40 protein-coding genes and 1 pseudogene (1 of these 41 only partly in view) are annotated in these 51,545 nt (G+C 73.1%); 10 read left to right on the top strand and 31 right to left on the bottom strand.

The window, feature by feature from the left end:
* From BF93_RS19635 to BF93_RS14370, 9 genes and pseudogenes are all read right to left on the bottom strand, one after another.
* Positions 1-202, bottom strand: a pseudogene (locus BF93_RS19635) (hypothetical protein); the annotation flags it as partial.
* Between the two features lie 117 nt (positions 203-319).
* On the bottom strand, positions 320-2,386 hold the full coding sequence (locus BF93_RS14405) for a pectinesterase family protein (protein ID WP_038373532.1): 2,067 nt from the start codon (positions 2,384-2,386) through the stop codon (positions 320-322).
* Positions 2,387-2,681: 295 nt separating this feature from the next.
* Positions 2,682-3,653 (bottom strand): carbohydrate ABC transporter permease, encoded by a 972-nt coding sequence (locus BF93_RS14400; RefSeq protein WP_084148571.1) that lies wholly within the window; start codon positions 3,651-3,653, stop codon positions 2,682-2,684.
* Positions 3,650-4,114, bottom strand: a complete 465-nt coding sequence (locus BF93_RS14395) for a DUF4064 domain-containing protein (protein WP_156954154.1) — start codon at positions 4,112-4,114, stop codon at positions 3,650-3,652. Before BF93_RS14395 ends, BF93_RS14400 begins: the two co-directional genes overlap by 4 nt.
* A 5-nt stretch (positions 4,115-4,119) precedes the next feature.
* Positions 4,120-5,397: a glycoside hydrolase family 28 protein gene (locus tag BF93_RS14390; protein ID WP_051486995.1), complete on the bottom strand. Its 1,278-nt coding sequence runs from the start codon at positions 5,395-5,397 to the stop codon at positions 4,120-4,122.
* Complete coding sequence (locus BF93_RS14385) at positions 5,394-6,905, bottom strand: extracellular solute-binding protein (RefSeq protein ID WP_038373530.1); 1,512 nt, start codon at positions 6,903-6,905, stop codon at positions 5,394-5,396. Before BF93_RS14385 ends, BF93_RS14390 begins: the two co-directional genes overlap by 4 nt.
* Before the next feature lie 49 nt (positions 6,906-6,954).
* Positions 6,955-8,463: an extracellular solute-binding protein gene (locus BF93_RS14380; protein ID WP_051486994.1), complete on the bottom strand. Its 1,509-nt coding sequence runs from the start codon at positions 8,461-8,463 to the stop codon at positions 6,955-6,957.
* Positions 8,460-9,152 carry a YesL family protein gene (locus tag BF93_RS14375; protein ID WP_038373529.1) on the bottom strand — a complete coding sequence of 231 codons (693 nt, stop codon included), beginning with the start codon at positions 9,150-9,152 and terminating at the stop codon, positions 8,460-8,462. The genes BF93_RS14380 and BF93_RS14375 overlap by 4 nt, the downstream gene beginning before the upstream one ends.
* Positions 9,153-9,180: 28 nt before the next feature.
* The gene (locus BF93_RS14370; protein WP_084148570.1) at positions 9,181-10,176 is read right to left on the bottom strand and encodes an ABC transporter permease; all 996 of its coding nucleotides are present in this window, start codon (positions 10,174-10,176) and stop codon (positions 9,181-9,183) included.
* Positions 10,177-10,567: 391 nt separating this feature from the next.
* Here BF93_RS14370 and BF93_RS14365 point away from each other — a divergent pair, with 391 nt between their 5' ends.
* The 3 genes from BF93_RS14365 to BF93_RS14355 are packed head-to-tail and all read left to right on the top strand — an operon-like array spanning position 10,568 to position 14,831.
* Positions 10,568-12,112, top strand: coding sequence for a glycoside hydrolase family 43 protein (locus BF93_RS14365; protein ID WP_038373527.1), 1,545 nt, complete (start codon positions 10,568-10,570; stop codon positions 12,110-12,112).
* Positions 12,109-14,112 (top strand): DUF6807 family protein, encoded by a 2,004-nt coding sequence (locus tag BF93_RS19100; protein WP_051486993.1) that lies wholly within the window; start codon positions 12,109-12,111, stop codon positions 14,110-14,112. Before BF93_RS14365 ends, BF93_RS19100 begins: the two co-directional genes overlap by 4 nt.
* Positions 14,109-14,831: a rhamnogalacturonan acetylesterase gene (locus tag BF93_RS14355; protein ID WP_038373526.1), complete on the top strand. Its 723-nt coding sequence runs from the start codon at positions 14,109-14,111 to the stop codon at positions 14,829-14,831. Before BF93_RS19100 ends, BF93_RS14355 begins: the two co-directional genes overlap by 4 nt.
* Positions 14,832-15,137: 306 nt before the next feature.
* Here the strand turns inward: BF93_RS14355 and BF93_RS14350 are convergent, their stop codons facing one another.
* Genes BF93_RS14350 through BF93_RS14330 form a run of 5 tightly spaced genes read right to left on the bottom strand, consistent with a single transcriptional unit; the run spans position 15,138 to position 21,064 of the window.
* The gene (locus BF93_RS14350) at positions 15,138-15,806 is read right to left on the bottom strand and encodes a DUF624 domain-containing protein (RefSeq protein ID WP_038373524.1); all 669 of its coding nucleotides are present in this window, start codon (positions 15,804-15,806) and stop codon (positions 15,138-15,140) included.
* Entirely contained in the window at positions 15,803-16,717 is a 915-nt protein-coding gene (locus BF93_RS14345; protein WP_038373523.1) for a carbohydrate ABC transporter permease, read from the bottom strand. Before BF93_RS14345 ends, BF93_RS14350 begins: the two co-directional genes overlap by 4 nt.
* Positions 16,714-17,685 carry a carbohydrate ABC transporter permease gene (locus BF93_RS14340; protein WP_232226446.1) on the bottom strand — a complete coding sequence of 324 codons (972 nt, stop codon included), beginning with the start codon at positions 17,683-17,685 and terminating at the stop codon, positions 16,714-16,716. Before BF93_RS14340 ends, BF93_RS14345 begins: the two co-directional genes overlap by 4 nt.
* Positions 17,682-19,082, bottom strand: a complete 1,401-nt coding sequence (locus BF93_RS14335) for an extracellular solute-binding protein (RefSeq protein WP_038373521.1) — start codon at positions 19,080-19,082, stop codon at positions 17,682-17,684. Before BF93_RS14335 ends, BF93_RS14340 begins: the two co-directional genes overlap by 4 nt.
* A gap of 14 nt (positions 19,083-19,096) precedes the next feature.
* The gene (locus tag BF93_RS14330; RefSeq protein ID WP_038373520.1) at positions 19,097-21,064 is read right to left on the bottom strand and encodes a glycoside hydrolase family 127 protein; all 1,968 of its coding nucleotides are present in this window, start codon (positions 21,062-21,064) and stop codon (positions 19,097-19,099) included.
* Positions 21,065-21,324: 260 nt separating this feature from the next.
* Here BF93_RS14330 and BF93_RS14325 point away from each other — a divergent pair, with 260 nt between their 5' ends.
* Positions 21,325-22,326, top strand: coding sequence for a LacI family DNA-binding transcriptional regulator (locus BF93_RS14325; protein ID WP_038373519.1), 1,002 nt, complete (start codon positions 21,325-21,327; stop codon positions 22,324-22,326).
* 30 nt (positions 22,327-22,356) lie between these two features.
* On the opposite strand, the gene BF93_RS14320 is transcribed toward BF93_RS14325, so the two are convergent.
* The 5 genes from BF93_RS14320 to BF93_RS14300 all read right to left on the bottom strand — a co-directional run bounded on the left by BF93_RS14320 (position 22,357) and on the right by BF93_RS14300 (position 29,955).
* Complete coding sequence (locus BF93_RS14320; protein ID WP_038373518.1) at positions 22,357-23,691, bottom strand: D-arabinono-1,4-lactone oxidase; 1,335 nt, start codon at positions 23,689-23,691, stop codon at positions 22,357-22,359.
* Between the two features lies 1 nt (position 23,692).
* A complete protein-coding gene (gene araA, locus BF93_RS14315; protein ID WP_038373516.1) occupies positions 23,693-25,201 on the bottom strand; it encodes an L-arabinose isomerase in 1,509 nt (502 codons plus the stop codon).
* Between the two features lie 252 nt (positions 25,202-25,453).
* Positions 25,454-27,340, bottom strand: coding sequence for a BCCT family transporter (locus tag BF93_RS14310; RefSeq protein ID WP_051486992.1), 1,887 nt, complete (start codon positions 27,338-27,340; stop codon positions 25,454-25,456).
* A gap of 213 nt (positions 27,341-27,553) precedes the next feature.
* Positions 27,554-28,300: an L-ribulose-5-phosphate 4-epimerase gene (locus tag BF93_RS14305; protein WP_038373515.1), complete on the bottom strand. Its 747-nt coding sequence runs from the start codon at positions 28,298-28,300 to the stop codon at positions 27,554-27,556.
* The gene (locus tag BF93_RS14300; protein WP_038373599.1) at positions 28,297-29,955 is read right to left on the bottom strand and encodes a xylulokinase; all 1,659 of its coding nucleotides are present in this window, start codon (positions 29,953-29,955) and stop codon (positions 28,297-28,299) included. The genes BF93_RS14305 and BF93_RS14300 overlap by 4 nt, the downstream gene beginning before the upstream one ends.
* 288 nt (positions 29,956-30,243) lie before the next feature.
* On the opposite strand from BF93_RS14300, the gene BF93_RS14295 reads away from it, so the two are divergent.
* The 3 genes from BF93_RS14295 to BF93_RS14285 are packed head-to-tail and all read left to right on the top strand — an operon-like array spanning position 30,244 to position 33,489.
* Complete coding sequence (locus BF93_RS14295; protein WP_051486991.1) at positions 30,244-31,593, top strand: extracellular solute-binding protein; 1,350 nt, start codon at positions 30,244-30,246, stop codon at positions 31,591-31,593.
* 25 nt (positions 31,594-31,618) lie between these two features.
* Complete coding sequence (locus tag BF93_RS14290; protein ID WP_038373512.1) at positions 31,619-32,587, top strand: carbohydrate ABC transporter permease; 969 nt, start codon at positions 31,619-31,621, stop codon at positions 32,585-32,587.
* Entirely contained in the window at positions 32,584-33,489 is a 906-nt protein-coding gene (locus tag BF93_RS14285; RefSeq protein WP_038373511.1) for a carbohydrate ABC transporter permease, read from the top strand. The genes BF93_RS14290 and BF93_RS14285 overlap by 4 nt, the downstream gene beginning before the upstream one ends.
* Positions 33,490-33,771: 282 nt before the next feature.
* Here the strand turns inward: BF93_RS14285 and BF93_RS14280 are convergent, their stop codons facing one another.
* Genes BF93_RS14280 through BF93_RS14270 form a run of 3 tightly spaced genes read right to left on the bottom strand, consistent with a single transcriptional unit; the run spans position 33,772 to position 36,972 of the window.
* Positions 33,772-34,653 (bottom strand): carbohydrate ABC transporter permease, encoded by an 882-nt coding sequence (locus tag BF93_RS14280; RefSeq protein ID WP_156954153.1) that lies wholly within the window; start codon positions 34,651-34,653, stop codon positions 33,772-33,774.
* A gap of 30 nt (positions 34,654-34,683) precedes the next feature.
* A complete protein-coding gene (locus BF93_RS14275) occupies positions 34,684-35,610 on the bottom strand; it encodes a carbohydrate ABC transporter permease (RefSeq protein ID WP_038373508.1) in 927 nt (308 codons plus the stop codon).
* A 15-nt stretch (positions 35,611-35,625) separates the two neighbouring features.
* Complete coding sequence (locus tag BF93_RS14270) at positions 35,626-36,972, bottom strand: extracellular solute-binding protein (RefSeq protein WP_051486990.1); 1,347 nt, start codon at positions 36,970-36,972, stop codon at positions 35,626-35,628.
* 258 nt (positions 36,973-37,230) lie between these two features.
* On the opposite strand from BF93_RS14270, the gene BF93_RS14265 reads away from it, so the two are divergent.
* Together BF93_RS14265 and BF93_RS14260 are read left to right on the top strand one after the other, a co-directional pair.
* Positions 37,231-38,703 (top strand): aminopeptidase P family protein, encoded by a 1,473-nt coding sequence (locus tag BF93_RS14265; RefSeq protein WP_051486989.1) that lies wholly within the window; start codon positions 37,231-37,233, stop codon positions 38,701-38,703.
* Positions 38,700-41,525: a beta-L-arabinofuranosidase domain-containing protein gene (locus BF93_RS14260; protein WP_051486988.1), complete on the top strand. Its 2,826-nt coding sequence runs from the start codon at positions 38,700-38,702 to the stop codon at positions 41,523-41,525. The genes BF93_RS14265 and BF93_RS14260 overlap by 4 nt, the downstream gene beginning before the upstream one ends.
* 9 nt (positions 41,526-41,534) lie before the next feature.
* Here BF93_RS14260 and BF93_RS14255 read toward each other — a convergent pair whose 3' ends face one another.
* Positions 41,535-42,203, bottom strand: a complete 669-nt coding sequence (locus BF93_RS14255; RefSeq protein WP_051486987.1) for a LysE family translocator — start codon at positions 42,201-42,203, stop codon at positions 41,535-41,537.
* 26 nt (positions 42,204-42,229) lie between these two features.
* On the opposite strand from BF93_RS14255, the gene BF93_RS14250 reads away from it, so the two are divergent.
* A complete protein-coding gene (locus BF93_RS14250) occupies positions 42,230-42,754 on the top strand; it encodes a CGNR zinc finger domain-containing protein (RefSeq protein WP_038373507.1) in 525 nt (174 codons plus the stop codon).
* A gap of 68 nt (positions 42,755-42,822) precedes the next feature.
* On the opposite strand, the gene BF93_RS14245 is transcribed toward BF93_RS14250, so the two are convergent.
* From BF93_RS14245 to BF93_RS14210, 8 genes are all read right to left on the bottom strand, one after another.
* Positions 42,823-44,307, bottom strand: a complete 1,485-nt coding sequence (locus BF93_RS14245; protein WP_038373505.1) for an aldehyde dehydrogenase (NADP(+)) — start codon at positions 44,305-44,307, stop codon at positions 42,823-42,825.
* Positions 44,304-45,863, bottom strand: a complete 1,560-nt coding sequence (locus BF93_RS14240; RefSeq protein WP_084148569.1) for an NAD(P)/FAD-dependent oxidoreductase — start codon at positions 45,861-45,863, stop codon at positions 44,304-44,306. Before BF93_RS14240 ends, BF93_RS14245 begins: the two co-directional genes overlap by 4 nt.
* Positions 45,860-46,183, bottom strand: coding sequence for a (2Fe-2S)-binding protein (locus tag BF93_RS14235; protein ID WP_051486986.1), 324 nt, complete (start codon positions 46,181-46,183; stop codon positions 45,860-45,862). The genes BF93_RS14240 and BF93_RS14235 overlap by 4 nt, the downstream gene beginning before the upstream one ends.
* On the bottom strand, positions 46,180-47,316 hold the full coding sequence (locus tag BF93_RS14230; RefSeq protein ID WP_038373504.1) for an NAD(P)/FAD-dependent oxidoreductase: 1,137 nt from the start codon (positions 47,314-47,316) through the stop codon (positions 46,180-46,182). The genes BF93_RS14235 and BF93_RS14230 overlap by 4 nt, the downstream gene beginning before the upstream one ends.
* A gap of 25 nt (positions 47,317-47,341) precedes the next feature.
* Positions 47,342-48,046 (bottom strand): GntR family transcriptional regulator, encoded by a 705-nt coding sequence (locus BF93_RS14225; RefSeq protein WP_051486985.1) that lies wholly within the window; start codon positions 48,044-48,046, stop codon positions 47,342-47,344.
* Between the two features lie 104 nt (positions 48,047-48,150).
* Positions 48,151-49,188, bottom strand: a complete 1,038-nt coding sequence (locus BF93_RS14220; protein WP_051486984.1) for a proline racemase family protein — start codon at positions 49,186-49,188, stop codon at positions 48,151-48,153.
* Position 49,189: 1 nt separating this feature from the next.
* Complete coding sequence (locus BF93_RS14215) at positions 49,190-50,086, bottom strand: dihydrodipicolinate synthase family protein (protein ID WP_038373503.1); 897 nt, start codon at positions 50,084-50,086, stop codon at positions 49,190-49,192.
* 387 nt (positions 50,087-50,473) lie between these two features.
* Positions 50,474-51,545: the 3' portion of a glycoside hydrolase family 43 protein gene (locus BF93_RS14210; protein ID WP_038373502.1), read on the bottom strand. The gene runs 422 nt beyond the window's last position; 1,072 of the gene's 1,494 nt are visible here — the last part of the coding sequence; its start codon lies beyond the right edge, outside the window; the stop codon is at positions 50,474-50,476.

The following is a 51,545-nucleotide window of genomic DNA, read 5'->3' as shown; positions in this document are numbered from 1 at the left end:
CCTGCGCCGTCGCGCGGGGGCCGCCGGCCGGGTCCGGGCCCGCGGGCGCCGCCGGCGCGGCGAGGGCCGGTGCGGCGCTCGCGGCGAGGGCGGCGGCACCGGCCGCGGAGCCGAGCAGGGCATGGAACCGCCGGCGGGTCAGGGCGGGGGCGGGGACGGAGTCGGAGGAAGAGGAGGCAGGGGAGGAGGGAGCGGGGCTCATGATCGTCCTTGATCGTCGGGTCTTCTCGGGTCTTCTCGGGTCTTCTCGGGTCTCGTCGGGTCTTCTCAGGGTGGGGGCGGGCCGGCGTTCCCGGGGGAGCGCCGGCCCGATGGCCGGTCAGGCCCAGGGCGTCCAGTCGTCGTCGCCGCGCAGGTAGGTCTCGCGGGTGTGGACGGCGGCCTCCTCGGGCGTCAGCTGCGGGCGGCCGGTCGTGTCCCCGCCGGCGGGCACCGCCCCGGGGCCGGTGTTGGCGTGCTCGCGCAGGAAGTCGTCCTGCCAGGGCCAGCCGCTCATGTCCGACCAGGCGGGCGTGCGGATGTGCGCGCCCAGGTGGGAGTCGCGCACCACGCAGGACGGCTCGACGTTCGGGTCGCTGGAGGGATGCCAGGGCCGGCCCAGGTGCACGGTCCCATCGGCCGCGGAGGAGGTGAACTCGCAGCCGGTGAACAGGATCCCGAAGGTGTCCTGCGCGGTCGCCGGGGCGGCGACGTAGCCGTTGTTGCCGCCGGGGCCGGCGCCGCGGTCGTAGGAGCGGATCTCGCAGCCGTCGAAGACCATCGTGGCCCGGCCGTAGATGAAGTCCACGTCGCCCTCGACGAAGGAGTCGCGCACGTACACGCGGGCCACGACCCCCTTGGAGACGGACTCGCCGAGGAAGGTGTCCTGGTTGCCCAGCAGCCGCACCCCGTCCAGCACGATCCGATCGCCGACGGTGCGCAGGGCCTGCGCCTGCGACCCGCCGTGCAGCGCCTCGTCGTAGCCGTTCTCGACGGTGAGGTCCCGGACGGTGACATCGCCCGAGAGCACCGCGAGGGTCGCCGCGCCGGTGCCGCCGAAGTCGCCGCCGTAGAACTTGTCCGTCCCGGCCGCGAGGTCGTAGGTGAGCACCACGTCGGTCGCCTCGCCGGTGGCGCCGCGGATCACGAGGCCCTCGCAGCCCGGCCAGACCCGGACCACCTCCCGGTAGATCCCGGGCTCGACGACGATCTCCACGGGGTGGGGGCTGCGCCAGGCGGCGCCGACGGCCGCGCCGATGCTCGCCACGTCCCCGCTGCCGTCCAGGGCGACCCGGATCCGCCGGCCGGTCCTCTCCTTCCGGGCGTGCGGCCCGGCGTGCGCGGGCACGAGGGCGGGGACCTCGTCGCGGGAGTCGGCGACATAGGCGTAGTGGTCGGAGGCCTCGAAGGTCGCCCCGGTGTGGTCCTTGCGCCCGCGGATCGCGGTGAAGCGGTTGTGGCGCGAGTCGATGCGCGAGTCCGGGTCCTTCGCGACCAGGGCGTCCTCGCCGTCCTCGAACACGCACTGCTCGACCAGCAGCGACGAGGCGCCGCGCGACATCATCCCGTAGTGGGTCTGGCCCTGCAGCAGGCAGCTGTACACGTGCCCGTGCAGGACGTTGTCGATGCTCGCATTGCGCTGGTAGGTGCTGGAGAACCACAGATGGTGCAGCGTCAGCGTGGTGACGACGTTGTCCGTCCAGCCCACGCCGAGGGTCTTGTTGTGGTCGCGGAAGATCGACCAGGAGACGGTGACCTCGCGCGAGTCCTTGCGGATGTCGACCTGCCCGTCGCCGAGGCGCGCGAACTCGCAGTGGTCGATCCACACGTGGCGCGAGGTGTCCACGCGGATGCCGTCGTTGTCGTTGTCGTCGAACTTCCCGTCCCAGTCCCCGGCGACGTAGGAGTCGCGGAACGTGAGGTTGCGGATCACGACGTTGCTCACCCGGTCCAGGTGGAGCCCACCGCCGACGATCTCCGCGCCGCGGCCCACCCCGAGGATGCTCGTGTCGCCCGCGATCTTGAGGTTCGCCCCGAAGGGCTCGATGGTCAAGGAGCCGTCGACGAGGACGACGGTCGGCTCGGTCCGGGCGATCGCCTCGGCGAGCTGCGCCGCGGTGGTCACGGTGATGATCTCGCCGCCGAGCCCGCCGACGGCGCCGTCGGGCAGGCCCTCGCCGGGCACCCCGGCGAAGCCCGTCGCGAGCGGCGACCAGACGGGCCCGTCGGCCGTGGTCGCGTCCTGGTCCACGCGCATGCGGCGCAGCAGTCCGCGGGCCTGCGAGGCGGTGTCGTCCCCGGGGTCGGCCTGGGCGGGACGGGCGGTGAGGGCCGATGCCGTGAGGGCGGCGCCCCCGGCGGCGGCTCCGAGGAGGACAGGGAGGTGACGGCGGGCAATGGAATGCATGATCTTCCTTGATCTGTCGGTCCATCTGGGGTGGTGGGGAAGGGCGGGGGCGCCGCGGGGCGCGGCGCTGCGCGCGGCGAGCGAGGCGCGGCGCGGAGGGGAGGGGACGACGAGCGGTCCCGGAGGACCGGGGCTGGGGCTCGGGACCGGAGCTGGGTCTCTGGGCTGGGGCTGGGGCTCTGGGCTGGGGCGGGGCGCGGCGGCGGGTCAGCCCTGCTCCTCTGGCTGATCTCCTCGGCACCGGCCTGCGGAGGCGCTCGTTCCTCGCACCTCCTCCGGCCGGAGCCTTCGTCGATCAGCCCTTGACGGAGCCGATCATGGCGCCCTTGACGAAGAAGCGCTGGACGAAGGGGTAGACCATGAGCATCGGGAAGGTCGCCACGGCGATGACGGCCATCTTCACGCTCTGGGCGGGCGGGACGACGTCCACGACGGTGGCATCGGCGTTCATGCCGCTGGAGACGATGACGACCTGGCGCAGCAGCACCTGGATCGGCCACTTCGAGGAGTCGTTGATGAACAGGACGGCACCCATGTACGTGTTCCAGTAGGTCACGGCGTAGAACAGGCCGATGGTCGCGATCGAGGCCAGGGACAGCGGCAGCACGATCCGGGCGAACACGCCCACCTCGCTGCAGCCGTCGATCCGCGCGGCCTCCTCGAGGCTCGCCGGGATGCCCTGGAAGAAGTTCCGCATGATCACGAGGTTGAAGGCGTTCACGGTCACCGGCAGGATCAGCGACCACAGCGAGTCCAGCAGCCCCAGCTTCGAGACGACGATGAAGGTGGGGATCATGCCGCCGCTGAACAGCATCGTGAAGATGACCAGGAAGTTGATCCAGCGCCGGCCCAGCAGCCCGGGCTTGGACAGGGCGTAGGCCATCATCGAGGTCACCAGCAGGCTGAGGAAGGTGCCGACCACGGTGACGAACACCGAGACGCCCATGGCCCGGAAGATCGTCGGCGTGGAGAGGATGTAGCGGTAGGCCGCCAGCGACCATTCGCGCGGGATCAGCACGAAGTTGCGGGTCGCGAGCTCGCCGGGGGTCGCGAAGGAGCTGCCGATCACGTGCACGAACGGGATCAGGCAGATCAGCGCGAAGGAGGTCAGGACCACGCCGTTGACCACCGCGAAGACCTTCTCGCCGGGGGTGCGGGGGCGGCCCGGGCGGGAGGTCCGCCGCGGGGGCGCGGGCCGCGGCTCCTCGGGCCGGATCGCGGCGTCCGGGACGGCCACAGGGGTCGCATCAGCGGAGATGGAGGTCATCGGAGGCTCCCCTCGGGAACGGGACGCAGCGCGAACAGCGCGGCGGCCGCGAAGAACAGGAATGCGATCGGGAACAGGACCAGCTGGCTGCCCAGCAGGCACACCAGCCCGGCCACGAGGAACAGCAGCCCGGTGCTGCGGCGGTGCGGCCGCATCCGGGTCAGCGCCAGCCCGGCGGCGCTGACCAGCAGCAGCACCACCAGGGAGATGCCGAACCAGGCGGCGAGGGTGCGGGCGGAGGCGTAGGCCTCGGCCGCGCCGGCGCTCTCGCCCACCAGCGAGGGCATCACGGCCTCGGCGAAGGTGGCCTGGTCGATCGTGTTGATCACGAGCGTGAAGCCGCCCATGAGCACCAGCGACCCGGCGATGCCGAGGCAGACCAGGACGATCTCGAGGGTGCGGCGCATCCGCGGGGCGGGCCCGGGGTCGGCGGACGGCCGCGGGGCGGGACGGTCGGTCATGGTGGTCACCTCTCGATCACCTCGGCGTGCAGATCCGGGCAGTCCTGCGCGACCAGGGCCTCCCCGGCGGCGCCCTGCACGCGGATCCGCGCCAGGTGCGCGCCGCGCAGGTGCCCCAGGCGCAGCCCCTCCCGGGCGACCGGGCCCAGGCCCGCGGCCATCTCCGGGGTGCCCGGGGCGGCATCGGCCGCGAAGGAGACCGAGAGGTCCTCGATGGCGAGGTCCACGAGCGGCGCCTCCGGCAGCCCGAACACGTGCCCGGCGCTGGCGTGCACGCGGGTCGCAGTGAGGTGGGCCAGGTGCAGTCCGCGGATGCGCGGGGTCCCCGCGTCGACCGTGCGGGCCGCGCGGTCGCCCACGTGGGGGAGCTTGCCCTCCTCGCCGCAGAAGTAGAACGGGTTCACGGTGATCGGGCACAGCACGTCGTCCATGACGATGTTCGACACCCGCAGGTTCTCGATGACGCCCCCGCGGCCGCGGCGCGTCTTCAGGCGGATCCCGCGATCCGTGGACTGGAACACGCAGCCGGTGATGACGACGTTGCGCACGTCGCCGCTCATCTCGCTGCCCAGGACCACCCCGCCGTGCCCGTGCACCATCGTGCAGTGCGAGATGATGATGTTCTCGCAGGCCACCTGGGTTCCGGCGTGCTCGGTGCCGGCCTTGACGGCGATGCAGTCGTCGCCGACGTCGATGTGGCAGTCGTGGATCCGCACGGAGCGGCAGGACTCGGGGTCGATGCCGTCGGTGTTGGGGGAGTCCGCCGGGTTGCGGATGCTGATCCCGGAGATGGTGACCTGGTCGCACAGGGCCGGGTGCACGGTCCAGGCGGGGGAGTTGCGCAGGCTCACGTCGCGCACCACCACCCGCTCGCACTCGTGCAGGCCGATGAGCGTGGGCCGCGGGTTCGGCAGGCGGGTCGCCGGGTCGCGGAAGGCGTCCCACCACGCCTGGCCCCCGCCGTCGATGGTGCCCAGCCCCGTGACCGCGACGTCGCGCTCGCCGTGGGCGTACAGGCAGGGGGCGTGGATCTCGCGGGGCGAGCCCTCCCAGCGGGCGGTGACGATCGGGTACAGGTCGGGGTGGGCGACGAACTGCAGCAGGGCGCCGGCCTCGAGGTGCAGCTCGACGCCGGAGCGCAGGCGCAGGGAGCCGGTGCGGTGCACCCCGGGGCCCACGCTCACGCGCCCGCCGCCGCGGGCGGCGGCGTCGTCGATCTCCCGCTGGAGCTGCTCGGTGACGAGCGAGCCGGCGGCCGGTGCCTCGGCGGTCAGGAGCGTCATCCCTGCACCGCCTCGTAGGCCTCGGTGTACTCGGCGATGACGTCGTCCAGGCCCTGGCCGCGCAGGGTCTCGATGGTGGCCTCGTAGTCGGCCATCGTGGACTGCCCCATGATGAAGGTGCTGTACGAGTCGCTGAGCGCCTGCTCGATGGTGGACCACGAGCGGTCGAAGGTCGGGGAGGACAGCTGCTGCGCGGGGTTGGTGACGACGAACTCCTCGTTCTCGGCCATCATCTCGTGGGCGAGGTTCACGTAGTCGTTGGTGGACTTGTACAGCTCCACCAGGTACGACGGCCGCGAGCCGTTGTAGGGCTGGACCTGCTGCTCCCACAGGGCCTGGTCGATGATCTCGAGCGCCCCCTCGTCGTCGAACGCGAAGTGGGTGCCCTCGACGCCGTTGGTCATGAGCTGGAAGTTCGGCTCCTCGTGCAGGGCGTCCATCAGCGCCAGGGCGCCTCGCACATCGGCCTCCTCGGGCAGGGTCCGCGTGGAGAAGGAGAACAGGCCGCCCATCCCGCCGTTGGTGTCCGAGACGATGCGGCGGGGGACGTCGGCGTAGGTGATGTCGTTGATCAGCGTCCACCGCACCTCGGTATCGGGGCTGATCGACTCGGCGAGGCTCACGTAGTTCTTGGCCTCGAACAGGCCGGTGACGACGATGCCGCCCTTGTCCTGGGCGATCGCCTGCTGCTGGTTCTGCTTCTGCGTGGTGATGAACTCCTGGTTCACGCCGCCGGCCTCGTAGACGCCGCGGTACCACTCCATGGCCTGCTTCCACGGCTCGCTGATCGCGGCGGGGATCAGCTGGCCGGAGGCCTCGTCCAGCTGGAAGCGGTCGCCCGCCCCGAAGTAGCCGGCCAGGGTCCGGAAGGCGACGCCGAAGCTCTCCTGGCGGTCGATGAACCCGGTGACCTTCGCGCCGGTGCCGGTGGGGTCGCCCTCGGCGAAGGCCTTCGCCACGGCCTCGAGCTCCTCGATGGTGTGCGGGACCTCCAGGCCCAGCCGGTCCAGCCAGTCCTGCCGCACCAGCACGCCGTACCGCGCGACCTCCTTGACCATCGGCACCCCGTAGAGCACGCCGTCGATGCGGCCGGCGTCCAGGGTGGTGGGGTTGATCGCCGCGAGGTTCGGGTAGTCGGCCAGGAGGTCCTCGACCTCCCAGAACATCCCCGAGCTCAGCGCCTGGCGCACGGAGGAGGTGTTCCAGGAGATGTTGGTGGTGATGTCGGCGATGTCGCCGGAGGCGAGCACCGCGTTGATCTTCTCCTCCCAGGACGCCGCCGGGACCCACTGGAGCTCGAAGCTCTGCCCGGTGCTCTCCTGCAGGCCCTTCTCGACCGGGCCGCCGGCCTGCGGGGTGGTCGGCGTGTGCAGCACCGACATCCAGGTCAGGGGACGGGAGCCGTCGCCCCCGGTGCCGCCGGAGCTCCCGGAGCCGCAGGCGGACAGGCCGGCGGCGCCGGCGGCGGCCAGGGGGAGGGAGGACAGGACGTGTCGACGAGAGATCATCGGGGGCTGCTTTCTGCGAGGGGGACGGGCGGAGCGGGACGCGCGGGCGTCAGTTCACGGCCTCGTAGGCCTCGGTGAGCTCGGCGATGATGTCGTCCAGGCCCTGGCCGCGCAGGGTCTCGACGGTCGCCTCGTAGTCGGCCATCGTGGACTGGCCGGTGATGAAGGTGTTGTAGGCGTCGTTCAGGCCCTGCTCGATCGTGGACCACTGGGCGTCGTAGGTCTCCGAGGAGAGGGACTGGGCCGGGTTCGTGACCGCGAACTCGTCGTTCTCCGCCATCATCTGGTTGGCGAGGTTCACGTACTCGTTGGAGGACTTGTACTGCACCACCTGGTCGGAGGGGCGTGAGCTCGAGTACGGCTGGACCTGCTGCTCCCAGGCCGTCTGGTCGATGATGCTGATGACCCCGTCGGCGTCCTGCTCGAAATGGGTGCCCTCGACGCCGTTGGTCATGAGCTGGAAGGCCGGCTCGTCGAGGAGGGCGTCGATGAGGGTGAGGGCCCGGGCGAGGTCCTCCTCGCTCTTGAGGGTCCGGGAGTTGAAGGCCATCAGACCGCCCATGCCGCCGGAGGTGTCCGACACGATGCGGCGGGGGACGTCGGCGTAGGTGATGTCGTTGATCAGGGTCCAGCGCACCTCCGTGTCGGGGGAGATGGACTCGGCGAGGCTCACGTAGTTCTTGGCCTCGAACAGGCCGGTGACGACGATGCCGCCCTTGTCCTGGGCGATGGCCTGCTGCTGGTTCTGCTTCTGGACGGTCACGAACTCCTGGTTCACGCCGCCGGCCTCGTAGACGCCGCGGTACCACTCCATGGCCTGCTTCCACGGCTCGCTGATCGCGGCGGGGATCAGCTGGCCGGAGGCCTCGTCCAGCTGGAAGCGGTCCCCGGCGCCGAAGTAGCCGGCCAGGGAGCGGAAGCCGACCGCGAAGCTCTCCTGGCGGTCGATGAACCCGGTGACCTTCGCGCCGGTGCCGGTGGGATCGCCCTCGGCGAAGGCCTTCGCGACCGCCTCGAGCTCCTCGATGGTGTGCGGGACCTCCAGGCCCAGGCGGTCCAGCCAGTCCTGCCGCACCAGCACGCCGTAGCGGGCCATCGGCTTCTGGAAGGGCACGCCGTAGAGCGTGCCGTCCAGGCGGGCCGCGTCGATGATGCGCGGGTCGATCGCGGCGAGGTTCGGGTAGTCCGCCAGATGCGGCTCGACGTCCCAGAACAGGCCGGACTTCAGCGGCTCGCGCACCGAGGCCATGCCCTGGTTGAGGGTGTTGATGTCCGCGAGCGAGCCGGAGGCGAGCGCCGCGTTGATCTTCTCCTCCTTGGAGGCGTCGGGCACCCACTGGAACTCGAAGTCGACGCCGGTGAGCTCCGCCAGGCCGGTCATGACGGGGCCGTCGGCATCGGGCGTGGTGGGGGTGTGCAGCATCGACATCCAGGTGAGAGTGCCGCCGCTGCCGCCGGAGCCGCCGGATCCGGAGCCTCCCGAGCCGCAGGCGCTGAGGGCGGCGGCGCCGAGCGCGGCGGCGGGCAGGGACGTCAGGAGGGTTCTGCGCTGGATCATGCCGGGGTTCCTTCCGGAGAGGGGGCTGCCCGGTCCGCGGTTCGGATCGGGCCGGAGGCGGACGCGTCGTCGCGCCGCAGGGTGTCGTTCTGGTCGGGGGCCGGCAGCGCGCCGCGCAGGATCGCGGCGACGGCGACGGCGGGCAGGGCGATGCCGAGCAGGGGGAACAGCGGGACGGCGAAGCGGAGCATGAGCGCCCAGCTGATCGCGACCCCGACGGCGCCGAGGATGCTCCAGTGCAGGGAGCCGATGCCCAGCAGCAGCGCCGTGGTGATCTGGCGGCGGATCCCGGTCACGTCCGTGGCGGCCATGACGAAGAAGACGAAGCAGCCGATCATCAGCAGGGCCCCGAGGGCCGCGAGGTTCGCCGCCCGCAGGTACCAGTCGGTGAGGCTGAGCAGGTTCACGCCGATCACGGCGCCGGCGCCCAGCAGCACCCAGCCCATGAGCATCGGGCGGATGCCCTGGGTGCGCAGGCTGCGCCAGACGGCGCGGGCCGGCGGCGGGGTCTCGCCGTGGCGGAACCAGCGGTCCAGGTAGGCGGCCAGGGCGTAGCTGGCGGGGCCGAACCCGAGCACGCCCAGACCGAGCACGGTCACCAGCGTCCACAGCACGTTCAGCCAGATGATCCGCCAGAACCCGCCGAGCCAGCGGTTCAGGGTCGCGAACTGTTCGAAGGAGAAGAGCATGGGGGCACCTCCTGCCGGCGCGGGCCGGTCAGTACACGCCTTCCTCGCCGAGCTTCTTGGCCAGGGAGTTCGCCATCATCACGAGGATGAGCCCCACCAGGCCCTTGAACAGGCCCACCGCGGTCGCATAGGACAGCTGTCCGTTCTGGATGCCGGCGGTGTACACGTACGTATCGAAGATCTCGCCGACCTCGCGGTTCATCGAGTTCAGCAGCAGGAACATGTGCTCGAAGCCGAGCTCCAGGAAGTCGCCGATCGACAGGATGAACAGCACGATGATGGTCGCGCGGATCGCCGGCAGCGTGATGTGCCAGGTCTGCTTCCAGCGGTTGGCGCCGTCGATCTCCGCGGCCTCGTAGAGGTTCGGGTCCACGGCGGTCAGGGCGGCGAGGTAGACGATGGTGCCCCAGCCGGCGGTGCGCCAGATGTGCTGGAAGACGTACATCGGCCGCAGCCAGTCCGGATCCGTGAGGAAGCCGATCGGCTTCCCGCCGAGCGCGGCGATGAGCTCGTTGATCGCCCCGCCGTCGGTGGTGAGCATGACGTAGAAGATCGACACGACGATCACCCACGACATGAAGTGGGGGATGTAGATGATCGTCTGGATGCTGCGCTGGAAGAGCTTGGTGCGCACCTCGTTGAGCAGCAGCGCCAGGATGATCGGCACCGGGAACGAGATCACCATCAGCAGCAGCGAGAGCACCAGCGTGTTGCGCAGCAGCATCCAGAAGGTGTCCTCGGTGAACAGGCGCACGAAGTGCTCCAGCCCCACCCAGGGGCTCTCCAGGATGCCGAGGAACGGCTTGTAGTCCTGGAAGGCGATCACCAGCCCGCCCATCGGGACGTACTTGAACACCAGGAAGTAGGCGATGCCCGGCAGCGCCATGAGGTACAGCGTGCGCTGCTGCCAGATCCGGGTGCGGACGGGCCGGACGCGCAGCGCGGGCCGGTCCGGACGCCCGGTCGGTGCGGGGGTCGTCGCGACGGCACCGCTGGGGGGCGCGATCGATCTCTCTGCCGTCATCGGCCTTCCTTGCTCCTCGTCGAGTTCGGGAACACAGGGCCGATGAGAAACCGGTCTCCCGTGTGGCGACCAGTGTGCGGTGTGGGCCGCGTCATGTCAACGCCGCGCGGCGATCCGGTGCCCGACGAAGGGGAGGTCGACCCGTTGTATGCGGTCAATGCGCAGGTCAGCGACGGGATCACGATGCGATATCGGTCGCGGAGGGAGCTGTCGGGCCGATCTGGAGGGCGTGCGGAGGCCGCTCTCGACCGCCTCGCGGGCGCCTGCTACAGTCGGTCCCGATCGCTGCGAGAAACCGGTTCCTGAGTACGTTTCCCACGTCGCTCGCGGCCGTGGCACCCCCGGGACGCCCGCGCCGGCGGTCCCCGCACCCCCTGGCGAAGGAGTCAGCATGCACCGCCGTTCCAACCCGGTCCTCGACGCGGACTGGCCCGACCCCGATGCCATCCGTGCCGAGGGCGCGTTCTGGATGATCGCCTCGAGCTTCCACCGCGCTCCGGGGCTGCCGGTGCTGCGCTCGGAGGATCTCGTCACCTGGGAGCACGTCACCAACGCCCTGCCGGCCCTGCCGCCGCAGGACCACTACGCGCTGCCGCGCCGGGGCAGCGGGGTGTGGGCGCCCAGCCTCCGCGAGCACGCCGGGACCTACTACATCGTCTACCCCGACCCCGACCACGGGATCCTCGTGCTCTCGGCCCCGCACCCCGCCGGCCCCTGGAGCGCGCCGTGGACCCTGCTGCCCGGCCGCGGGCTCATCGACCCCTGCCCGCTGTGGGACGAGGACGGCCGCGCCTACCTCGTCCACGGCTGGGCGCGCTCCCGGGCCGGCGTGAAGAACCGTCTCACCCTCGTCGAGGTCGCCCCCGACCTCACCGCCCCGCTCGGCGCCGGCGAGGTGATCATCGACGGCGACGCGCTGGGCATGACGACCCTCGAGGGGCCCAAGGCATACCGCCACGACGGCTGGACCTGGATCTACGCCCCGGCGGGCGGGGTCGCCACCGGCCACCAGGTCGTCTTCCGGGCCCCGGACGTGCACGGCCCCTACGAGCACCGGATCGTCCTCGAGCAGGGCGACAGCGATGTCAACGGCCCGCACCAGGGCGCCCTCGTCGAGGACGAGGACGGCTCGCGCTGGTTCCTCCACTTCCAGGACCGCGGCGTCTTCGGCCGCGTGGTCCATGTCCAGCCGGTCACCATGGGCGAGGACGGCTGGCCGCGGATGGGCGAGCCGATCGACGACGTGCGCGGCCGCCCCGTCGCGCTCGTCCCCGTCGACGAGGACGGCGGGGAGTACACCGAGCCGATCCGCTCCGACGACTTCTCCGCCACGGTCCTCCACCCCCGCTGGCACTGGCAGGCGAACCCGCAGCCGGGCTGGTCCCGCCTCGCCGGCGACGGCCGCCTGCGGCTGGCCTTCGCCCCCAGCCCGCGCGGCGACCTGCGCGACCACGGCGCCGTGCTGGGCCAGCAGATCCCGGGCAGGCCCAGCACCTGGGAGGTCGAGCTGACCCTGCCCGGCCTGGGCCCCGATCAGGAGGTCGGGCCCGATGCCGAGCGCGCGGGGTTGATCGTGCTGGGGCGGAACTACGCCTGGGCGGGCCTGGAGCGCAGCCCCGCCGGGGTGCGCCTGGTGGCCCGGACCATGGCCGCGGACCAGGCCGACGAGGTCGAGGTCGCCGCCGTGGACCTGAGCGCGGATCCGCGCCGGGAGACGTCCGTCCACCTGCGGCTGGACGTCGACGCGGCCGGCCGCATCGGCATCACCGGCGCGGGCCGCACCCTGCTGACACAATGGCAGGCCATGGAAGGGCACTGGATCGGCGCCGAGATCGGCCTGTTCGCCGCCGGTGCAGGGCCCGTCCGCGAGGACCTCTCCGCGCGGGCGGCGAGCTTCGGACCCGTCCAGGTGCGACGCGAAGGACGTGATGCATGATGCCGCGAGGTGGAAGCGGGCCGACGATCACCCAGGTCGCCGAGGAGGCGGGCGTCTCCCGGGCGACGGTCTCGCGCGTGCTCAACGGCCGCAGCACGGTCGCGGCGGACATCGGCGAGCGGGTGCGCCAGGCCGCCGAGCGCCTGCAGTACCGCCCGAACCTCACCGCCCGGAACCTGTCCACCGGGCGCACCATGACCATCGCCCTGGTCGTCCCGGACCTCGGCAACCCCATGTTCCAGACGATCCTGCGCGGGCTGCAGCAGGCCGCCGAGCGCGACGGCTACAGCGTCCTGGTCGCCGAGGCCGGGGACGTGCGCCGCGAGGCCGAGGTCGTGCGCGAGGCCCGCAACCGCTGCGACGCCGTGGTGGTGGCCTCCCCGCGCACCGGCGATGAGACCCTGCGCGAGCTGCTCGCCCAGGTCGCCCCGGTGGTCCTCATCAACCGCCGCACCACCGTGCCGGACGTGGCCACCATCCGCGTGGACTACGCCCAGGGCATGACGCTGCTCATCGAGCACCTCGAGGCCTACGGGCACCGGGACTTCCTGTTCCTGTCCGGCCCCGAGGGGAGCGTCGCCAACCGGATCCGTCGCCAGGCGCTGGAGACGGCGAGCATGAGCGTGCCCGGGGCCCGGATCCGCACCCTGGACTGCGGCTCGAGCATGTCGGCCGGGTACCAGGCCGCCGACGGCGCGCTCGCCTCGGGCGCGACCGCGCTGCTCGCCTTCAACGACCTCGTCGCCTTCGGGGTGCTGGCCCGGCTCAACGAGATCGGCGTCAACGTCCCCGGGGACGTGTCGGTGACCGGCTTCGACGGGATCGACCTCGCCCGCTTCGCGGTGCCCTCGCTGACCACCGTCGGCCAGCGCCAGCGCGACATCGGCGCCGAGGCCTGGGCGCTGCTGCTGCGTCGCATCACCGGCGGGGCCGAGGGCGGCGGCACGCTGCCCGGCATGAGCGAGCCCGATCTCGTGCTGCCCCCGCAGCTCGTGGTCGGCGACAGCACCGGCCGGGTCCCGCCGGCGCGCGTGCTCGGCGGCGACCGCGCCGCCCCGGGCGCTCCGGCCGCGGCCGACGGCGCCCTCGGGCAGCGGCTCGGCTGGGAGCTCGACGGCGAGGAATGGACGCTCAGGCTGGGGGATCGCCTGGTGGCCGCGCAGGCCAGCGGCGCGGGGATGACGCCCGTGCACAGCCCCCGCCCGCACCTGCACCCCGTGCGCACCCTCGCCGGCATCGCCATGACCGGCACCAACCCCACCGACCATCGCCACCACTACGGCGTGTCCATGTGCAGCCCCGACGTCAACGGCACCACCTACTGGGGCGGGCGCACCTACGTCGAGGGCCGCGGCTCGACCCTGCTGGCCAACCACGGCCGCCAGGTGCTCGGCGCGGCCGAGGTCGAGGCCGGCGGCCGCGACCTCCTCCAGCCGGTGCGATGGCACGGCCACGACGGCCGCGACCTGCTGCTCGAGCAGCGGCGCCTGTGCGCGTTCCTGCTGCCGGAGGAGGAGGGCTGGGCGCTGCGCTGGCGCAGCCGTCTGCGGGCCGATGCCGAGCCCGTCACCTTCGCCAGCCCCGCGAACCGCGGCCGCGTGGGCGCCGGCTACGGCGGCTTCTTCTGGCGCCTGCCCGATGCCGACGAGACCCGTGTGCTCGTCGAGGAGGGCGAGGGCGAGGCCGCCGCCAACGGCTCCCGCGGCGCCTACGTCATCATCCAGCGCCGCCACGGCGACGCCTGGACCAGCCTGATCCTGGTGCAGGACGAGCAGGCCCAGGGGCGCCTGGACCCCTGGTTCGTGCGCGCCACCGACTACGTCGGCGCCGGCTCCGCCCTCGCCTGGGACCACCCGTACTCGCTGCCCCTGGGCGGCTCGGTCGAGTTCGACATCGTCGCCGGGGTGCTGGACCGCGCGGCCGATGCCGCCGATGTCGCCCGGCTGCTGGCCGCCTGCCCCGCGCCGAGCGAGGACCCGGCCGCGGAGAGCGCCCGATGAGCGGCCCGGAGCGCCCCGCGCGCCGACGCCGCGTGCTGCTGGCCGGGGATTCGACCGTCGCCCCGTACGTCGCCCCCGAGTTCCCGCTGTGCGGCTGGGGCGCGCACCTGGGCGCGGCGCTGAACGCCCTGCTCCCGGCGGGGGAGGGGCCCGTGCACGTGGTCGACCTCGCCAGGAACGGCGCCACCACCCGCAGCCACCGGGAGGAGGGGCTCTGGGACGCCCTGCTCGGCGGGACGACGGCGAGGGACACGGTGATCCTCCAGTTCGGCCACAACGACCAGAAGCACGCGGACCTCGACGCCGCCGGCGGCTACACCGCCCGCCTCGCGCAGATGGTCCACGAGGTCCGCGAGCGCGGGGCGCAGCCCGTGCTGTGCACCCCGGTGGCCCGGCGCCACTACGCCGAGGGCCGCCTGCTCGAGACCCACGGCGACTACCCCCGCGCCGTGCACGAGCTGGGCCGCACGCTCGACGTCCCGGTCCTGGACCTCCATGCCGAGACCCGGGCGCTGATCCTGGACCTGGGCGAGGAGGGCTCGCAGCGCCTGTTCGGGCGGATGGCCCCGGGCGAGAGCCCCCTGCGGCCCGACGGGCTGGTCGACGACACCCACTTCTCGATCGACGGGGCCATCGCCGTCGCCGACCGCGTCGCCCCGCTGCTCGCCCCGCTGCTCGCGCCCGACCTCGCGCCCGTGCCTGCAGCCCAGCGGGCCTGACCGGACCTCGGGCCTCACCCGACCCACCGGGCCCGACCGGACCCCACGAGCCCGACCGGACCCACCGGGCCTGACCGGTTCGAGCCCGCCGACGGGCGGCAACGTCCCGGCCCTCCCGCGGGATGTCAATCTGCGTCGCTTCAACGGGGTCCGAAGCGACGCAGAATGACATCTCGCGGAGGGCGCCACCTCCGGAGGGCCGCCTGCGGAGGTGCCGCGCCGGACCCGCCCCTGGAGGTGCCGCCCCGGGCCCGCCTCTGGAGGTTCCCTCTCGGGGCCGCCCCGGGGGACGGGCCCCGTCGCGGGCTACGCGCGGGATGCGGCGCGGGCGCGGGGCGGGCCGGCGGCGATCATCGCCAGCGCGGCGGCGCCCAGCGGCAGCAGCACCGGGACGGTCAGCACTGCCGTCGCGACCACGACCATCGCGGCGACCGCGCCGGCGGTGCGGACGGGGTGCGCGGCGCAGTCCAGGGCCGCCTCCCGCAGGATCGGCCGGGCGCGGCCCAGGGACTGCGGGTCCCGCTCTCCGCGATCGGCCTCGAGCGCCGCCCGGCCCAGCAGGGCGCAGAACCGGGCGCCGACCGCGCAGCTGCCGCCCAGGGCGAGCACGCCGGCGGCCGTCGCCGCCGCGGCGGGGAGCATCGGCGGCGACGTCGCCGCGACCCACAGCAGATCCACCGTGCCGACGGCCGCCGGGGCCAGCAGGACCAGCTGCCCGCGCAGCCCCGCTCCCAGCGCACGCCGGAGGGCCGCGCCGAAGACGCCGCGCACGGAGACCGGGAGCCCGCGCCGCCAGGCGTGCACCACGGCGCACAGCGCCGCCGTCGCGACGAGCACCGTGAGCAGCGGAAGGCAGGCCAGCGCCCACAGGATGCCGAGCGCGACCACATCGGCCCCGCGGGCGAGGACCTCCCGCATCGTCCATCCGCCCTCGGCGCGCCCGCGGGAGCGCCGCGGCGCGGCCACCGCGCTCATCCCTTCATCCCCGACAGCACGACGCCCTCGAGGATGTGGCGCTGGGCGAAGAAGAACACGACGATCACCGGGGCGACCACCATCAGCGAGGCGGCCATGAGGAAGCCCCACTCGGTGCTGTACAGGGACTGGAACGAGGCCAGGCCCAGAGCCAGGGTGTACTTGCTCGAGTCGCTGATGTAGATCAGCGGGTTGAACAGGTCGTTCCAGGTGGCCATGAACGTGAACACGCCCACGAGGATCAGCGCCGGCTTGGACAGCGGCAGGACGATCCGGGAGTACACGTACAGCGGGCTCGCCCCGTCGAGGTACGCGGCGTCGTCGAGGTCGTTGGGGATGGTCAGGAAGAACTGGCGCAGGAGGAAGATGTTGAACGCCCCGCCGGCGCCGAGGATCGCCGGGACCGTCAGCGGGAAGTAGGTGTTCAGCGCCCCCAGCTGCTGCCACAGCACGAAGGTGGGGATGAGGGTCGCCGCCCCGGGCAGCAACAGGCTGCTCATGAGCGCGGCGAACACGATCCGGCGCCCGGGCCAGCGCATCCGCGCCAGGGAGAAGGCCGCCAGCGACGTCGACAGCAGCACCCCCGGCACCACGATGACCTCGAGCAGCAGGGTGTTCAGGAGGTACAGGCCCAGCGGCTGGGTCTGCAGCGCCCCCGAGAAGTTGCCCCAGGCGACGGGGCTGGGCCACCACTCGGGCGGGAAGGCGAACATCTGCTCGTCGGTCATCAGGGCGCTGCGCACCAGCCACAGGAACGGCGCCAGCGAGGCGAGGCCGCCCAGCGCGAGCAGGACGTGGACGACGATCCGGCCGATGCGCCGCATGCGGCGGTGGGCCTCGTCCTGCGGACCCGTGGGCGCGGACCGGGGGGCGCCGGCGCGGGCCGGCGGGGTGCTCGTGACCGTGCTCATCGGGCTCGGCCTCCTTCGTAGAAGACGCCGCGCTGGGCGATGCGGAAGGTGATGACGGTGATGATCACGACGATCACGAACAGGATCCAGGCCAGGGCGCTCGCATAGCCCAGGCGGCCGTCGCGGAAGGCCGCGTAGTAGATGTTGAGCACGTAGAACAGGGTCGCGTTGTTGGGGCCGCCGCCGGTCATGACGAACGCCTGGTCGAAGACCTGGAAGGCGGCGATCATGCCGGTGATGAGGTTATAGAGGATGATCGGGCTGAGGTAGGGGATGGTGACGTGGCGCAGCTTGTACCAGGCGCCGGCGCCGTCGACCTCGGCCGCCTCGTACAGCGAGCGGGGCACGCCCTGCAGGCCCGCCACGAAGATGAGCGCCATGTTGCCGCAGGCCCACACCGCCATCAGCGCGATCGACGGCACGGCCGAGCCCTCGCCGAACACCCACAGGGAGGTGGGCAGGCCGACGGCCCGCAGCACGGCGTTGGCGAGCCCGAAGTCGGGGTTGTAGATCCACATCCACAGCACGGCGCTGGCCACCGCCGGCACCAGCACCGGCAGGTAGAAGATGGTGCGCAGCACGCCCTTGCCGCGCACGTCCTGGTTCAGCAGCACGGCGATCCCGAAGGCGACCAGCATCGAGCCGGGCACCGCGATGATCGCGTACAGGAACGTGCGGCGCAGGGAGATCGGGAAGTACGGGTCCGCGGTGAGGATCTCGACGAAGTTGTCGACCCCCACGAAGCGGGGCGTCCCGCCGATGCTCCAGTCGGTGAGGCCGATGACGGCCGAGGCGATCATCGGCCCCACCGTGAACAGCAGGAACCCGAGGACGACGGGCGCGATCATGAGCGGGCCCCAGCGGCGCTCGAGTCGCTCCACGCCGGAGCGGCGGCGACGCCGCGGGGCCGGCGGCGGGGGCGCGGGCGCCGCCGCTCCCGCCCGCGGGGTGGTGGTCGTGGTGCTCACAGCGCGGCCTCCTCGTATCGGCCCTGCAGGAGCCCCTCGAGCTGGGAGTCGAGGGCGGCGCAGGCCTCCCGCGCCGGCGTCTCGCCCGACCAGGCGCTCGAGAGGATGTTGCCGATCTGGGTGTCGATGCGGTCGTAGTCCCGGATGGAGTAGTGCGGGGAGGGGATCGCCGCCTCGCGGGTGGCGTCGATGCACGCCTCCCGGTAGCCGGGCGGGTACACCTCCCCGGAGGTCCAGCGGGCGATGAACTCCTCGTCGCGGTAGCAGTGCTCCTGCACCGGCATCCACAGGCCGTTGGTGAACAGGGGGTTCACCTCCGGATCGGCGAGCATGTTCATGAGCTCCCAGGTCTCCTCGAGCCGCGGGCTGGAGGAGAAGACGGCGTTGGCGCCGGAGTACGTCATCACCGCCGGCTGCCCGAAGCTGGGCAGGACGGCGACGTCGTAGGGCATCTCGGTGCCGGTGAAGTTCAGCAGCTCCCACTGCCCGGTCGAGACCATGGCGACGCGTCCCGATCCCAGCTGGCCGGGGGCGTCGCCGCCCACGGACTGCATCTGCGCGGGGCTGGGCATCACCCGGTGCTCGTGGATGAGCTCCTGCACCCAGGTGACCACCTCGACGGCCTCCGGGGTGGAGAACAGCGAGCGCGTGCCCGCCTCGTCGAACACCGGGCAGCCGTTGGAGTGCAGCAGGTTGTACAGGCTCTGCGTGCCGGAGAGGCCGGAAATGCCGTAGCGCTCGATGCTGTGCGGCGCGAACCCCGCCTCGGAGGGGTGGCGGCCCTCGCGGTCCACGGTGAGGGCATCGGCCGCGGCGACGAAGCCGTCGGGGTCGAAGGCCTCGTCCAGCCGGGTGGGCGGGGCGACGCCGGCGGCCGCGCAGACCTCCGGGTCGATGTAGAGCATGATCACCTCGACGGCGCTCTGCATGGTCCCGCTCCCCGGCGTCCACTGGTGGACGGCGCTGGGCATGAGCCCGGTCAGCTTCGGGTACCGGTCGCCCTGCGCGAAGAGGTCGTCGATGCGTCCGGCGGCGCCCAGGCGCATCGCCATGGCCTCGGGGAGGTAGCCGGCATCGGGCTCGATGTTCCCGGCGACCAGGGCGTTGAGCTTGGTCGCGTAGTCGCCGGGGATGTGCTCGGCCACCGTGGTCACGCCGCTGGTGCCGGTGTACATGTCCATCACCGAGGTGACGGCGTCCTTCTCCTCGGGGGAGCCCCAGAAGGTGAAGCGCAGGGCGTCGGGGTCGGTGTCGGCCGTGAAGTAGCTGCAGCCGCTCAGGGCGGGCGGCAGCGCGATCCCCGCCGCGGCGATCCCGAGCAGGGACCGCCGCGAGGGGCGGGCGCCGCGGGGCGGCGCGGGCGGGCGGATGCCGGTGCGCGGGCGGATCGTCGCCATCGTCGATCCTGCGCTCAGGCCCCGGCGGCGGGGAGCCAGACCCGCATGGGGCCCACCTCCCGGTTCGCCCAGGCGTAGTAGGGGATCGCCCGCCAGGTGCACGGCGCGCCGGGCACCGCCGCTGTCGCGCTGACGGGACGGTAGGGCCACGGCGCGTCCACGTCGACCTGCGGGGCGGGGCTCGCCCAGCCGGCCACGTCCAGGGCGACCACCCCGTCGAGATCCTCCAGGGGATGCTCCGCGACCGGGGCGGCGGGATCCACCAGCGCATCGTCCACCAGGGCGGGGCCGGTCTGGTCGACCTGCTCGAGGGCGTAGACCAGCGGCCCGCGCTCCAGGGCGACCGCGCCGCGGGAGGCGTCCAGGCGGTGGGGCGCGCCGACGAAGCGGGCGCCCAGGTCCAGGCGCAGGGTCAGCTCCTCGCCGGCGACGAGCACCCGGCGGATCGTGTGCAGCCCCGGGCCCAGCTGCTGGGTCCCCTCGCGATCCTCGAGCTCGGCCGATGCGGACCAGGCGGGCACGCGCAGGGAGAGCGCCGCCTCGCCGGCCGGGGCCTCCAGGATCCGCAGCCGCACCTGCCCGGCGTGCGGGTAGCCGGTGGCGACCTCGACGCTCAGCGCCTCCTCGCCCAGGCGCGCCGTCCACACGCCCTCGGCGTACTGGTGCAGCTGCAGGCCCTCGGCATCGGCCGTGGCGGCGTACTGGTCCAGGCTCGCCAGGGTGCGCATGACGTTGGGCGGGCAGCAGGCGCAGTCGAACCAGGCGCCGCGGCCGTTGACGGCCTGCGTCGCGGTGGTGGCGTGGGCCTGCGAGCGCAGCTGGAGGGCGTTGACGTAGAAGTACTCGGTGCCGCTCAGCGACACCCCGGGCAGGACCGCGTTGTACAGCGCCCGCTCGATGAAGTCGGCGTACTGCTCCCGGCCCGTGGCCAGCAGCAGGCGCCACGCCCACTGCACCGCCGCGATCCCTGCGCAGGTCTCCGCATAGGCGCGGTCCGGTCCCAGCTCGTAGGGGTCGCCGTAGGCCTCGCCCTCCCAGCGCGAGCCCATGCCGCCGGTGACGTAGGTCTTGGTGGCGAGCATCGTCGCGAACAGCTCCTCCTGGCGGCGCAGGAGCTCCTCGTCCCCGTCCTCGATCGCGAGGTCGGCGACGCCGGAGGCCAGGTAGAGCGCCCGCACGGCGTGGCCCTCGACGGTCCTCGCCTCGCGGACCGGCACCCGGTCCGAGAAGTAGGTCGCGTCGCGGATCCCCTCGGCGAGGATCGCGCCGTGGCCGCGGCGCTCCAGCAGGAAGCGCGCCAGGTCCAGGGCGTCGCGGCGGCCGGTGTGCCGGTACAGCTCCACCAGCGCCATCTCGATCTCGGGGTGCCCGGCCACGCCCTCGTGGCGGCCGGGGCCGAAGACGCTCCCCAGATGGTCGAGGGCCCGCAGCGACACCTCGAGCAGCGCGTCGTCGCCGGTGCACCGGGACTGGGCGACGGCCGCCTGGAACAGGTGGCCGTAGCAGTACAGCTCGTGGTTCCAGGCGAGGTTCGTGTACCGCTCCTCGAGCCCGTGGCGCAGCTGGTGGACGCTGTTGAGGTAGCCGTCCTCCGCCTGGGCGGAGGCGATGACCGCGGTCACGGACTCCTGCATCTCCCGCAGCTCGGGGTCGTCCTCGCGGCCGATCTCGAAGGCGACGGCCTCGAGCCACTTGTAGGCGTCGGAGTCCTGGAAGATCGGCCCGCGGGCCTCGCCCTCCCGGGTCCCCGCGGCGATGCGGAAGTTGTCCAGGGTGCCGAACTCCTCGAGCTTGGCGTGCCCCTCGCGCAGGGCGACGGAGCGGTTGCGCTGCTGGCGCACGGACCAGAAGCCGCCGGTGATGCGGGCGTCGCCGGGGGCGAGCGGCCGCAGGCGCACGGGGGCGGTGGGGGCGACGGGCGGGGCCGTCCAGGCGGTGCGGGTGGTCGGGGAGGCGGTCGCGGTCGATGGTGCGGAGGTCATGCGGGGTGCTCCTCGGGGGATCGATGCGGTGGGACGTCAGGGCGTCAGGGGCTGCAAGGGCGTCGGGGGCGTCGGGACGGCATCAGGGGTCGCGGGTGCCGGCGGGCTCGGGCGGCCGATGGCGCGGGGCAGGGCGGGGTTCCGGACGGGGCGGGCCTCCTCGATGAGGCACAGGGACGGAAACTAGGCAAACGTTTGCCGTGCGCCACAGTATGCGTCGACCGCTCCCGGGCGCGCAAGCCCTGGCGTACAGTTCTTCCATGTCCCCCCGCGCATCGTCCCCCGCCACGGTGAAGATCGGCGATGTCGCGCGCGCAGCGGGCGTCTCGCTCGGAACCGTGTCGAAGGCGCTCAACGGCACGGGCAGCCTGCGGGAGGAAACTCGTCGTCACGTCCAGGAGGTCGCGGATCGCCTGGGCTTCGTCCCCGATTCCCGGGGCCGGGGCCTCGCCAGCGGCCGCACCTACACGGTCGGGTTCCTCACCACGGACAGCTTCGGCCGCTTCACCCTGCCCATCCTCATGGGGGCGGAGGACGCCCTCTCCGTGGGCCGGATGGCGGTGATCCTCTCCGACACCCGCGACGACCGCGCCCGCGAGGAGCACCTGGTGCGCTCCCTGCGCGGGCGGCGCGTGGACGGCCTGGTCGTCACCGGCCGCTCCACCGACGAGCGCGCCCGGGTCGACATCGACATCCCCGTGGTCTACGCCTTCACCCGCCCCGACGACCCCGAGCAGTGCGCGGTGCTCAGCGACGAGGCCGCCGGCGCCGCGCTCGCCGCCCGGCACCTGCTGTCGCTGGGACGCTCCCGGATCCTCCACGTCACCGGCCCGCAGCGGCACCGCTCGGCGCGGGTGCGGGCCGAGGCCGTCGTCGACACGGCCGGGGACGCCCTGGTGGGCGAGCCGATGTTCGGCACCTGGAGCGAGGAGTGGGGCCGCCGCGCGATCGACATCGCCCTCGCCTCGGGCCTGGACGTCGACGCCGTGTGCTGCGGCTCGGACCAGATCGCCCGCGGGGTCCTGGACCAGCTGCACGAGCGGCGCATCGCCGTGCCCGAGCAGGTCGCGGTCACCGGCTACGACAACTGGGACGTGATGGCCCTGGCCGCGCGCCCGCCGCTGACCACGGTCGACATGAACCTCGGCGAGGTGGGCCGCCGCGCCGGCGAGATGCTCCTGGAGCTCATCGACGGCCGCGAGCCCGCCCGGTGCGAGATCATCGTCCCGCCCCGCCTGGAGATCCGCGGCTCGACCGTCTGAGGGGGCTCGAGCCGCGGCTCCGGCGGGCGCTCAGAAGAGGTACGTCTCCACGTACGCGTTGCGGAACGTCCCCTGCGGGTCCAGGCGCTCGGCGAGGGCCTGGAACTCCGCCAGGCGCGGGTAGCAGGCGCGGACCTCCTCGGCCGGCGTGGTGAAGACCTTGCCCCAGTGCGGCCGCGGCGAGAACGGCGCGAGCGCCGCCTCGATCTCCGGCAGCAGCGCCTCGACCTCGTCCGGCATCTGCTTCCACGTGAAGTGGACCAGCGCGCTGTCGCGGTCGTGGGCGGGGGAGAGCCACAGGTCATCGGCCGCGACCGTGCGCACCTCGGAGGCGTGCAGCAGCGGGCGGATCCGCTCGCCCAGCGGCATGACGGCCGCGAGGGCGTCGGCGATCTGCGCGCGCGGCACGTAGTATTCGCTCTGGATCTCCTCGCCGTTGGACGGCGTGAACTCGAGGCGGAAGTGCGGCAGGCGCTCGTGCGAGGGCCCGGGCGCCCCGGTCTGGTCGGTGCAGAAGTCGCCGGGCATGCCGGGAAGCGGGTGCATCGGCCCGGAGGCCAGGCGCGCGCCGTGCCACACCTCCGGGAAGGGGGACTCCGGATCGGTCGGCAGCCCGGGGGTCCCGGCGGCCTCCGCGGCGGCGGCGCGCTGGGCGGCGTCCCCGGCGAGGACCGCCTGCTTCGCCCAGATCTGCGCGCCGGTGCCGTCCCAGTGGTGGAAGATGCTCACGCTGTACGCGCCGGCGAGCACGGCGTCCAGTCCCGCACCGCGCAGCTCCTCGGCCGGCAGGTCGAGGTAGACCCGCTGGCGCACGTCGAAGGCGGGGACCACGTCGAGGGTGAGGTGGGTGGCCACGCCGAGGGCGCCGAGGGCGAGCACGGCGCCGCCGAAGACCGCCTCGTCCCCCTCGCGGCTCAGCGAGACGATGTCCCCGCCGGCGGTGACGAGGTCGATCGCCCGCACCGAGGCGGCGAGGGCCTGGTTGCGGTCCCCGGAGCCGTGGGTGCCGGTGGCGCTGGCACCGGCGACGGAGATGTGGGGGAGCGAGCCGGTGTTGGCCAGCGCCAGGCCGTGCCGGGCGAGCTCCAGGGCGAGGGTGCCGTAGCGGACGCCGGCGGTCACGCGCACGGTGCGGGCGGCGGAGTCGACCTCGATCTCCTCGGGCAGCCCCGCCAGGGTCACGAGGTCCGCGTCCGATGCCGCCACGCGCGAGAACGAGTGCCGGGTGCCCAGGGCACGGATGCGCCCTGCGCGGGCGACCACCTGCTGCAGCTCCGCCACGGTGCGCGGGGCGTGCAGGGGGCCGGGGCCGTAGTCGACCGTCCCGGACCAGCTCAGGCCCGGGCGGGCATCGGACGCGGACATCTCAGAACCCCTGGGCCAGGCGGTGGAAGACCTGGTTGGTGCGCAGGTCCTGGGCGAAGCCGCGCACGGTGGTGCTCTCGTCGATGACGGCGAGCTCGATCCCGGCGATCTCCGCGAGGTCCTCGAAGACCTCCAGGCCCAGCGCCGTGGTCATCACGGTGTGGTGGGCGGCGCCGGCGGTCAGCCAGCACTCGGCGGAGGTCGCGAAGTCGGGGCGGGGCTCCCACACGGCGCAGGCCACGGGGAGGTTCGGCAGCTCCGCATCGGGCTCGACGACGTCGACGACGTTGGCGACCAGGCGGAAGCGCTCGCGCATGTCCGAGAGGGCCACGACCACGGCGGTGCCGGGGTCGGTGGTGAACTTCAGGCGCACCGGGTCCTCGCGGTCGCCGATGCCCAGCGGGTGGATCTCCAGGCTGGGCTTCTGCGTGGTGAGCGAGGGCGAGACCTCGAGCATGTGGGCGCCGAGGATCTTCTCGCCGCCGGGGGTCATGTCGTAGGTGTAGTCCTCCATGAGGGACGCGCCGCCGGGCAGGCCGTAGCCCATCACGGCCGCCGCGCGCACCAGGATGGCGGTCTTCCAGTCGCCCTCGGCGCCGAAGCCGTAGCCGTCGGCCATGAGGCGCTGGACCGCGAGGCCGGGCAGCTGCTTCAGGCCGCCGAGGTCCTCGAAGTTGGTGGTGAGGGCGCCGAAGCCGCCCTCCTCGAGGAAGGTGCGCAGGCCCAGCTCCTGGCGGGCGCCGTAGCGCAGGGACTCGTGGCGCTCCCCGCCCGCGCGCAGCTCGGGGGCGACCTCGTAGGTCTCCTCGTACTCGGCCACGAGGGCGTCGATCGCGGAGTCCTCGACGGCGTCGACCACGGCGACGAGGTCGTTGACGCCCCAGGTGTTCACGGAGACGCCCAGGCGCAGCTCGGCCTCGGTCTTGTCGCCCTCGGTGACGGCGACGTTGCGCATGTTGTCGCCGAAGCGGGCGAGCTTCAGGGAGTGCATCTCGGCCCAGCCGGTGGCGGCGCGGGCCCATCGGCCGATCTTCTCCTGCACGTGCGGGTGGCTCGCGTGGCCGACGACGGTCTTGCGCGCCACGCCGAGGCGGGAGGCGATGTACCCGAACTCGCGGTCGCCGTGGGCGGCCTGGTTGAGGTTCATGAAGTCCATGTCGATGCTGTCCCAGGGCAGCTCGACGTTGGCCTGGGTGTGCAGGTGCAGCAGCGGGGTCTGCAGGGCCTCCAGGCCCAGGATCCACATCTTCGCGGGGGAGAAGGTGTGCATCCAGGCGATGACGCCGACGCAGGCCGGGTCGGCGTTGGCGGCCAGCGCCACGTCGCGGATCGCGTCGCGGTCGGTGAGGACCGGCTTCCAGACGATCTTCACGGGGATGTCGGAGGCGGCGTCGAGCGTCTGCGCGATGGTCTGCGACTGCTCGGCGACCTGCTCGAGCGTCTCGGGGCCGTAGAGGCCCTGGCTGCCGGTGAGGAACCAGATTTCGCGGGTCTCGAAGGGGTTGTGCACGAGGGCTCCCTCGGTCGTGTCTGTACGGGGTCGGTGCGCCTCGGCCGTCGTCGGCGGGCACCACCCCAGTGTGAACGTTCACATCCTGGGCTGTCAAGACGCGCGCGACCCCCGGCCGCGCCGGGGGCGGGCCGGGGGAGCATCGGGCGCCCGGAGCGGCCTGCCCCGGGATGCACGGAAGGGGCCGGTCCTCGGACCGGCCCCTTCCCGGGGTGCGTGCCGCCGCCTGCGGCGCGGCGGCTCAGCGCATCGTCACTCCTGCGCGTCGCGTCGCGGGGCGGAGCCGCCCACGGCGCCGGAGCCCTCGCCCTTGGGGCGCTTGAAGGCGCCGCGGGTGCGGGAGAGGCGGTAGTCGATGCGATCGTCCACGAAGGTCTCCAGCTCGCTGCTCTCGGCGAAGCTCGAGGACAGCTCGCCGGTCAGATGCGAGGTCAGGGCCTCGAGCCGCTGCGTGCGCTCGTGCTGCTGGAGCACGGCGTGGTCCAGGCCCAGGGCCTTGACCAGAGCGATGCACATGAGGATCAGGATCACGCTGAAGGGCAGCGCCGTCACCAGCGAGCCGGCCTGCAGCGAGGTGAGCCCGCCGGACAGCAGCAGGGCGATCGCGAGGAAGCCCTCGAGGCAGGCCCATAGCACGCGGGACCAGATCGGCGGGTTCGGGTGGCCGCCGGAGGCGAGCATGTCCACCACCAGCGAGCCGGAGTCCGAGGAGGTGATGAAGAAGATCGTCACCAGCACGATGCCGAGGATCGACAGCAGGCCCGTCAGCGGGAAGTCCTCGAAGATGCGGAACATGGACTCCGGGGCGGTGATGTCGCCCAGGTCGCCGGCGCCGAACCACTGGCGGTACAGGCCGTTGCCGCCCCAGATCGAGAACCAGATCATGCCCACGAAGGAGGGCACCAGCAGCACGCCCGCGATGAACTCGCGCACGGTGCGGCCGCGGGAGATGCGCGCGATGAACACGCCCACGAAGGGCGCCCAGGCGATCCACCAGCCCCAGTAGAACAGGGTGTTCCCGGAGAACCACTCCTGGGCCTCGGTGGAGCGGTCGTAGGCGCCCACGTCCAGGGTGATGTGGAAGAAGTTCGTGAGGTACACCCCGAGGGCCTCGACGAAGTTCTGCATGAGGAAGACCGTCGGCCCGAAGATCAGCGCGACGATCATGAGCAGCCCGGCGAGGGAGAGGTTCGCGTTGGAGAGCCACTTGATGCCCACGCCGACGCCGCTGACCACGCTGAGCGTGGCCAGGAAGGTGATCACGACGATCAGCACGATGAGGAAGCCGTTGCTGGCCTCGCCGACCACGCCGATGGCGGACATGCCGGCCGCGATCTGCTGGACGCCCAGGCCCAGGGAGGTCGCGATGCCGAAGACGGTGCCGAAGATCGCCAGCACGTCGATCACGTCGCCGACCCAGCCCTTGACGCGCTCGCCGAAGATCGGCTCGAGGGCCCAGCGGATCGAGACGGGGCGGCCGCGGCGGTGGATCGCATAGGCCAGCGCCAGGCCGATGACGGCGTACGCCGCCCAGGGGTGCAGGCCCCAGTGCATGAAGGTCTGGGCCATGGCCAGGCCGGAGAGCTCGACGCCCTCGCCGTTCCAGCCGGGCTTCGCGTTGCCCGTGGTGTAGCCCAGCGGCTCGGCCACGCCGTAGAAGACCAGGCCGATGCCCATGCCGGCGGCGAACAGCATCGCGAACCACGAGAACAGGCCGAACTCCGGGGTGTCGTCGTCCCGGCCCAGCCGGATCCGGCCGTAGGAGGACAGCGCCAGCACGATGGCGAAGGCCACGAAGCCGCCGATGGCCAGCATGTAGTACCAGCCGAGGTCCGCGACGATCCAGCCCTGCAGGCCGGTCATGACCTTCGAGGAGGTCTCGGGGAAGAGCACGGAGAGCATCGCGACGGCGAGGATCACGATCAGGGCCGGCCAGAACACGGCCGGCGCGATGGTCCCGGCGCCGATGCGCGCGCCCTGCCGGCGCAGCTTCGCGGTGATCTCCTCGTCGGTGTCGTCCTCGGCGATCTGCATGGAGCGGGGGAGATGGACGGTCTCGGGGAGGTGCTCCGGCCAGGCGGTGGGGTCCGTGACGGCGGGACCTCCACCTCCGTTCTCGGCCGTGTCGGAGTCGGTCATGGCAGTCCCTTTCCCTGGCGTCACGTATGAAAGTCGTTTCCTCTACGGTGTCCAGCCTGTGCCGTACTCAGCGAGCTTTCAAGTTCTCGCCGTGATGTCGGCCACACGGGAGCGCATCATGCCAGGTCACAGCGATGGCGTGGAGGATCTGACATGAGAGCGCCCCGACATCTCCGGGGAGTTGACGGGGCGCTGGGTCCGTGCGGGGACGGCTCAGGCGTCCTCTCCCGCCGCCGCGGGCTGGCCGTAGACGTTCTGGTAGCGGTCGAAGAGCGCGTCGATCAGCTCGGGCGCGATGGGCAGCGGATCGCCCAGCTGGCGGGAGATGTGGACCGTGCGGGCCACCTCCTCGCACATGACCGCCGCCTTGACGGCGTCGCGGGCGTCGGAGCCGATGGTGAACGGGCCGTGGTTCTGCATGAGCACGGCGCGCGAGCGGGAGCCCCGCAGGGTCTCCACGATGCCGCGGCCGATGGAGTCGTCGCCGATGATGGCGAAGGGCCCCACGGGGATCGGCCCGCCGAACTCGTCGCCCATCATCGTCAGCACGCAGGGGATCTCCTCGCCGCGCGCGGCCCAGGCCGTCGCGTAGGTGGAGTGGGTGTGCACGACCCCGCCGACGTGGTCCATGTGCGCGTAGACGTACGCGTGGGCGGCCGTGTCGGAGCTGGGCTGGAGGTGCGCGGGGGTGCCGTCCTCGATCTTCTTCCCGTCCAGGGTGCACACGACCATGGCGTCGGGCGAGAGGTCGTCGTAGGAGACGCCGGAGGGCTTGATGACGAGCAGGCCGGGCACGTCCTCCTCGCCCTCGACGGCGGGGACGCGCTCGGAGACGTTGCCGGCGGTCCACACGACCAGGCCGTTGCGGGGCAGCTCGGCGTGCAGGTCGCTGACGCGGCGACGGGTCGCGGCCACGGCCTCCTGGACGGCGTCGGGAAGGTCGGACAGGACGATGGTCATCGGGTCTCCTTGTCGGGGATGAGCTCGCCGGCGAGCCGCTGGACGGGCAGCGCGGCGCGGTAGGCGTCGAGCCAGCGGGCGTAGCCCTCGGCGCCGACGGGATCGGGGGCGGTGGTCTGCGTGGAGCGGTGCGCGAAGATCCGGGTGCGCAGGTGCTCGTCCAGGCTCGCGGCGGAGCCGGCCGTGCGCTCGGCGGTGTAGGCGGCCAGCAGGGCCATGCCCCAGGCGCCGCCCTCGCCCGCGGAGTCGTCCACGGCCACGGGGGTGCGCAGCGCATCGGCCAGGATCTGCTGGGCGACGCCCTTGGTGCTGAAGATCCCGCCGTGGGCGTACAGGGTGTCCAGGCGGACCTTCTCCTCCTCCAGGAGGATCCGCATGCCCGTGGCGAGGGCGCCGAAGGCGCCGTACAGGTGGGCGCGCAGGAGGTTGGGGAGGGTGAAGCGCGCGTCCTGGGCGCGCACCAGCATCGGCCGGCCGGACTCGACGCCGGTCTGGTGCTCGCCGGAGAGGTAGTTGTAGCTGATCAGCCCGCCGGCGTCGGCCTCGCCCTGGAGGGCCAGCTCGAACAGCGGCGCGTACAGCTCGCCCGGCTCCTTCGCGGAGCCGATGAGGCCGGAGAACTCCGAGAGCACCCGCAGCCAGGCGTCCAGGTCGCCGGTGCAGTTGTTGGTGTGGATCATCGCGACCGGGTCGCCCGCGGGCGTGGTCACGAGGTCGACCTCCTCGCGCGGGGCGGAGAGCTCGCCCTCGAGCACGACCATCGCGAAGGCGCTCGTGCCCGCGCTGACGTTGCCGGTGCGCGGGGCGATCGCGGAGGTGGCGACCATGCCGGTGCCGGCGTCGCCCTCGGGGGCGGCCAGCACCGCGCCGGGCCGCAGGGTCCCGCTCGGGTCCAGCAGGCGGGCGCCGTCCTCGGTGAGGGTGCCGGCGTCCTCTCCCGCCACGAGGATCTCGGGAAGGATCTCGGTCAGCGGGCGGCCGATGGCCTCCAGCTCGGGCAGCGCCTGGGCCTTCGCCAGGCGCTCGGCGTCCCAGCTGCGCCCGTCGGCCGCGATCGGGAACATGCCCGAGGCGTCGCCGACGCCCAGCACGCGGCGGCCCGAGAGGCGCTCGTGGACGTAGCCGGCCAGCGTGGTGAGCGCGGCGATGCGGGAGACGTGCTCCTCGCCGCCGCGGGCGGCGTGCAGCAGGTGGGCGATCGACCAGCGCAGGGGGATGTTGCGCCCCAGCAGCTCGGAGAGGATCCCGGCGGCCTCGCCGGTGTAGGTGTTGCGCCAGGTGCGGAAGGGGGTCAGCAGCGCGCCCTCCGCGTCCAGGGCGAGGTAGCCGTGCATCATGGCGGAGACGCCGAGGCTGCGCACCTGGGCGAGCTCGGCGCCGTGCTGCTCGCGCACGCGCCGCGCGAGGTCGGCGTAGCAGGACTGCAGCCCCGCGTGGACGTCCTCGAGGGAGTAGGTCCAGCTGCCGTCCTCGAGGCGGTTCTCCCAGGCGTGGGAGCCGGTGGCCAGCACGGTGCCGGCATCGTCCACCAGGGCGGCCTTGATGCGGGTCGAGCCGAGCTCGATGCCGAGGTGCGCCGCGCCGGCGCCGATGAGGGCGGCGGGATCGGCCGCGGGGGAGGGGGCGCCGTGCGGGGCCACGTCGTCGTGTGTCATGAGCTCATCGAACCAGCCGGGCACCCCCGATGTCAACGTTCACATCGGGGTGTCCGAGGACCTCGGCGGGTCGCCGCCGAGGAGCCCAGGATCACGACTCGGCAACGGCGCGGGGCGAATCCGCAGGTCACGATGTCAACGTTCACATTCATGGCTGCCGGTTCTGCCTCGACGTGTTGACGCCATGTATGCAACGTTGTAAGTTCACTGCACGTATCGAGCCCATCGGGACTCCGGACCGCAGCGACCCGCTGCGCGCCCGGCCCCCACCACGAAGAGGTGGACAGGATGACGCACCTTTCTGCCGGCCCCAGCGCCGGACCGCCCCGATCCGGCGGCATCGACCGTCGGTCGCTGCTGCGAGGAGCAGGCGGCCTCGGAGCCCTCGGGGCCCTCGGCGCGCTCGCCGGCTGCGGCGCCGCCGCCCGCCCCGCCGACGACATCGCCTTCTGGCACCTCCTCTCGGGGCCCGACGGCGTGACCATGAGCGAGCTGCTGGACGGCTACATGGCCACCGACGGCGCCGCCACGGTGACCCCGACGGTCCTCGCCTGGGGATCGCCCTACTACACGAAGCTCGCGATGGCCTCCGCCGGCGGCCGCGCCCCGGACGTCGCCGTCATGCACGCCGCCCGCATCCCCGGCTACGCCCCGGGCGGCCTGCTCGACGAGTGGGACCTGGACCTGCTCGGCGAGTTCGGCGTGCGCCAGGAGGACTTCCCGGAGCTGATCTGGGACAAGATGATGGTCGAGGGCAAGCTCCTGGACATCGCCCTGGACTCGCACCCCTTCGTCATGTACTACAACACGGAGATCGCCGAGGCCGCGGGCCAGCTCGGCACCGACGGGCTGCTGCTGCCCGTCTCCAGCCCGGAGGAGTACCGCGAGCAGCTGCTGGCGCTGGGCGCGCAGGCCCCCAGCGGGTTCGGCCTCTCCTGGGGGTACCTGGGCGACGGCTCCAACCAGTGGCGCATGTTCTGCACGTACTACACCCAGCTCGGCGGCACCATCGAGCTGCCCGAGGGCGGCACGATGCAGTACCAGGAGGAGCTGGCGATCCAGGCGATCGAGTACATCCTCACGCTGATCGACGGCGAGGTCGGCAACTCCTCGCACGACGGCGGCACCGCCATCTCCGAGTTCGCCACCGGTGGCAGCGGCGCCTTCTACGGCGGCGTGTGGGAGATCGGCAGCTACCGCAACGAGGGCGTCCCCTTCGACATGCAGGTCATCCCCGGGGTGCTGGGCAGGCCCGCCGCCTACGCGGACTCCCACTCCTTCGTGCTGCCGCACCAGAGCTCCCCGAACGAGGAGCGCCGCCGCAACGTCCACGCGATGGTCGCGTACATCCTCAAGAACTCGATCCAGTGGGCCAACGCCGGGCACATCCCCGCCTACAGCCCCGTGGTCCAGGACCCGGCCTACGCCGACCTCGTCCCGCAGTCGCACTACGCCGACGCCAGCGACTACCTGGTCTACGACCCGCCCGCGTGGTTCACCGGCTCGGGCAGCGACTTCCACACGTACTTCGGCAACGACATGCAGAACGTCTGGGCGCGCCGCGCCGAACCGCTCGAGGGCTGGAACGCCTTCGTGGCCCGCATCAACGACCTGCTCGCCAAGCCGAGCCCGATGTGATCCAGCCCGTCGAAGGAGACGACCGATGACCACTGCTGACGGTCTCGCCGCACCGAGCGGCGCCCGCACCGGCTCCGTGCCGGCGGGGGACACCTCGCACCTGACCGAGGGGCGGCGCGCCCGGCGCCGCACCGACACCCTGCGCGGGTGGCTCTACTGCGCACCCTTCCTCATCGCCTTCGGGCTCTTCCTCATCTGGCCCACCATCTACGGCTTCTGGATGAGCTTCACCGGCACCAGCCTCGCCGGCACCAACACCCAGTTCGTCGGCCTGGACAACTGGGTCGAGGCCCTCGGCGACGCCAACGTGTGGACCTCGCTGGGCAACACCGTCTGGTTCACCGTGCTCTCGACCGTCCCGCTGGTCGTGGTCGCGCTCGTGCTCGCCGTGCTGGTGAACACCGGCCTGCCGGGCCAGTGGCTCTGGCGGCTCTCGTTCTTCCTGCCGTTCCTGCTGGCCTCGACCGTGGTCTCGCAGTTCTGGGTGTGGATGTACAACCCGCAGCTGGGCCTGGTGAACACCTTCCTGGGCTGGTTCGGCATCACCGGGCCGACGTGGCTGCAGGACCCGAGCACCGCCATGGTCGCCGTCGTCATCACCACCGTGTGGTGGACCGTCGGCTTCAACTTCCTGCTCTACCTCGCCGCGCTCCAGAACATCCCGGAGTCGCTGTACGAGGCGGCGTCCCTGGACGGCGCGGGCGCGTGGCGGAAGTTCCGCTCCATCACCCTGCCGCAGCTGGCCCCGACCACCGTGCTGGTGCTCGTGCTGCAGATCCTCGCCTCCCTGAAGGTCTTCGACCAGATCTTCCAGATGACCGGCGGCGGCCCCGGCGGCTCCACCCGCCCCGTGCTGCTGTACATCTACGAGGTCGGCTTCACCGGCTACCGCCTCGGGTACGCCTCGGCCATCTCCTACATCTTCTTCTTCCTGATCATCATCATCTCCATCGTGTACATGGTGATCGCGTCCCGACGGAGCGTGAAGGCATGACCGCAGCGACCCCGACCCTCTCCCGTCCCGGCCCGGCGGCCTCCGCCGGCGCCACGTCCCTCGGCCGTCGCCGGAAGAAGATCCCGCCGGCGCGCATCATCGCCTTCGTCATCCTCGTGGTGCTGGCCTTCGCCTGGCTGGTGCCGGTGCTGTGGGCGACCCTCACCTCCCTCAAGACGGAGGCCGAGGCCGCGGCGATGCCCGTGTCGATCTTCCCCAAGAGCGGCTTCACGCTCGGGTCCTACATCGAGGTCCTCAGCGCCGGCCGCGTGCCGCGCTGGGCCTGGAACAGCCTGTTCACCTCGGCGATGGTCACCCTGATCACCGTGATCATCTCGTCGCTGGCGGGCTACGCCCTCTCGCGGATGCGCTTCGCCGGACGGAAGCTGATCATCTCGATGATCCTGGCCTCGATCATGATCCCGGCCCAGATCCTCATCGTCCCGCTGTTCCAGCTGATGCTCACGCTGAACCTCGTGGACACCTACTGGGGCATCATCCTCCCGCAGGTGGTCGCGGCCCCGATGGTCTTCATCCTCATGAAGTTCTTCGACCAGATCCCCTACGAGCTCGAGGAGGCCGCCCTCATGGACGGCGCGAGCCGGTTCCGGATCCTCCTGAGCATCATCCTGCCGCTGTCGCGGCCGATCCTCGGTGCGGTCTCGATCTTCGTGTTCATCGGCGCCTGGAACAACTTCCTCTGGCCGTTCATCGTGGTCAACGACGCGAACCTGATGACGCTGCCGACGGGTCTGCAGACCGTCATCAGCGCCTACGGCATCCAGTACGCGCAGAACATGGCCCAGGCCGTGCTCGCCGCGCTGCCGCTGATCGTGGTGTTCCTGTTCTTCCAGCGCCAGATCATCAAGGGCATCTCCACCACCGGCATCGCCGGCACCTGAGCCGCCCGGCCGACGCCTCCCGCCCACTGCCCGCCCGCCGCGCCGACCGCGCGACGGGCGGGCAGTGCCGTGTGGGCCGACGAGTGCCGGATTACGAGCCCGGATCGGCCCCTCTGCGGCTCGCCACCCGGCACTCGGCGAGCCGATGTCTCCCGGCCCCTGCCCGCCCGCCGCGCCGACCGCGCGACGGGCGGGCAGTGCCGTGGGGGCCACGAGTGCCGGATTCCGAGCCCGGATCGGCACCTCGGCGGCTCGCCACCCGGCACTCGCCGGCTCGCCAGGTCAGCCCTTCAGGCCGGTGCCGGTCACGCCCTCGACGATCTGGCGCTGGAAGACGAGGTACAGGGCGACCAGCGGCAGGGCGGCGAGGATGGCCCCGGCCTGGATGTCGGCGTAGCGCTGCCCGAAGGAGCCCTGCACCGTGGCGAGGCCGACGGGGATCGTCATGAGATCCGGGTTGGAGATGACGAACAGCGGGAGCATGAGGTTGTTCCACACGCCCACGAAGGTCAGCACCGCGACGGCGGCGATCACCGGCCGCGACAGCGGCATGATGACGCGCCAGTAGATCTTCCACAGGCCGGCGCCGTCGATGCGGGCGGCCTCCTCGAGCTCCCGGGGGATCCCGTCGAAGAACTGCTTGAAGATGAAGACCGCGATCACCGCCGGCACCTGCGGGAAGATCACCGCCCAGTAGGTGTTCAGCAGGTTCATCCAGCCGAGCATCTGGAAGGTCGGCACCACGAGGACCTGGCCGGGGATCATGATGCCCAGCAGGATCAGCAGCATCACGGCGTTGCGGCCGCGGAAGACCAGCCGCGAGAGCGCGAAGGCGCACATGGAGGCCAGCAGCAGCGTGAGCACCGTGGTGAGGATCGAGGTGATGGCACTGGCGAGGTACCAGTTCCAGATGTCCCCGGCGCCCAGCAGCGTGGCGTAGGAGTAGAACGTCGGGCTCCAGTCCTGGAGGATCTCCGCCGCGCCGAGAGCCGCGGTGCCGTTGTCGGACAGCGAGGTCTTCAGGGCGAACAGGCTCGGCACCAGCCACAGGACGGCGAAGACCGCCAGCACGATCGCGGAGACGATCCGGAAGGTGCTCCCGCTGGAGGAGCCGGGCCGGGCCGGGCGCTGCACCGGGGCGGCGGCGCTGATCGCGCCTTTCATGCCGGAAGGGGGTGCGGTGGCGGACATGTCTCAGACCTCCCCGGCGCGCCGGGACGCCATGGACTCGGCCACCTGCCGGATCACGGCGATGGCGACGATGATGAAGAACAGCAGCACCGAGGCGGCCGAGGCCGCGCCGATCCGGTTGTCGGTGAACGCGGTGTCGGTGATGAGCTGCAGCGAGACGCGGGTGGAGATGCCGGGCCCGCCGGCGGTCATGAGGAAGACCTGGTCGAAGATCTTCAGGCTGGCGATGATCTGCAGCAGGATCACGAGCGTCGTGGTGCGGTTCAGCAGCGGCAAGGTGATGCGCAGGATCTGCTGGCCCGGGGAGGCGCCGTCGACGGCGGCGGCCTCGTACAGCTCCCGCGGGATGTCCTGCAGGCCCGCGAGGTAGAGCACGAAGTTGAAGCCGATGGTCCACCACACCGTCGCGATCGCGATGCCGATCATCGCGGTGCGGGGGTCGGTGAGCATGCCGGCGGCCGGGGTCGGCCCCAGCAGGTCCTGCACGGAGGCCCACAGGCCGGTGCCCGGGGTGAAGATGAAGACCCAGATCAGGGAGATCGTCGCCGAGGGCAGGATGAACGGCAGGAAGAAGGCGAGGCGGAAGAACCACTGCCCGCTGCGCAGGCGGTTGGTGAGGACCGCCAGGACGAACGCGAGGATCACCAGCGGCGGGACCGTGTAGAGCGTGAACTGGAGGGTGTGCCAGAGCGAGGACCAGAAATCGGACCTGCTGAACATCTCGGTGTAGTTGTCCAGTCCGGCGAAGCTGCCCAGGCCCGCGCGCACCGTGGAGGTGTGGAAGAAGCTGGCGATGAACATCCAGATCGTCGGCCAGAGCAGGAAGGCGAGGTAGAACAGGCCGAAGGGGGCCAGGAACAGCCAGGGGCCCCGGCCGGAGCCTCGGCGTGATGTTCCCGCGGCGGTCCGCGGTGCAGCGGCGACGGTCATCTCGGTGCCTTCCGGTCAGAGGGGGCTGGGGGTGGACAGGTAGACGTCGAGCTGCGCCCTGATGTGGGCCAGCGCGTCCTCGGGCGACTGCGTGCCCTGCTGGACCAGCCCCAGCTGCGGGCCCACGGTGTTCTCGAAGGTCGAGCCGGAGCCGCCGTACCAGGCGGGGTCGTCGTAGTAGGTGTTGTCCGCGGCGGAGGCGTAGTCGGCCTGCGGTAGCAGCGCCGTGTACTCGGCGCTCTCGAAGGTGGGCAGGTAGGTGGGCACGTGCCCGCCCTCGGCCCAGGTCATCGACTGCTTCAGCAGCGAGGCGATGAAGCCCATCGCGCGGGCGCGGTCCTCGGGACTGCGGTCCTTGCGCGGCAGGATGAAGGTGTGCGAGTCGCCCTGGGTGGCGGGCCGGTCGAAGAGGGTCGGGATGGGGGCCATGCCGAAGTCGAGGCCCTCGATGGACTGGGCGGTGGAGATCTCCCATTCGCCCTGCAGGTAGAGACCGGCGTTGCCGACGAACATCTCCGTCTGGGAGCCGGCGTAGTCCAGGGTGCGGTTCAGCCACCCGTTCTCCACCCATGTCTCCACGCGGTGCATGATGTCGGAGAAGATCTCCTCGTCCACGGTGATGGAGGTGCCGCCGTCGGCGAGGAAGGGCGCGGCGCCGTCGTACTGGTTGTACAGCGACCAGAAGAAGCGCCAGGGCGTCGCGTTCTCGCTGACGTTCGCGACCGCCAGGGCGATCCCGCCGGTGACGGCGCTGATCTCCGCGAGGGCGGCCTCGAAGGTGTCGATGCCGCTGAGGTCCGTGATGCGGCCGTCGGGTTCCAGCAGCCCGGCCGGCTCCAGCACCGCCCGGTTGAAGAACATGACGAACGGGTGCGTGTCGAGGGGGATCGCGACGTTCTTCCCGTCGGTGACCTGGGCCTGCCACGCCTTGGCGTTGAAGTCGGCGGAGCTGAGGCCCACCCCGGCGAGGTCCTCCTCGGTGATCGCCTCCAGCAGCCCGCCGTCCCACAGGGGCTTGGCGCGGGTGAGGTGGGCGATCGCGACATCGGGCGGCTGGTTGCCGACGGTGGCGAGGGTGACCTTGGAGTAGTACGGGTTGCCCCAGGCGAAGGTGGTGGCCTGGAGGGAGGAGGGATCGCCCTGCTCCTGGCGGTAGACGTCCTCCATCGACTTCATGCGGCCGCCGTCGCCGCCGCCGAAGAGGTTCCAGTACACCAGGGTGCCGGGGGAGAGCTCGCTGCCCAGGAGTCCGGCGGCCAGGGGCGAGGAGCATCCGGCGAGGGCCGATGAGGCGGCCAGGGCTCCCGCGCCCAGAGCGCCGCGGCGTGTCAGCGTGGGGCGGGAGATCGGTCGATCGCGCATGGCATCACTCCGTCGTGAATGCGGGGTCCCCGGTGGGCGCCCGCCAGCACTGCATGTTTCAGACTAGGTTTCGCCGCGCGGGATGTCGAGGTTTCGGGCGGGGCGGGCGCGGGGGCTGTTCGAGAGGGTGTGATGGTATGTAACATTGCACACCAGAGTCGCGACGGCTGCGGTGACCGGGAGCATCGCGGCCCTCGTCCGCGAGCTGGTGGATCGGACCCTGCGCACGCGGGTCCGCGACCGAGAAGGAGAGACCCGATGACCGACGCCCCTGCCGCCCCTGCGCCTCCTGCCGCCGGCCCGGCCCGCCCGCCCCATGCCGGCACCCGCGCCCCGCGCCTGGCGGAGGTGCCCGCCTTCACCGCGCACATCGCCCAGGGCTGGGACGCCCCGGCCGTGCGCCCCGACCTGGTGCCCGGCACCGCGCGGGCGGCCGCGGAGCATCGCGCCCGGCTCAGCGCCGCACTGCCCGGGAGGACCCTCGTCCTCGCCTCCGGCACCGCGCCGATCCGCAACGACGACTGCGCTTACCTCTTCCGCCCCGACAGCTCCTTCGTCTGGGCCACCGGCTGCCAGGCCGAGGGCGCCGTGCTGGTGATGACCCCCGTCGCCGGCGGCCACGACGCCGTCCTCCACCTGCCGCCGCCCTTCCGGCCGGGGGAGACGGGGTTCTTCGGCGACGCCCTGCACGGGGAGCTGCGGGTCGGCGCCTCCCCGGGGCTCGAGGAGTGGGCCGAGGCGCTCGACCTCGCGGTGCGCCCCCGTGCCGCGCTCGCCGAGCGGTCCGGGGAGCTGGCCGGCGGATCCGCCGCCGCCTCGGTCCCGCAGGAGCTCGCCCGCGAGCTGGGGCTGCAGTCCGATGCGGAGCTGGACCGCACCCTGTCGGACCTGCGCATGATCAAGGACGCGTGGGAGGTCGCCCAGCTGCGCGCGGCGGTCGACGCCTCCGTCGACGGCTTCGCGGCCGTGGTCCGGGAGATCCCACGGGCCATCTCCGAGGGCCTCGGGGAGCGCTGGCTGCAGGGAACCTTCGACCGGCACGCCCGCACCCACGGCAACGGCCCCGGCTACTCGACGATCGTCGGCTCCGGCCCGCACGCCCCCGTGCTGCACTGGGTCCGCTGCGACGGGCCGATCCTGCCGGACGCCTCGATCCTGCTGGACATGGGCGTGGAGGCCCGCAGCCTCTACACGGCCGATGTCACCCGCACCGTCCCCGCCTCGGGCACCTTCACCGCCGCCGAGCGGCAGGTCCACGACCTCGTGGAGGCCTCCCACCGCGCCGGCCTCGCGCAGATCAGCCCCGGCACCGGGTACCTCGACTTCCACTACGCGGCGATGGAGGTCCTCGCCCAGGGCCTGCACGACTGGGGCGTGCTGCCGGTGTCCGTGGACGAGGCGCTGTCCCCGCAGGGCCAGCATCATCGGCGCTACATCGTCTGCGGCACCGGCCACCACCTGGGCCTGGACGTGCACGACTGCTCCCGCAGCCGGTACGAGGAATACATGGGCGCGCCGCTCGCCCCGGGCGTGGTGATGACCGTCGAGCCGGGGCTGTACTTCCATGCCCACGACCTCACCGTCCCGCCGGAGCTGCGCGGCATCGGCGTCCGCCTCGAGGACGACGTGCTGGTCACCGAGACCGGCTCCGAGGTGCTCAGCCGGGCGCTGCCCATCGACGCCGAGGGCATCCAGGAGTGGACCCGGGCCCGGCTCGGGGAGGCCCCGTGACCGGCGCCGCCCCGGCCCTCACCCCGGTCCCGCCGGGCCGCGTCGCCCTCGCGCCCGCAAGCGTCTTCTCCCCGGCGCAGGAGCGGATGCTGCACCTGGCCCGCACCTACCCGGTGGACCGGGCGCTGGCCGTGTTCCGCGCGAACGCGGGCCTGGACACCCGCGGCGCGCCGCCGCCGGGGACCTGGGAGGACCACGGCCATCCGCAGGAGGAGCCGTGGAGCGCCGAGGACTACCCCGGCCGCGAGCAGGCCCGCACCGCCAACCTGCTGCGCGGCCACTACGCCGGGCACCTCCTGTCGATGCTGGCCAAGGCCCATGCCGCCACCGGCGAGGAGCTGCTGCGCGGGAAGGCCCACGCGCTGGTCGCGGGCCTCGCCGAGGTGCAGCAGGCTCTCGCCGCCACCGGCCGGTACTCCCACCCGGGCTTCCTCGCCGCCTACGGCGAATGGCAGTTCTCGCGCCTGGAGGAGCTCGCGCCCTACGGCGAGATCTGGGCGCCGTACTACACGACCCACAAGATCATGGCCGGCCTGCTGGACGCCCACGAGCTCACGGGCAGCTCCCTCGCCCTCGAGGTGCTCGAGGGCATGGGCCGATGGGTCCACCACCGCCTCGCGCCCCTGGACCCGGGGCATCGGCAGCGGATGTGGTCGCTGTACATCGCCGGGGAGTTCGGCGGCATGAACGAGACCCTCGCGCGGCTGGCCGCCCTCACCGGCGAGGGACTGTTCCTCGAGACCGCCCGGATGTTCGACCAGGAGAACCTGCTGGAGGCCGGCGCCGCGGGCCGCGACGTGCTGGACGGCATGCACGCCAACCAGCACCTCCCGCAGCTCATCGGCTACCTGCACGAGCACGACCTCACCGGGGAGGACCGGTACCTGCGCACCGCGATCGCCCTGTTCGACCAGGTCGTGCCCGGGCGCATGTACGCCCACGGAGGCTCCGGCGAGAGCGAGCTGTGGGGTCCGGCCGGCACCGTCGCCGGGGACATCGGCCATCGCAACGCCGAGACCTGCGTCGCCTACGACCTCGTGAAGCTCGCCCGGCTGCTGCTGGCCCGCACCGGGGAGGAGAAGTACGCCGCCTACCTCGAGCGCGCGCTGACCAACCAGGTCGCCGGCTCCCGTCGCGCGGTCGACTCCGAGGTAAGCCCCGAGGTCACGTACATGTTCCCGGTGCATCCCGGGGCAGTGCGGGAGTACGACAACGCCGGCACCTGCTGCGGCGGCACGGGCCTCGAGAACCACGTGACCTACCCGGAGGGCCTCGCCCTCGAGGCACCCGGGCAGCTGTGGCTGCCGCTGCTGACCGACGCGGATATCGACGCCCGCACCGCGGGGCTGCGCCTGCGCGTGCGCACCGCCGGCGCCCTCGGCGGCCGCGCCGAGATCGAGGTCCTCGATGCTGCGGCCGATGCGGATGCCGATGCTGTCGACGATTCCGCGGTGGCGCTGCACCTGCGCATCCCGCGCTGGGCGGGGGCGGGTGCGCGCGTGCGCGTGGTCCTGGCCGATGCGGCGAGCATCGGCTCCGCGGAGGCATCGACCGGTCCTGCCGCGCGTCCCGCCCCGGCCGCTGACGCGGAGGAGCCGACCCTCCAGCCCGGCACCTTCCACGTCCTGCCGCGGCGCTGGCGGGCAGGGGACCGCGTCGAGCTGGACCTCCCGGCCGCCCCCGTCGCCGTGCCCACGATAGACGACCCCGACCTGCACAGCATCGAGACGGGGCCCACCGTGTGGCTGGCCCGCAGCGAGCAGTCCACGACGCTGGGCCTGCCCCTGCGCGGGCTGCGTCGCCTGGACGGGTCGCTGACCGGGGCACGGATCGCGCCCGACGCGCAGGGCATGCCCCTGCTCGAGCTCGCGGGCCTCCCCTTCGAACCCACCTGGTCGGGTGCGGAAGCCCGCTATCACCTGTATGTCCGTGCGGCCGATGACGAGGTCGCCTTCGCCGGCACGGCGAGCGGCGTGCCCGAGCGCCGCAGCGCCGAGGGCACGACGCTGCTGGCCGAGGTGTGGGCCGAGCCCGCGCCCGCCGACCGCGCCGCCTTCCTCGAACGGGTCCTCGACGTCGCCGCGCAGCGCCTGCGCACGGGGCTGCTCTCCCGGGACGAGGCCCGGGCCGTCCTCGAGGCCGCGGCGCGCGCCGACATCGACGGCTCGGGTGCCGAAGCCGGCGGTGCGCCCGATGCCGCCCCGACCCCCGAGCCCGCTCTGACCCCTGAGCCCGCTCCATCGGCCGGGGCCGCTGCGCCTGCCGGGCCCGAGCTGTCCGCCCTGCTCGCCCGTCTGCCTGCGGTGGATGCCCGCGCGATCCCGCCGACCGTGCGGATCGTGCTGGACGCGCAGCCCGCCGCGAGCGGCTGGTTCACCTCCGCGGTCCATGCCGACCTGGAGGTCCTCGGTGCGGAGGCAGCGGCCCGCGAGCTGCGCCTGGATACGGTGCGATGGCAGGAGGCGCACGGCCCGATCGCCGTGCCCGAGGGCGTCCACCGGATCGAGGCGCGGGTGCGCACGGCCGGCGGCGCGACCGCCCACGCGGTCCGGGAGGTCGCCGTGGACACCGTGCCGCCCGCCTCGACCGCACGGGTGAAGGACCTCGGCAGCGCCTGGGAGATCACCCTGGACGCGACGGACGAGACCTCGGGCCTGGATCGCATCCAGTGGGAGGGTCCCGGCACCTTCTGGGGCACCTTCCACGAGGCCTTCGTGCGCACCCTCACCGACACCGAGCAGGTCCTCGAGTTCGCGGCCACCGATCGCGCCGGCAACCAGGAGCCCCGGCAGCGCCTGGTCCTGCCGGCCCTGCCGGGCTGAGACGCCCCGTCATAGGCGGGCCCGGGCGGGGACCTCGCGGGCCAGCAGCAGCGCGACGGCGCCCAGCAGGGTGCCCGAGATCCAGCGCTGCCACCGCACCCAGCGCGGACGCTGCGCGAGGACGGCGGCGACCGAGCCCGCGGCCAGGATGATCAACGCGTTCACCGCGAGGCTCACCGTGATCTGCACGAGCCCGAGGGCGAGCACCTGCAGCAGGGCGCCGCCGCGCGAGGGGTCGAGGAACTGCGGGATCACGGACAGGTACAGGATCGCGGTCTTCGGGTTGAGCAGGTTCGTCAGGAGGCCGGCCCGGAACAGGCGGCCGGCGCCGTCGGGAGGGAGATCGCTCGCCGCGAGCACGCCCCGCCCTCCCGGGCGCAGCGCCGTCCAGGCCAGGTGCACGAGGTAGAGGACGCCGAGCGCCTTGATGCCGATGAACAGCCAGGGCACCGCGACGAGCACGGCCGCCAGGCCCAGCGCCGTCAGCAGCAGGTACGCCAGGAAGCCGGTGCCGGTCCCCGCGAGAGACACGAGCCCTGCTCGGCGTCCCTGGCCGATGCTGCGCGAGGCCAGGTAGACCATGTTCGGGCCCGGCGTGAGGACCATGACCAGGGCGGTGAGGGCCATGGCGGCCGCCGCGGCCGGGGACACGGGCAGCACGAGCGATGCGGGGATCATGCCCCGCAGTCTGGTGTCATGGTCTTATGCACCTCAACCCTTACGGCGAGTACGCGGTCCTGCTGGCCCGATCCCTCGCCGAGGACTGGCCGGCCGATCGCGCCGGCATCGTGGCGCGCACCCGCGAGTTCGGCATGAGCATGCCCTTCCCGGAGCGGGCCGGCGATCATGCGCGCTGCCGCGAGGTCCTGGACGAATGGCTGCGGGTGGTGGACGCCGACGCGAAGGCCGAACGGGCCGCGCTGCTGAACGCGATCATGGCGGAGGCCTCGGCCTACCCGCGGCTCACGGACCACCACGGGGAGGGGTGGCACCTGCACTACCGCGACGGCGACGACGACCTGCCGCTGGTCCTGCGGGCCGTGCTCGGCGTCGGCACCGCGCTGTTCCTCACCACCCGCGGCATGGGCCGGCTGGGGCGCTGCGCCGCCGCCCCGTGCACGCGGGTCATCGTCGACACCTCCCGCAACGGCACCCAGCGGTACTGCTCGCCCCGCTGCGGGAGCCGCGCCGCCGTCCGCCGCCACCGCGCCCGGCGCCGCCCCGCCTGATCGCCCGGGTCAGCCCTGCCAGATCGCCCGAGGAGGCCCCGGCGTCCGCCGCCGCGATGGGAAGGCGGTCAGCGATGCGTCAGGGGCGTGGCGCCGGGCACGCGCTCGCCGTCGACCAGGCGGGGGATCCCCAGCGGGTTCGCCTCCTGCAGGGCCGGGGGCAGCAGGACGTCGGGCAGGTCCTGGTAGGCGACGGGCCGCAGGAACCGGCTGATCGCGGCGGTGCCCACGCTGGTGGAGCCCGGGGCGGTGCTCGCCGGGTACGGGCCGCCGTGCTGCTGGGCGTGGGTGACGGAGACGCCGGTGGGCCAGCCGCCCCACAGCACCCGGCCCGCCCGGCGGGACAGGATCGCCAGCAGCTCGGCGACGTCCTCGTCCTCCTCGGCATGGAGGGTGGCGGTGAGCTGGCCGGTGAAGCTGCGGGCGATCTCCCGCAGCTGGGCGGTGTCCTCGTACTCGACCACCAGCGCCGCCGGGCCGAAGCACTCCGCCTCGAGCGCCTCGGGCTGCTCGAGCAGGCGCCGGCCGGTGGTACGCAGCAGGGTCGGTGCCGGGGCGGCCGGGCGTCCGTCCTCTCCCGCCCGCAGCACCTCGACGCCCTCGGTCTCGCGCAGGGCGGCGAGGGTCTCGGCGAAGCCCTCGGCGATCCGCTCGCCCAGCATGTCCTGCGCGGCGGGGAGCTCCGCCTGCTGCAGGTGCTCCAGGATGCGGGCGCCCGCGGGGACCAGGAGGGTGCCGGGCTTGGTGCAGAACTGCCCGGCGCCCAGGGTGAAGGAGCCGAGGAACCCGGCGGCGAGCTCCTCGGCGCGCGCGGCATCGGCCCCCGGGGTGAGGACGACGGGGTTGTTCGAGCCGAGCTCCCCGTAGAAGGGGATGGGCTCGGGCCGGGAGCAGGCGAGGTCGAACAGGGCCCGGCCCCCGGGGATGGACCCCGTGAACCCGGCGGCGCGGATCTGCGGATGCGTCACCAGGGCCGGCCCGGCCTCGAAGCCGTGGACCACGCCCAGCACCCCGGCCGGCAGGCCCTGCGCGACCAGCGCCTCGCGCAGGATCCCGGCGACGGCGTCGGAGAGCTCCGGATGCCCGGGGTGCGCCTTGACCACGACGGGGTCCCCGGCCGCGAGCGCCGAGGCGGTGTCCCCGCCGGCGACGGAGAAGGCGAAGGGGAAGTTGCTGGCGGAGAACACAGCCACCGGGCCGATCGGCTCGAGGACGCGGCGCAGGTCGGGGCGGGGCGCGCCCATCGGCCAGTCCGGGTCGGCGTGGTCGATGCGGGCCTCGAGGTGGGCGCCCTCGCGCAGGACGTCCGCGAACAGGCGCAGCTGGAAGCAGGTGCGCAGCAGCTCGCCGCGCAGCCGCGGCTCGGGCAGGTGCGACTCGGCGCGCGCGATCGGCACCAGGGTCTCCTCCTGCGCGGCGAGGGCGTCGGCGAGGTGCTCGAGCACCGCGGCGCGGCGGGCGGGGGTCAGGGCGGCGAAGGCGTCGGCGGCATCGGCCGCGGCGGCGACCGCGGTCTCGACGTCGGGGTGGCGAGCGGGGATGTCGCGGGTCATGCGGTGTCCTCTCGGTCGGGGAGCCCGGCAGCTGCCGGGCCGGTGGTCGGAGCGGGGCGGACGGGCGGGGTCCGGTCAGGGGCCGGGGCGCCGGCGGAGGCGTCGGCGGGGCCCTCGGGCTGCCCGAGGGTCGCCAGCGCCCCGAGGGTGACGGGGACGGAGAGCGGGCGGCGGGAGGCCGCGGCGAGGGCATCGGCGCCGGGGCGCCCGCCCTCGGCGGTCAGGCAGCCCACCGCGAGCGCGCACTCGCGCCCCTGGCACCATCCCATGCCCGCCCGGGTGAAGGACTTCGCGCTGCGGATGTCCCGCCCCTCGAGATCGCGGCGGGCGGCGAGGATCTCCCCGGCGCCGACCTCCTCGCAGCGGCACACGACCGTGTCCTCCTCGAGCAGGTCCGGCCAGGCCTCGGGCAGCGGGTGGGCGCGGTGCATCGCGCCGGCGACGGCGCGCAGGCGGCCGATGCGCCGCGCCGAGCCCGCCGGGACGGGCCTCCCGGCGGCGGTGCGGCCGATGCGCAGCCCCTCGGCGAGCGCGAGCGCGGCTCCGCCCACACCGGTGGTCTCGCCGGCGGCGAGCAGCCCGGGCACGGAGGTGCGGCCGGCGTCGTCGACCTCCAGCACGAGGGAGCTGTCGGCGTCGAGGCGGGTCGCGGCCCCCAGCGACAGGGGCAGCTCGAGCAGCGGGGTGAAGCCCCAGCCCAGGGCCAGCAGGTCGCAGTCGATCCGCCGCGCGGTGCCGGGCAGGACGGCGCCGCGGGCGTCGACGCGGGCGATCTCCACCGCCTCCAGCCGGTCCCGGCCCAGGGCGCGGGTGACGGCGGTGCGGGGCCGGTAGGGCACGCGGCGGCGGGCGAAGGCGGCCGCGTACTGCGCGCCCTCGAGCAGCTTCTCGGGCGCGGCGGCCAGGCGGTGGGCGTGCGGGAGCCATCGGCGCGGGTCGTGGGCCTCGCAGACGGCCAGCACGCGCGCGCCCGCATCGGCGAGTCCCGCGGCCACCGGCAGCAGGAACGGTCCGGTGCCGGCGACCACGGCGCGGCGCCCCGGGGCGGTGCCGGTGGTCTTCACGAAGGCCTGCGCGCCGCCGGCGGCCAGGACCCCGGGCAGGTCCCAGCCGGGGATCGGCAGCTGCCGGTCGTAGGCTCCGGTGCACACGGCCAGCTGCCGGGCCTCGAGCGCGCGGGTGCTGCCGGGGCCGGGGCCGCCGGGGGTGCGGGCGGCGCTCGCATCGGCGCTGGGGGTCACGTGCACGCGGAAGCCGGCCGGGCCACCGGCGCCGGCGATCGGTTCGATCATCCAGGCGTGGGTCGCGGGCAGGACGGCGATCCGTCCTGTCCCCACGTGGTGGGCGAGCCGTGCGCGCAGGCGGGTGAAGGTGCGCCAGCCGTGGTGTCCGTGGCCGTGCGCGGAGGGCACGTGCGCGGCGCCGTGGCGCCAGAACTGCCCGCCCGGGCGCAGGTTCGCGTCCACGAGGGCGACGGCGATGCCGGCATCGGCCGCGGTGACGGCGCAGGCCAGCCCGGCCGGGCCGGCGCCGATGACGATCAGGTCGCTGCTCATCGGCCCTCCTCGGGGTCGGGAGCGGGGGCGCCGGGCTCGCCGAGGACCATGCCGTCGGCGACCTCGACCAGGCAGGCGCGCTGGTCGGCGTATCCGTCGATGCGCAGCAGGCAGTCGTAGCAGACGCCGATCCCGCAGAACATGCCGCGCGGCCTGCCGCCCCGGCGGGTGGTGCGCCAGGCGTCGATCCCGGCGGCGATCAGCGCGGCCGCGACGGTGGTGCCCTCCGGGGCGGTGATCCGCCGGCCCTCGAGCGTGAGGGCGACCTCGCGCGGGGCCGGGGCCTGCGCGTCCCGGGAGCGGGCGGGGCGGCGGCTCATGCGGCCTCCTCGAATCGGGCGGGGGAGAAGGGTGCGAGATCCAGGGCGGTCTGCTGCCCGGTGAGGGCCTGGGCGAGCAGCACGGCCGTGCCGACGGACAGGCCGATGCCCGCGCCCTCGTGCCCGCAGGCGTGCCACAGCCCGGGCGCGCGCGGGTCCGGGCCGATCACCGGCAGATGGTCCGGGCAGTAGGGGCGGAACCCGTGGTAGTGCCGGAGGATCCGCACGTCCGCCAGGACGGGGAACAGGGCGGCGGCGCCGCGGGCGATCGCGCCGAGGGCCTGCGTGCTCACGGCGTGGTCGAAGCCCACCCGCTCCCGGCTGGAGCCGATCAGGACGGACCCGGCCGGGGTGCCCTCGACGACGGGGGAGGACTGCAGACCTGCCGCGGAGGAGCCGACGTTCCCGACGTACTCGGCGGCGTAGACCTTGTGGCGGATCATCGGCGGCAGCGGCTGGGTGACCAGCACGAATCCGCGCCGGGGGAGGACGGGGATCCTCGCCCCGGCCATCGCGCCGATGTCCGAGGCCCCGGTGCCGGCGGCGTTCAGCACGGCATCGGCCTCGAGGTCCCCGCCGGGGGTGCGCACGCCGGTCACGGCGTCGCCGCGGCGCAGCAGTCCGGTCACCGGGGTGCGGGGGCGCAGCTGCGCGCCGCGGAGCCGGGCCAGGCGCAGCAGGTGTGCGGCGGCGAGCATCGGCTGGACCTGGCAGTCCTGCGGGTAGAGGGCGCCGGCCAGGGCATCGGGGCTCAGGTGCGGCTCGGCCTCCCGCAGCGCCGCGGAGTCCAGCCAGGTGGCCTCCACCCCGTGCTCCGCCTGGGTCGCGACCAGGTGCTCGAGGCCGGCGACGCTCTCGGGGGTCGAGGAGACGATCACCCCGCCCTTGGCCTCGAACTCCCACAGCGGCGCGAACTCGGCCAGCTCGGTGCGCCACACGTCCAGGCTGAGCCGGGCGAGCGCCAGCTCGGGGCCCAGCTCCTTGTCCGAGAGCAGGAGGTTCCCCTCGCCGCGCGAGGACGTTCCCGAGGCCGGCAGGTCCCGGTCCAGGACCACCACCTCGATCCCCGCCCGGGCGGCGAAGTAGGCGCAGGCGCTGCCGAGGATCCCGGCGCCGATGATGATCAGCCGCATCGGACCGCCTCCGCGCCGGAGCCGCTCACTCCTGCTCCGCGCCCGCCCATTCGTGGCGCACGTGCTCGATGTGCTGGTGGGTGAGCTGCTCGAGGCCCGCCGCGTCCCCGGCGAGGGCCAGGTCCACCATCTCCTCGTGCTCCCGGGCCAGGGAGACGAGGGTGCCCTTCTCGGCCAGGGACTCCAGGCCGAACAGCCGCGAGCGGCGCCGCAGGGCCCGCACCTCCTGGACCAGGCGGTCGTTGCCGTGCAGGGCCAGGAAGTCCAGGTGGAAGCGCAGGTCCTGGTCGATGTACTGCACGAGGTCCCTGCGCGAGGCGCTCGCGACGATCTCCTGGGCGACGGCCCGCAGCGCCTCGACCTGCCCGGTGAGCTCCGCCGATCCCGGGACGCGCCGGGCGATGCGCGCCATCACCGGCGGCTCGATGAGGCGCCGCAGCTCCGCCAGCTCGTCCAGCTCGCGCGGGGACAGCTCCAGCACCCGGAAGCCCTTGTTGCGCACCGTCTCGATGTGCCCCTCCATGACGAGGTCCAGCATCGCCTCGCGCACCGGCGTCGCGGAGACCCCGAACTGCGCGGCCAGGCGCGGGGCGGAGTAGATCTCCCCGGGCTTCATCCGGCCGGCGATCACCAGGGCGCGCAGGGAGTCGGCCACGCTCTGGCGCAGGCTCTGCCGCTCCCCGAGCGCCGGCACGTCCCACGCGTCCTCGCCCTCGGCGATGGTGGACATGGGTGCCTCCGCTCTGCTCGTCGATGCCCGGCAGCCGTGCTCGGCGGTGCCCGTGACGTCCCTGGAACTGTAGTGGATCGTGCGGGGACGGGACGGGGAAGCACTCAGACATGGCCGGCGGCGCTCCCGTCATCCTCGGCGTCCAGCTCGAAGCCCTCCGGGTAGGGGTCGGTGGGGTCCAGCAGGTACGTCGCCGTGCCGGTGATCCAGGCGCGGCCGGTGATCTCGGGGATCACCGCCGCGCGCCCGGCGACCTCGGTCGTCCCGATCAGGCGGCCGGTGAACCGCGAGCCGATCAGCGAGGCGTTGACGAAGTCCTGCCGCAGCGCCAGCTCGCCGCGGGCGTGCAGCTGCGCCATGCGGGCGCTGGTGCCGGTGCCGCAGGGGGAGCGGTCGATCCAGCCGGGCCGGATCACCATCGCGTGCCGGGAGGAGCGGGCGTCGGAGCCCGGGGCGGCGACGTACACGTGGTGGACCCCGGCGATGTCGGGGCGCTCGGGATGGACGACCCGGCGCTGCGCGGCGATCGCGTCCAGCACCGCGAGCCCGGCCGCGGTGAGTGCGGAGGCGCTGCGCCGGGCGAAGGGCACGCCCAGGTCCTCGGCGCGGACGATCGCGTAGAAGTTCCCGCCGAAGGCCAGGTCGTAGGGCACGCGGCCGATGCCGGGCACCTCCACGTGGGCGTCGAGGTCCACCGCGAAGGAGGGCACGTTGCGCAGGGTGACGGCCCGGGCGGCGCCGTCCTCGACGGCCACGCGCACCGGCACCAGCCCGGCCGGGGTGTCCAGGGTGATCTCGGTGACCGGTTCGCGGACCTCGACCATGCCCGTCTCCACCAGCACGGTCGCCACGCCGATGGTGCCGTGCCCGCACATCGGCAGCACGCCGCTGACCTCGATGAACAGCACGCCGTGGTCGGCGCCCGGGACGGTGGGCGGCTGCAGGATCGCCCCGGACATGGCGGCGTGCCCGCGCGGCTCGCGCATCAGCAGCCGGCGCAGCCCGTCGCGCTCGGCGACGAAGCGGTCGCGCCGCTCGGCCATGCTCGCGCCGGGCAGGGTGCCCACCCCGCCGGTGATGACGCGGGTGGGCATGCCCTCGGTGTGCGAGTCGACGGCGCTGTAGGCCACCCTCGAGCGCATGTCAGCGCAGCCCCGCGTCGAGGTGGCGCTGCACCAGGGAGCGGACCTCGGCCTCCTGCTCGGGCAGCAGCGGCTGGCGCGGCGGCCGGCACCGGGCATGGGGCGCACGGCCGATCATCTCCTGGCCGATCTTGATGGCCTGCACGAACTCCGTCTTCGTGTCCCAGCGCAGCAGGGCGTGCAGCTCCCGGTACAGGGGCAGGGCGGTGGCGACGTCCCCGGCGACGGAGGCCTCGTACAGGGTGCGGGTGGCCTGCGGGAAGACCTGGCTGAAGCCGGCCACCCAGCCCTTCGCGCCGCACAGCCCGACCTCGAGCACCGAGTCATCGGTGCCGATGATGAGGTCCATCCCGGGGGCGAGCTCGGCCAGCTCGTAGCATCGGCGCACATCGCCGCTGAACTCCTTGACCCCCACCACCAGGCCCTCGTGGTGGAGCTTCGCCAGCAGCCGCGGGGTGAGATCGACCTTGGTGTCCAGGGGGTTGTTGTAGGCGGTCACCGGCAGCCCGGCGGAGGCGATGAGCTCGAAGTGCTCGAGGATCGCCCGCTCGTCGGCGCGGTAGGCGTTGGGCGGCAGGGCCATCACCGCCTGGGCGCCGAGGTCGCGGGCCGCCTGCGCGTGGCGCAGGGACTCGCGGCCGGAGTAGGCGCCCACGCCCGGCATCACCGTGAACCCCTCCGGGGCGGCGTCGATCGCGGTGGCCACCACCGCGTCGCGCTCCTGCCAGGACAGGGACTGGTACTCGCCCAGCGAGCCGTTGGGGGCGACGCCGTCGCAGCCCTGCTCGGCGAGCCACGCCACGTCCGCGGCATAGGCCTCGTGGTCGATCTCCAGGTCCTCGCGGAACGGGAGGCTGCTGGCCACGATGATCCCGTGCCAGGGCTTGCGGTCGGTCATGGGTGGTGCTCCTTCGGGAGGTCCCGGGGTCGCCGCTTCGGCGGGGACGGTGGGGTCGTGGCAGGAGAGGGGACGGGGGCGTGCTCGGCGACGGCCTCCTCGACGTCGAGGCAGGTGCGGGCGCGCCCCTCGGGTCGATGATCGCCGGGCGGGCCGCCCGGCGCGCATCCGTCTCGGGATCGCAGAGGCGAGGGCTCGTCGCCGCGGCGGATCCGTTCCGGTGCGGCGCCGCACCCTGAGGGAAAGGTAACACATGATATGTACCATTGCACCAGTGAGCGCGCCGTCCCGCGCGCCGTCTCCGGCGGCGGTCCCGGGACGGGCGAGGGCCCCGCCCTCCCGCCGGGCCGGCGGGAGGACAGCGCCCCGGGGGTCCTGCGGGCGGGGTCAGCCCGCCTTGGAGCCCCACAGCGCGCGGCCGTCGGCGCCCATCACGGAGAAGGTCGGCGTCCACGCGGCGGCGGTCTCGTCCCAGCCGGGCGTGAAGACGCCGTCGAAGCGCTGCCCCTGGATCTGCAGCACCGCGCGGTGCCCGGCCTCCAGGCGCCACGTGCCCGTCACCGCGCCGGAGACGGAGCCGTCCTGGGCGAGGGTGATCTCCTGCGAGTCGACGATCTCGGGGCTGATGGCGCGGCCGTGGTCGACCAGGCGCCAGGAGCCGACGACCTCGGCCCGCTTCAGGCGGGTGCTCTTCGCGCCGGCCGCCGCCTCGCCCGCATAGCGGTGGGGGGAGACGACGGGCCAGCCGTCGCGGGTGTAGTGGATGCGGTGCACGCGCACCTGGTGGAACTCGCCGGTGCGCGGGAACCGTGCGTGGAAGATGAGGAAGACGTTCTCGGTGCCCGGCTCCGCCCAGGCGGAGACGTGCCCGGGGGAGACGTACCCCGGACCGCGCACCGCGTCCTCGCCCGTGCCGGTGACGAACTCGTGGTTGCCCATGAGCTTGAGGGCGTACGGCTCGATGGAGGCGTCGTCGAACAGCGGCAGCGAGGGATCCGCCTTGCACTCGCGCAGGTCCTGGCCCATCGGGTCGAGGTAGGGGCCGGTCACCGAGCGCGAGCGGCCCACGCGGATGTTGTAGCCGCCGTTCGCGTCCAGGCCGCCGAAGGTCAGCAGCAGGTAGTAGTAGCCGGTCTGCTCGGAGTAGAGCATGTACGGCGCCTCGATGCGGGCGTGGTTCCCGCCGATGAGGTGGGTGCCGTAGCCCTGGCCGGGCAGCGGGCGGCCGGTGACCGGGTCCACCTCGAGCACGAAGATGCCGCCGGAGTAGGAGCCGTAGAGCAGCTGGTGGCGGCCCTCGGCGTCGACGAACTCGTGGGGGTCGATGACGTTGGGGTGGACGGTGGCGTCGTAGATCGTCCCGTCCTCGCTGGGCTCGCCCCACATGCCCGAGCGCAGGAAGACGCCCTCGTCGACGTAGGGGCCCTCGATGCTGTCCGCGATCGCGGAGCCCATCGCC

The organism is Brachybacterium phenoliresistens, assembly GCF_000576425.1.
Taxonomy (GTDB): Bacteria; Actinomycetota; Actinomycetes; order Actinomycetales; family Dermabacteraceae; genus Brachybacterium; species Brachybacterium phenoliresistens.
This window is presented reverse-complemented; position numbering and strand designations above follow the sequence as displayed.

What these genes read in the sequence shown, in the direction of transcription:
- BF93_RS14280 (WP_156954153.1), bottom strand. Translation starts at nt 34,653, where the DNA reads ATGAAAGGCGCGATCAGCGCCGCCGCCCCGGTGCAGCGCCCGGCCCGG.
- BF93_RS14395 (WP_156954154.1), bottom strand. Translation starts at nt 4,114, where the DNA reads ATGACCGACCGTCCCGCCCCGCGGCCGTCCGCCGACCCCGGGCCCGCC.
- BF93_RS14385 (WP_038373530.1), bottom strand. Translation starts at nt 6,905, where the DNA reads ATGATCTCTCGTCGACACGTCCTGTCCTCCCTCCCCCTGGCCGCCGCC.
- BF93_RS14345 (WP_038373523.1), bottom strand. Translation starts at nt 16,717, where the DNA reads ATGAGCACGGTCACGAGCACCCCGCCGGCCCGCGCCGGCGCCCCCCGG.
- BF93_RS14290 (WP_038373512.1), top strand. Translation starts at nt 31,619, where the DNA reads ATGACCACTGCTGACGGTCTCGCCGCACCGAGCGGCGCCCGCACCGGC.
- BF93_RS14300 (WP_038373599.1), bottom strand. Translation starts at nt 29,955, where the DNA reads ATGACACACGACGACGTGGCCCCGCACGGCGCCCCCTCCCCCGCGGCC.
- BF93_RS14330 (WP_038373520.1), bottom strand. Translation starts at nt 21,064, where the DNA reads ATGACCTCCGCACCATCGACCGCGACCGCCTCCCCGACCACCCGCACC.
- BF93_RS14320 (WP_038373518.1), bottom strand. Translation starts at nt 23,691, where the DNA reads ATGTCCGCGTCCGATGCCCGCCCGGGCCTGAGCTGGTCCGGGACGGTC.
- BF93_RS14225 (WP_051486985.1), bottom strand. Translation starts at nt 48,046, where the DNA reads ATGTCCACCATCGCCGAGGGCGAGGACGCGTGGGACGTGCCGGCGCTC.
- BF93_RS14350 (WP_038373524.1), bottom strand. Translation starts at nt 15,806, where the DNA reads ATGAGCGCGGTGGCCGCGCCGCGGCGCTCCCGCGGGCGCGCCGAGGGC.
- BF93_RS14365 (WP_038373527.1), top strand. Translation starts at nt 10,568, where the DNA reads ATGCACCGCCGTTCCAACCCGGTCCTCGACGCGGACTGGCCCGACCCC.
- BF93_RS14270 (WP_051486990.1), bottom strand. Translation starts at nt 36,972, where the DNA reads ATGCGCGATCGACCGATCTCCCGCCCCACGCTGACACGCCGCGGCGCT.
- BF93_RS14255 (WP_051486987.1), bottom strand. Translation starts at nt 42,203, where the DNA reads ATGATCCCCGCATCGCTCGTGCTGCCCGTGTCCCCGGCCGCGGCGGCC.
- BF93_RS14220 (WP_051486984.1), bottom strand. Translation starts at nt 49,188, where the DNA reads ATGCGCTCGAGGGTGGCCTACAGCGCCGTCGACTCGCACACCGAGGGC.
- BF93_RS19100 (WP_051486993.1), top strand. Translation starts at nt 12,109, where the DNA reads ATGATGCCGCGAGGTGGAAGCGGGCCGACGATCACCCAGGTCGCCGAG.
- BF93_RS14310 (WP_051486992.1), bottom strand. Translation starts at nt 27,340, where the DNA reads ATGACCGACTCCGACACGGCCGAGAACGGAGGTGGAGGTCCCGCCGTC.
- BF93_RS14295 (WP_051486991.1), top strand. Translation starts at nt 30,244, where the DNA reads ATGACGCACCTTTCTGCCGGCCCCAGCGCCGGACCGCCCCGATCCGGC.
- BF93_RS14305 (WP_038373515.1), bottom strand. Translation starts at nt 28,300, where the DNA reads ATGACCATCGTCCTGTCCGACCTTCCCGACGCCGTCCAGGAGGCCGTG.
- BF93_RS14370 (WP_084148570.1), bottom strand. Translation starts at nt 10,176, where the DNA reads ATGACGGCAGAGAGATCGATCGCGCCCCCCAGCGGTGCCGTCGCGACG.
- BF93_RS14375 (WP_038373529.1), bottom strand. Translation starts at nt 9,152, where the DNA reads ATGCTCTTCTCCTTCGAACAGTTCGCGACCCTGAACCGCTGGCTCGGC.
- BF93_RS14325 (WP_038373519.1), top strand. Translation starts at nt 21,325, where the DNA reads ATGTCCCCCCGCGCATCGTCCCCCGCCACGGTGAAGATCGGCGATGTC.
- BF93_RS14250 (WP_038373507.1), top strand. Translation starts at nt 42,230, where the DNA reads ATGCACCTCAACCCTTACGGCGAGTACGCGGTCCTGCTGGCCCGATCC.
- BF93_RS14215 (WP_038373503.1), bottom strand. Translation starts at nt 50,086, where the DNA reads ATGACCGACCGCAAGCCCTGGCACGGGATCATCGTGGCCAGCAGCCTC.
- BF93_RS14285 (WP_038373511.1), top strand. Translation starts at nt 32,584, where the DNA reads ATGACCGCAGCGACCCCGACCCTCTCCCGTCCCGGCCCGGCGGCCTCC.
- BF93_RS14400 (WP_084148571.1), bottom strand. Translation starts at nt 3,653, where the DNA reads ATGACCTCCATCTCCGCTGATGCGACCCCTGTGGCCGTCCCGGACGCC.
- BF93_RS14355 (WP_038373526.1), top strand. Translation starts at nt 14,109, where the DNA reads ATGAGCGGCCCGGAGCGCCCCGCGCGCCGACGCCGCGTGCTGCTGGCC.
- BF93_RS14380 (WP_051486994.1), bottom strand. Translation starts at nt 8,463, where the DNA reads ATGATCCAGCGCAGAACCCTCCTGACGTCCCTGCCCGCCGCCGCGCTC.
- BF93_RS14245 (WP_038373505.1), bottom strand. Translation starts at nt 44,307, where the DNA reads ATGACCCGCGACATCCCCGCTCGCCACCCCGACGTCGAGACCGCGGTC.
- BF93_RS14265 (WP_051486989.1), top strand. Translation starts at nt 37,231, where the DNA reads ATGACCGACGCCCCTGCCGCCCCTGCGCCTCCTGCCGCCGGCCCGGCC.
- BF93_RS14275 (WP_038373508.1), bottom strand. Translation starts at nt 35,610, where the DNA reads ATGACCGTCGCCGCTGCACCGCGGACCGCCGCGGGAACATCACGCCGA.
- BF93_RS14405 (WP_038373532.1), bottom strand. Translation starts at nt 2,386, where the DNA reads ATGCATTCCATTGCCCGCCGTCACCTCCCTGTCCTCCTCGGAGCCGCC.
- BF93_RS14390 (WP_051486995.1), bottom strand. Translation starts at nt 5,397, where the DNA reads ATGACGCTCCTGACCGCCGAGGCACCGGCCGCCGGCTCGCTCGTCACC.
- BF93_RS14240 (WP_084148569.1), bottom strand. Translation starts at nt 45,863, where the DNA reads ATGAGCAGCGACCTGATCGTCATCGGCGCCGGCCCGGCCGGGCTGGCC.
- BF93_RS14235 (WP_051486986.1), bottom strand. Translation starts at nt 46,183, where the DNA reads ATGAGCCGCCGCCCCGCCCGCTCCCGGGACGCGCAGGCCCCGGCCCCG.
- BF93_RS14335 (WP_038373521.1), bottom strand. Translation starts at nt 19,082, where the DNA reads ATGGCGACGATCCGCCCGCGCACCGGCATCCGCCCGCCCGCGCCGCCC.
- BF93_RS14230 (WP_038373504.1), bottom strand. Translation starts at nt 47,316, where the DNA reads ATGCGGCTGATCATCATCGGCGCCGGGATCCTCGGCAGCGCCTGCGCC.